Annotated in this window: 53 protein-coding genes and 1 riboswitch (1 of these 54 running past the window's edge); of the genes, 29 read left to right on the forward strand and 24 right to left on the reverse strand. The window is 71.5% G+C overall.

Features of this window, described 5'->3' with window-relative positions; translation table 11 throughout:
* Nucleotides 1–103: 103 nt before the first annotated feature.
* From STRIP9103_RS40010 to STRIP9103_RS40025, 4 genes are all read left to right on the forward strand, one after another.
* Nucleotides 104–1159, forward strand: coding sequence for a CopD family protein (locus tag STRIP9103_RS40010; RefSeq protein ID WP_009338055.1), 1056 nt, complete (start codon nt 104–106; stop codon nt 1157–1159).
* Nucleotides 1160–1392: 233 nt separating this feature from the next.
* Nucleotides 1393–2400, forward strand: a complete 1008-nt coding sequence (locus STRIP9103_RS40015) for a DEDDh family exonuclease (RefSeq protein ID WP_048821873.1) — start codon at nt 1393–1395, stop codon at nt 2398–2400.
* Between the two features lie 132 nt (nt 2401–2532).
* On the forward strand, nt 2533–2766 hold the full coding sequence (locus STRIP9103_RS40020) for a hypothetical protein (RefSeq protein WP_009337965.1): 234 nt from the start codon (nt 2533–2535) through the stop codon (nt 2764–2766).
* An 81-nt stretch (nt 2767–2847) separates the two neighbouring features.
* A complete protein-coding gene (locus tag STRIP9103_RS40025; RefSeq protein WP_009338015.1) occupies nt 2848–3642 on the forward strand; it encodes an SURF1 family cytochrome oxidase biogenesis protein in 795 nt (264 codons plus the stop codon).
* Nucleotides 3643–3774: 132 nt separating this feature from the next.
* Here the strand turns inward: STRIP9103_RS40025 and STRIP9103_RS40030 are convergent, their stop codons facing one another.
* Genes STRIP9103_RS40030 through STRIP9103_RS40040 form a run of 3 tightly spaced genes read right to left on the reverse strand, consistent with a single transcriptional unit; the run spans nt 3775 to nt 6428 of the window.
* A complete protein-coding gene (locus tag STRIP9103_RS40030; RefSeq protein WP_048821886.1) occupies nt 3775–3957 on the reverse strand; it encodes a YbdD/YjiX family protein in 183 nt (60 codons plus the stop codon).
* A 32-nt stretch (nt 3958–3989) separates the two neighbouring features.
* Nucleotides 3990–6155, reverse strand: coding sequence for a carbon starvation CstA family protein (locus tag STRIP9103_RS40035; RefSeq protein ID WP_009338030.1), 2166 nt, complete (start codon nt 6153–6155; stop codon nt 3990–3992).
* 60 nt (nt 6156–6215) lie between these two features.
* Nucleotides 6216–6428, reverse strand: coding sequence for a DUF3311 domain-containing protein (locus tag STRIP9103_RS40040; RefSeq protein ID WP_009337950.1), 213 nt, complete (start codon nt 6426–6428; stop codon nt 6216–6218).
* 213 nt (nt 6429–6641) lie between these two features.
* Here STRIP9103_RS40040 and STRIP9103_RS40045 point away from each other — a divergent pair, with 213 nt between their 5' ends.
* The 5 genes from STRIP9103_RS40045 (at nt 6642) to STRIP9103_RS40065 (ending at nt 11806) form a co-directional block, all read left to right on the forward strand.
* A complete protein-coding gene (locus STRIP9103_RS40045) occupies nt 6642–8198 on the forward strand; it encodes a sodium:solute symporter family protein (protein WP_009337976.1) in 1557 nt (518 codons plus the stop codon).
* Nucleotides 8195–8815 (forward strand): sigma-70 family RNA polymerase sigma factor, encoded by a 621-nt coding sequence (locus STRIP9103_RS40050; RefSeq protein WP_009337970.1) that lies wholly within the window; start codon nt 8195–8197, stop codon nt 8813–8815. The genes STRIP9103_RS40045 and STRIP9103_RS40050 overlap by 4 nt, the downstream gene beginning before the upstream one ends.
* A complete protein-coding gene (locus STRIP9103_RS40055; RefSeq protein ID WP_009337984.1) occupies nt 8812–9105 on the forward strand; it encodes a hypothetical protein in 294 nt (97 codons plus the stop codon). The genes STRIP9103_RS40050 and STRIP9103_RS40055 overlap by 4 nt, the downstream gene beginning before the upstream one ends.
* A gap of 107 nt (nt 9106–9212) precedes the next feature.
* Entirely contained in the window at nt 9213–11045 is a 1833-nt protein-coding gene (locus STRIP9103_RS40060; protein ID WP_009337995.1) for a glycoside hydrolase family 15 protein, read from the forward strand.
* A gap of 5 nt (nt 11046–11050) precedes the next feature.
* Nucleotides 11051–11806: an SDR family oxidoreductase gene (locus tag STRIP9103_RS40065; RefSeq protein WP_009338039.1), complete on the forward strand. Its 756-nt coding sequence runs from the start codon at nt 11051–11053 to the stop codon at nt 11804–11806.
* A gap of 38 nt (nt 11807–11844) precedes the next feature.
* On the opposite strand, the gene amaP is transcribed toward STRIP9103_RS40065, so the two are convergent.
* The 5 genes from amaP to STRIP9103_RS40090 all read right to left on the reverse strand — a co-directional run bounded on the left by amaP (nt 11845) and on the right by STRIP9103_RS40090 (nt 14374).
* Nucleotides 11845–12432: an alkaline shock response membrane anchor protein AmaP gene (gene amaP, locus STRIP9103_RS40070; RefSeq protein WP_048821879.1), complete on the reverse strand. Its 588-nt coding sequence runs from the start codon at nt 12430–12432 to the stop codon at nt 11845–11847.
* Nucleotides 12429–13187 (reverse strand): DUF6286 domain-containing protein, encoded by a 759-nt coding sequence (locus tag STRIP9103_RS40075; protein ID WP_009337978.1) that lies wholly within the window; start codon nt 13185–13187, stop codon nt 12429–12431. Before STRIP9103_RS40075 ends, amaP begins: the two co-directional genes overlap by 4 nt.
* On the reverse strand, nt 13184–13627 hold the full coding sequence (locus tag STRIP9103_RS40080) for an Asp23/Gls24 family envelope stress response protein (protein WP_009337986.1): 444 nt from the start codon (nt 13625–13627) through the stop codon (nt 13184–13186). The genes STRIP9103_RS40075 and STRIP9103_RS40080 overlap by 4 nt, the downstream gene beginning before the upstream one ends.
* Complete coding sequence (locus STRIP9103_RS40085) at nt 13624–13809, reverse strand: hypothetical protein (protein WP_009337935.1); 186 nt, start codon at nt 13807–13809, stop codon at nt 13624–13626. The genes STRIP9103_RS40080 and STRIP9103_RS40085 overlap by 4 nt, the downstream gene beginning before the upstream one ends.
* Nucleotides 13810–13879: 70 nt before the next feature.
* Nucleotides 13880–14374: an Asp23/Gls24 family envelope stress response protein gene (locus STRIP9103_RS40090; RefSeq protein WP_009338041.1), complete on the reverse strand. Its 495-nt coding sequence runs from the start codon at nt 14372–14374 to the stop codon at nt 13880–13882.
* 94 nt (nt 14375–14468) lie between these two features.
* On the opposite strand from STRIP9103_RS40090, the gene STRIP9103_RS40095 reads away from it, so the two are divergent.
* Nucleotides 14469–15233, forward strand: coding sequence for a hypothetical protein (locus tag STRIP9103_RS40095; protein WP_009337937.1), 765 nt, complete (start codon nt 14469–14471; stop codon nt 15231–15233).
* A gap of 88 nt (nt 15234–15321) precedes the next feature.
* On the opposite strand, the gene STRIP9103_RS40100 is transcribed toward STRIP9103_RS40095, so the two are convergent.
* The 3 genes from STRIP9103_RS40100 to STRIP9103_RS40110 all read right to left on the reverse strand — a co-directional run bounded on the left by STRIP9103_RS40100 (nt 15322) and on the right by STRIP9103_RS40110 (nt 18404).
* Nucleotides 15322–16113 carry an enoyl-CoA hydratase/isomerase family protein gene (locus STRIP9103_RS40100; protein WP_009338034.1) on the reverse strand — a complete coding sequence of 264 codons (792 nt, stop codon included), beginning with the start codon at nt 16111–16113 and terminating at the stop codon, nt 15322–15324.
* Between the two features lie 120 nt (nt 16114–16233).
* Nucleotides 16234–16455 (reverse strand): helix-turn-helix domain-containing protein, encoded by a 222-nt coding sequence (locus STRIP9103_RS40105; protein WP_009337982.1) that lies wholly within the window; start codon nt 16453–16455, stop codon nt 16234–16236.
* Nucleotides 16456–16805: 350 nt separating this feature from the next.
* A complete protein-coding gene (locus STRIP9103_RS40110; RefSeq protein WP_009338032.1) occupies nt 16806–18404 on the reverse strand; it encodes an ABC-F family ATP-binding cassette domain-containing protein in 1599 nt (532 codons plus the stop codon).
* 247 nt (nt 18405–18651) lie between these two features.
* Here STRIP9103_RS40110 and STRIP9103_RS40115 point away from each other — a divergent pair, with 247 nt between their 5' ends.
* The gene (locus tag STRIP9103_RS40115) at nt 18652–19074 is read left to right on the forward strand and encodes a VOC family protein (protein ID WP_009338061.1); all 423 of its coding nucleotides are present in this window, start codon (nt 18652–18654) and stop codon (nt 19072–19074) included.
* Nucleotides 19075–19318: 244 nt separating this feature from the next.
* Here STRIP9103_RS40115 and STRIP9103_RS40120 read toward each other — a convergent pair whose 3' ends face one another.
* The 3 genes from STRIP9103_RS40120 to STRIP9103_RS40130 form a co-directional block, all read right to left on the reverse strand.
* Nucleotides 19319–20764 (reverse strand): hypothetical protein, encoded by a 1446-nt coding sequence (locus STRIP9103_RS40120; RefSeq protein ID WP_181800585.1) that lies wholly within the window; start codon nt 20762–20764, stop codon nt 19319–19321.
* Between the two features lie 338 nt (nt 20765–21102).
* On the reverse strand, nt 21103–22227 hold the full coding sequence (locus STRIP9103_RS40125; RefSeq protein WP_009338002.1) for an alpha/beta hydrolase family protein: 1125 nt from the start codon (nt 22225–22227) through the stop codon (nt 21103–21105).
* A gap of 340 nt (nt 22228–22567) precedes the next feature.
* Entirely contained in the window at nt 22568–23299 is a 732-nt protein-coding gene (locus STRIP9103_RS40130; RefSeq protein ID WP_009338004.1) for a class II aldolase/adducin family protein, read from the reverse strand.
* 194 nt (nt 23300–23493) lie between these two features.
* On the opposite strand from STRIP9103_RS40130, the gene STRIP9103_RS40135 reads away from it, so the two are divergent.
* The 5 genes from STRIP9103_RS40135 (at nt 23494) to STRIP9103_RS40155 (ending at nt 27624) form a co-directional block, all read left to right on the forward strand.
* Complete coding sequence (locus STRIP9103_RS40135) at nt 23494–24243, forward strand: lysozyme (protein ID WP_009337989.1); 750 nt, start codon at nt 23494–23496, stop codon at nt 24241–24243.
* A gap of 195 nt (nt 24244–24438) precedes the next feature.
* Nucleotides 24439–25725, forward strand: coding sequence for an inorganic phosphate transporter (locus STRIP9103_RS40140; RefSeq protein WP_009337993.1), 1287 nt, complete (start codon nt 24439–24441; stop codon nt 25723–25725).
* Between the two features lie 33 nt (nt 25726–25758).
* Nucleotides 25759–25980 carry a hypothetical protein gene (locus tag STRIP9103_RS40145; RefSeq protein WP_009338018.1) on the forward strand — a complete coding sequence of 74 codons (222 nt, stop codon included), beginning with the start codon at nt 25759–25761 and terminating at the stop codon, nt 25978–25980.
* 226 nt (nt 25981–26206) lie between these two features.
* Nucleotides 26207–27064, forward strand: coding sequence for a helix-turn-helix domain-containing protein (locus STRIP9103_RS40150; RefSeq protein ID WP_009338027.1), 858 nt, complete (start codon nt 26207–26209; stop codon nt 27062–27064).
* A gap of 41 nt (nt 27065–27105) precedes the next feature.
* A complete protein-coding gene (locus STRIP9103_RS40155; RefSeq protein ID WP_009337961.1) occupies nt 27106–27624 on the forward strand; it encodes a hypothetical protein in 519 nt (172 codons plus the stop codon).
* Nucleotides 27625–27883: 259 nt separating this feature from the next.
* Here the strand turns inward: STRIP9103_RS40155 and STRIP9103_RS47815 are convergent, their stop codons facing one another.
* Entirely contained in the window at nt 27884–28093 is a 210-nt protein-coding gene (locus STRIP9103_RS47815; RefSeq protein ID WP_009338063.1) for a DUF397 domain-containing protein, read from the reverse strand.
* Nucleotides 28094–28397: 304 nt separating this feature from the next.
* Nucleotides 28398–28538, forward strand: a riboswitch (cobalamin riboswitch).
* A gap of 101 nt (nt 28539–28639) precedes the next feature.
* Here STRIP9103_RS47815 and STRIP9103_RS40160 point away from each other — a divergent pair.
* From STRIP9103_RS40160 to cobI, 7 genes are all read left to right on the forward strand, one after another.
* The gene (locus STRIP9103_RS40160; RefSeq protein ID WP_009337946.1) at nt 28640–29581 is read left to right on the forward strand and encodes a cobalamin biosynthesis protein; all 942 of its coding nucleotides are present in this window, start codon (nt 28640–28642) and stop codon (nt 29579–29581) included.
* Nucleotides 29578–31110, forward strand: coding sequence for a cobyric acid synthase (locus STRIP9103_RS40165; protein WP_009337941.1), 1533 nt, complete (start codon nt 29578–29580; stop codon nt 31108–31110). The genes STRIP9103_RS40160 and STRIP9103_RS40165 overlap by 4 nt, the downstream gene beginning before the upstream one ends.
* Entirely contained in the window at nt 31107–34760 is a 3654-nt protein-coding gene (gene cobN / locus STRIP9103_RS40170; RefSeq protein WP_048821880.1) for a cobaltochelatase subunit CobN, read from the forward strand. Before STRIP9103_RS40165 ends, cobN begins: the two co-directional genes overlap by 4 nt.
* A 58-nt stretch (nt 34761–34818) precedes the next feature.
* Nucleotides 34819–36813, forward strand: coding sequence for a putative cobaltochelatase (locus tag STRIP9103_RS40175; protein WP_009337959.1), 1995 nt, complete (start codon nt 34819–34821; stop codon nt 36811–36813).
* Nucleotides 36813–37421 (forward strand): cob(I)yrinic acid a,c-diamide adenosyltransferase, encoded by a 609-nt coding sequence (cobO, locus tag STRIP9103_RS40180; RefSeq protein ID WP_009338047.1) that lies wholly within the window; start codon nt 36813–36815, stop codon nt 37419–37421. The genes STRIP9103_RS40175 and cobO overlap by 1 nt, the downstream gene beginning before the upstream one ends.
* A 67-nt stretch (nt 37422–37488) precedes the next feature.
* Complete coding sequence (locus STRIP9103_RS40185; RefSeq protein WP_086019385.1) at nt 37489–38979, forward strand: cobyrinate a,c-diamide synthase; 1491 nt, start codon at nt 37489–37491, stop codon at nt 38977–38979.
* On the forward strand, nt 38976–39725 hold the full coding sequence (cobI, locus tag STRIP9103_RS40190) for a precorrin-2 C(20)-methyltransferase (RefSeq protein ID WP_009337974.1): 750 nt from the start codon (nt 38976–38978) through the stop codon (nt 39723–39725). Before STRIP9103_RS40185 ends, cobI begins: the two co-directional genes overlap by 4 nt.
* A 65-nt stretch (nt 39726–39790) precedes the next feature.
* Here cobI and STRIP9103_RS40195 read toward each other — a convergent pair whose 3' ends face one another.
* Nucleotides 39791–40519 carry a ZIP family metal transporter gene (locus tag STRIP9103_RS40195; RefSeq protein ID WP_009337957.1) on the reverse strand — a complete coding sequence of 243 codons (729 nt, stop codon included), beginning with the start codon at nt 40517–40519 and terminating at the stop codon, nt 39791–39793.
* A 179-nt stretch (nt 40520–40698) separates the two neighbouring features.
* On the opposite strand from STRIP9103_RS40195, the gene cobM reads away from it, so the two are divergent.
* Genes cobM through cobC form a run of 6 tightly spaced genes read left to right on the forward strand, consistent with a single transcriptional unit; the run spans nt 40699 to nt 47292 of the window.
* Nucleotides 40699–41583: a precorrin-4 C(11)-methyltransferase gene (gene cobM / locus STRIP9103_RS40200; RefSeq protein WP_048821881.1), complete on the forward strand. Its 885-nt coding sequence runs from the start codon at nt 40699–40701 to the stop codon at nt 41581–41583.
* Entirely contained in the window at nt 41580–42839 is a 1260-nt protein-coding gene (locus tag STRIP9103_RS40205) for a bifunctional cobalt-precorrin-7 (C(5))-methyltransferase/cobalt-precorrin-6B (C(15))-methyltransferase (protein ID WP_009338021.1), read from the forward strand. Before cobM ends, STRIP9103_RS40205 begins: the two co-directional genes overlap by 4 nt.
* The gene (gene cobJ / locus STRIP9103_RS40210; protein ID WP_009338045.1) at nt 42836–44608 is read left to right on the forward strand and encodes a precorrin-3B C(17)-methyltransferase; all 1773 of its coding nucleotides are present in this window, start codon (nt 42836–42838) and stop codon (nt 44606–44608) included. Before STRIP9103_RS40205 ends, cobJ begins: the two co-directional genes overlap by 4 nt.
* Nucleotides 44605–45207 carry a precorrin-8X methylmutase gene (locus STRIP9103_RS40215; protein ID WP_009338024.1) on the forward strand — a complete coding sequence of 201 codons (603 nt, stop codon included), beginning with the start codon at nt 44605–44607 and terminating at the stop codon, nt 45205–45207. Before cobJ ends, STRIP9103_RS40215 begins: the two co-directional genes overlap by 4 nt.
* A complete protein-coding gene (locus tag STRIP9103_RS40220) occupies nt 45204–46142 on the forward strand; it encodes a sirohydrochlorin chelatase (RefSeq protein WP_009338064.1) in 939 nt (312 codons plus the stop codon). Before STRIP9103_RS40215 ends, STRIP9103_RS40220 begins: the two co-directional genes overlap by 4 nt.
* Entirely contained in the window at nt 46132–47292 is a 1161-nt protein-coding gene (gene cobC, locus STRIP9103_RS40225) for an Rv2231c family pyridoxal phosphate-dependent protein CobC (RefSeq protein WP_009337955.1), read from the forward strand. Before STRIP9103_RS40220 ends, cobC begins: the two co-directional genes overlap by 11 nt.
* 52 nt (nt 47293–47344) lie before the next feature.
* On the opposite strand, the gene STRIP9103_RS40230 is transcribed toward cobC, so the two are convergent.
* The 8 genes from STRIP9103_RS40230 to STRIP9103_RS40265 all read right to left on the reverse strand — a co-directional run.
* On the reverse strand, nt 47345–47998 hold the full coding sequence (locus STRIP9103_RS40230) for a hypothetical protein (RefSeq protein WP_009337963.1): 654 nt from the start codon (nt 47996–47998) through the stop codon (nt 47345–47347).
* Nucleotides 47999–48121: 123 nt separating this feature from the next.
* Nucleotides 48122–50014 (reverse strand): DUF2264 domain-containing protein, encoded by a 1893-nt coding sequence (locus tag STRIP9103_RS40235; protein ID WP_009338060.1) that lies wholly within the window; start codon nt 50012–50014, stop codon nt 48122–48124.
* A gap of 92 nt (nt 50015–50106) precedes the next feature.
* Nucleotides 50107–51210 carry a LacI family DNA-binding transcriptional regulator gene (locus tag STRIP9103_RS40240; protein WP_009337980.1) on the reverse strand — a complete coding sequence of 368 codons (1104 nt, stop codon included), beginning with the start codon at nt 51208–51210 and terminating at the stop codon, nt 50107–50109.
* Between the two features lie 129 nt (nt 51211–51339).
* Nucleotides 51340–52989, reverse strand: a complete 1650-nt coding sequence (locus tag STRIP9103_RS40245) for an extracellular solute-binding protein (protein WP_009338053.1) — start codon at nt 52987–52989, stop codon at nt 51340–51342.
* A 55-nt stretch (nt 52990–53044) separates the two neighbouring features.
* Nucleotides 53045–53944 (reverse strand): carbohydrate ABC transporter permease, encoded by a 900-nt coding sequence (locus STRIP9103_RS40250; protein WP_009338043.1) that lies wholly within the window; start codon nt 53942–53944, stop codon nt 53045–53047.
* On the reverse strand, nt 53941–54795 hold the full coding sequence (locus STRIP9103_RS40255) for an ABC transporter permease (protein ID WP_048821884.1): 855 nt from the start codon (nt 54793–54795) through the stop codon (nt 53941–53943). Before STRIP9103_RS40255 ends, STRIP9103_RS40250 begins: the two co-directional genes overlap by 4 nt.
* 306 nt (nt 54796–55101) lie before the next feature.
* Entirely contained in the window at nt 55102–56193 is a 1092-nt protein-coding gene (locus tag STRIP9103_RS40260) for an amidohydrolase family protein (protein WP_048821890.1), read from the reverse strand.
* Nucleotides 56194–56203: 10 nt separating this feature from the next.
* Nucleotides 56204–56480, reverse strand: the end of a protein-coding gene (locus STRIP9103_RS40265) for an amino acid ABC transporter ATP-binding protein (protein ID WP_009337939.1). It continues 605 nt past the right edge of the window; only the last 277 of its 882 coding nucleotides appear in the window; the start codon falls outside the window, past its right edge — the gene reads right to left on this strand; its stop codon occupies nt 56204–56206.

Below are 56480 nucleotides of genomic sequence, written 5' to 3' on the forward strand. Positions count from 1 at the left end.
GCCCTTCCGTTACCTCAGCGAGTCGTACATATAATCGCAATACCGAACTGACGGTTGATTTCGGTTGCTTGCTCAGATCTGGTGCTACTGGTGAACTTTTCGGGTGAGCCTGACGAGACGGTCGGCGGAGGCACCGGGGGCGGGCGGGCCCGAGGAGCAGTTCCCGGAAAGGGACGACGGGGGAGTCCGCCGGGCCGTCGTGCTGCTCGTGCTGGTGGCCGTGAGCACGCTGATCCCGCTGTTCGGGCCCCGGGTCGCGCTGGAGGGAACAGGCGAGGCGGCGGCGCCCGGGGCGGGCGGGGTCGCGCTGCTGCGGGCGGTGCTGTTGGCCGCGCTGTGCGTTCCGGCGGGTGAGCTGTTCGTGGGGTGGCTGGCCCGCCGGGTGCCGGGCACGCCCCGGGAGATGCCGCGCGGTTGGGCGCCATGGGCGGCGGGGGCCGGTTTCGTGGCCGCGCTGGGGCTGGCCTCGGTCGTGGCCACCGGCAACCTGGTGCCGGACTCCCCCGCCGACATGGACGTCGGCGGCCTCTACGAGACCCGGGACGGCAGCCTGGCCCTCCTGGAGGTCAACGCGTTCGCCGCCGTCGGTCTGTGCGCCCTGTCCCGCCGTCCGGCCACCCAGGTGGTGCCGCTGGCCGCGATCGTCGTGGCGGAGGCGCTGCGCGCCCATCCCACGTCGGAGCACCACAGCCCGCTCGTGGGCAGCGGCCTGACCCTGGTGCATCTGACGTGTGCGGCGCTGTGGGCGGGCGGACTGCTGTACGTGCTGCGGACATTGCGCACGCGCGCGTGGCGTACGGCGACGAGAACCGGGACAGGGACAGGGGCGGGCGCCGCGCTGCTGGGGCTCTACGCGCGCGTGGCCGCCGTTCTGCTCGCCGTCATCACCGCCACCGGCGTGTGGAGCACACTGCGCCGCATGCCGCCGGGGACGGTCCTGGACCAGCTGACGGAGACGGCGTACGGGCGCGCCCTGCTCGCCAAGGTGCTCCTCGTGGCCGCCGTCGCCGCCCTCGCCCTGTGGGCCCGGCTGCGGCTGCGCCGCGCGGACGACCCGCTGAGCGCCTGTGCCCCCGCACGCGCGGAGGTGGCCGTCCTGGGCGTGGTCATGGCGGTCTCGGCGCTACTGACGGCACTGCCGGTGCCGATCCGCTGGTGACATCGGCCATCGGCCGTGACCATGCCGAGGCTCCTCCAGGTGAGCGTGATCCACAGGTCGGGGCGCAGGAGCTGTGGCCCTCGGCTTCGAACAGCGGTACGCGGCCCGCCGAACTCCTCACCATCGGGCGGCGTCGGTCCTCGGTGGATTTCGACCAAGGGCTGTCCGAGCTCCGCCTCGGCCATATCGACCGAGTAACGCGCTGTCAGTCCCGGCCCGTATCCTCATTGACCATGCTCGAAGACCGTGCGACCGCAACGTCCCCAGTTTCTTGGCCGGCCGCGTATCCGAAGGGGTACGCGGTTGTCGACGTGGAGACGACCGGGCTGGCCCGGGACGACCGGATAATTTCGGCGGCCGTGTACAGACTGGACGCGCGGGGCGAGGTCGAGGACCACTGGTACACGGTGGTGAATCCGGAGCGGGACCCGGGACCGGTGTGGATTCACGGGCTGACGAGTGACGTGCTCGAAGGGGCCCCGCTCTTCCGGGACATCGCCGAGGAGTTCGCGTCCCGGCTGGCGGACCGGGTGCTCGTGGCGCACAACGCGGTGTTCGACTGGTCGATGATCGCGCGGGAGTACGCGCGAGTGGAGATCGAGGCACCGGTACGGCAGCGGCTGTGCACGATCGCGCTGTCGAAGGAGCTGGGGCTGCCGCTGCCCAACCACAAGCTGGAGACGCTCGCCGCGCACTTCGGGGTCGTCCAGCAGCGGGCGCACCACGCGTTGGACGACGCGCGGGTGCTGGCGGAGGCGTTCCGGCCGAGTCTGCGGGCCGCGGCGGCCGGCGGCGTACGGCTGCCGTTGCACGAGTGCCGGCCGCTCACGGAGTGGACGGACCGGGCGAGCGGCGCCACACCGCGGAGCGGGCAGCAGGCGGGCGGCGGCTATCGCGGCTACAGCGGGTACCAGCCGACCAGTTGGCGGCCCTCACGGAAGAGGCCCGCGTGCCCCTACCCCAACCCAGGGCGCTACGAAGAGGGCAAACCGCTCAAACAGGGCATGCGTGTGGCGTTCTCCGGAGACACCTCGATCGAGCGCGATCTGCTGGAGGACCGGGCGATCGAGGCGGGGCTGCATGTCGCGACCAGCCTGTCGCGGCTGACCAGTCTGCTCGTCACCAACGACCCGGACTCGGGCACGTCGAAGGTGGTCAAGGCACGGCAGTACGGGACGCCGGTCGTGGACGAGGCGGCGTTCGGGCAGTTGCTCCGCGACGTCGAGCCCGCCGACGAATGACGTGAGCGGGGGCCCTTGGCGCCCCGCGGTGACCCGTGGCGCCCCGCGGTGACCCGTACGGACGGGTGATTGCCGTGCGACTCGCCCGCCGCCCACTCGCCCGCGCGGCTGTGACGGCTCACCCTGTGGCGCATGGCGAGATGTGAAGTTTGCGGAAATGACTACGGAATGACCTTCGAGGTGCACGCGCAGGGCGCGGTGCATGTATTCGACTGCTTCGCCTGTGCGATCCATCGCATGGCCCCCATCTGCGAGCACTGTCGCGTGCAGATCATCGGCCAGGGCGTCGAGGCGGACGGCCACTGGTACTGCGGCGCGCACTGCGCGCGGGCGGAAGGGAAGGCGGGGATCATCGACCGGGTTTGAGCACACGCTGCCGGAAGCACCCCACGGCCCTCTGCGGGACCCTCCCGCAGAGGGCCGATGGGCGCGAGGTACGGTCAATGGGTGTACCGCTTCCTGTTGTCCCGGCAGTGGGTGATCCTCACGCTGTTCGCCCTTCTCCTGATCCCGACGATGATCAGGCTGGGGATCTGGCAGATGCATCGCTATGAGGAGCGCAGCGCCCGGAACCAGCTCGTCGCCGACGCGCTGGCCGCGAAGCCGGTACCCGTGGAGCGGCTGACCTCCCCCGGACATACCGTCACCAGCGCCGAGCGCTACCGGACCGTGACCGCGAAGGGTCGCTTCGACACCGACGACGAGGTCGTCGTCCGCCGCCGTACGAACGCCGACGACGAGGTCGGCTTCCATGTCCTGACCCCGTTCGTGCTCGACGACGGCAAGGTCCTGCTCGTCAACCGCGGCTGGATCCCCTCGGGCGGCCTCGGCGAGACCGCGTTCCCCAAGGTTCCCGCGCCGCCCTCCGGCGAGGTCACCGTCACCGGGCGGCTGATGCCCGACGAGACGACCGAGGCGAGCGGCATCAAGGACCTCAAGGGGCTGCCCGACCGGCAGATCATGCTGATCAACAGCGAGCGGGAGGCCAAGCGCCTCAGCGCCCAGGTGCTTGGTGGCTACGTCGCCCAGACCGCCCCCGAGCCCAAGGGCGACACCCCGGAACAACTCAGCAGCCCCGGCGACGAGAACGCCGCCCTGAACTACGCCTACGCCCTCCAGTGGTGGCTCTTCGCCGCCGCGGTCCCCGTCGGCTGGGTCATCCTGGCCCGCCGCGAGGCCCGCGACTCCTCGGCGGCTGCCGCCGCCGAGGAGGAGAAGGAGACGGCACCGGCTCCGGCGTAGCCCGAACGGGAGGGGCCCCATGAGCGGAAGGGGCCCCATGAGCGGGAGGTACCCCCACCGTCCCAGCGGCACGACCGCCCGCAGCCAGGAACGGCTACGGGCAGCACGGCTGCCTGCGGCTGAGTGGGCAAGTCAGCAGCAGCGTCCCTCCGGATGCTTCTCTCGGTGCAGGCCGCGCAGCACGTCGTACTCCCGTCGGGTCGGTACCGCCGTCTCCGGGTGGCGGCGGCGCCGGCGCTCGCAGTAGCGGTCGTACTCCGTCTCCCCCATCAGCTCCCGCAGGTACCAGTGGACGGTACGGGCCGTCCGCGTCATGCGGGTCCACAGTCGGGTGGTCGACGCGGCGGTCACTGGCGCGCCCCCACCAGCTGCTCGTCGGACCGCTCCGGCATGTCGATGCGGGACTCGACGTACGGCGCCTCCGTCAGCGGCAGGGCGACCGGCGACCGTACGGCTCGGACGCAGACCACGGCGCAGTTGATCAGGACCGTGAGGACGAGAGCGAGGAAGATCGCCATGATCACGCCGTCGACCGTGTTGTTGAGGACGATGGTGTGCATGTCGTCCATGTTCGTGGCGCCCGGCAGGAGCCGGCCCTTGTCGATGGCCTCGGCGTACTTGTCCCGCAGGGCGAAGAAGCCGATCTTGGGGTCGGCGGAGAAGATCTTCTGCCAGCCGGCGGTGAAGGTGACGGCGACGTCCCAGGCGAGCGGGATGCCGGTGACCCAGGCCCAGCGCAGCTTGCCGGACTTGATGAGCACGGTGGTGGTGACGGCGAGGGCGACCGCGGCGAGCAGCTGGTTGGCGATGCCGAACAGGGGGAACAGCTGCTTGATGCCGCCCAGCGGGTCGGTGACACCGGCGTAGAGGAAGTAGCCCCAGGCGCCGACGACCAGGGCGCTGGTGATCCAGATGCCCGGCTTCCAGGTGACCCGGCCGATCGGCTTCCAGACGTTGCCGAGCATGTCCTGGAGCATGAAGCGGCCCACGCGGGTGCCGGCGTCGACCGTGGTGAGGATGAACAGGGCCTCGAACATGATGGCGAAGTGGTACCAGAAGGCCTTCATCCCGGCGCCGCCGAAGACTCCGGCGAAGATCTCCGACATGCCGACGGCCAGGGTGGGCGCGCCACCGGAGCGGCCGACCAGTGTCTCCTCCTCGACGGCCTTGGCCGCCGCGGTGAGCTGGTCCGGGGTGATGGTGAAGCCGAGGTTCTTCACGGCCTCGGAGGCGGTGTCCACGGTCGGGCCGAGCAGCGCGGCCGGGGAGTTCATGGCGTAGAACAGGCCCGGTTCGAGGACGCAGGCGGCGATCAGGGCCATGACGGCGACGAAGGACTCCGTGAGCATGGAGCCGTAGCCGATCAGGCGGACCTGGGACTCCTTCTGGATCAGCTTCGGGGTGGTGCCGGAGGAGACCAGCGCGTGGAAGCCGGACAGGGCGCCGCAGGCGATGGTGATGAAGAGGAAGGGGAAGAGGGAGCCGGCGAAGACCGGTCCGGCGCCGTTGGTGGCGAAGTCGGTCACCGACTCGGCCCTGAGCTTCGGGGCGGCGATCACGACGCCCACGGCCATGAGGGCGATGGTGCCGACCTTCATGAACGTCGACAGATAGTCACGCGGGGCCAGCAGCATCCACACGGGGAGCACGGAGGCGACGAAGCCGTAGCCGACCAGGCAGAAGACCAGGGTCTCGGGGCTCCAGACGAAGTACTCGGCGAGTGAGGAGTCCTGGATCCAGCCGCCGCCGAGGATGGCGAGCAACAGCAGCGCCACCCCGATGAAGCTCGTCTCGACGACCCGGCCCGGCCGCAGATAGCGCAGGTAGAAGCCCATGAAGAGGGCGATGGGGATGGTCATGGTGACCGAGAAGGTGCCCCACGCGGACTCGGCGAGGGCGTTGACGACGACCATCGCGAGGACCGCGAGCAGGATGATCATGATGGCGAAGACACCGATCAGAGCCGCCGCACCGCCCACCTTGCCGATCTCGTCGCGGGCCATCTGGCCGAGGCTCTTGCCGTCCCGGCGCATGGAGAGGAACAGGACGATCATGTCCTGCACCGCGCCGGCGAAGATCACGCCCGCGATGATCCAGACCGTACCCGGCAGATAGCCCATCTGGGCGGCGAGGACCGGGCCGACCAGCGGTCCGGCGCCGGCGATGGCCGCGAAGTGGTGGCCGAACAGCACCCGCTTGTCGGTGGGGTGGTAGTCGACGCCGTCCTCAAGGCGTTCGGCCGGGGTGGCCCGGGTGTCGTCGACCTGGAGGACCCGGCGGGCGATGAACCGGGAGTAGAAGCGGTAGGCGATCGCGTACGAGCCGAGGGCGGCCACGACCAGCCAGACGGCGGAGATCTCCTCGTCCCGGGACAGCGCGAGTACGGTCCAGCCGATCGCGCCGACGAGGGATACGGCGATCCAGATCGCGATCGATTTCGGCGACATCTTCTGGGATGTACGAAACTTTTCCGGCGCCTCACGGCCGGATTCGGGCATGGCTGATGTGGGCATGGCGGCTCCTGACCTCAACGGGTGGGCAATGCGGGTGTGAAGCGGAAAGGGAACTGCGGCTCAGCGATGTCGGTCCGTCAACGCGTACGCGGCGAGCAGACAGAGGCCGCACCCCGGCACCCAGGCGAGCTGGTACCAGTAGAAGAACGGCGTGCCCGCGAGCCGTGGCTCGGCACCGGCGTACCAGGGGACCCACAGCAGGCCCGCCGCGGGCGCGAGGAGCAGTACGGCGATCGCGACGCGCCGTAGCCGGTGATGACCGGACCGTGCCATGACCTGCGCTCCTCTCCCGCTCGCTGTCGGTCTGTGCAAGAGTTGCGCACTCGCCGGAATCGGTTGACACCGAATTTCCGGGAAATTTCCCGCCCGCCGTCGTCAACCGAAGGGGCGGTCAGCGCAACTGACGTGCGAGGGCCCCGGACGCGCCAAGGGCGGCGCGGCACCCGGGACGGTGCGGGGGGCCGGGCACACCAAGGACGGTGACGCATGGCGAACGCTGCCATGACAGCGACGTTCCTCGCCGTGATCGGCGGAGCGTCGCTGCTCGCCGTCACCGCGCGCCGGCTGCGCCCCAGCGACCGGCTGCCGTCCCTGGAGGGCTGGGCGCTGGCCGACCGCGGCCTCGGCCCGGTGTGGACCTGGCTGCTGCTGGGCGGCACGATCTTCACCGCGTACACCTTCACCGCCGTACCCGGACTGGCGTACGGCAACGGGGCGCCCGCCTTCTTCGCGGTGCCCTACACGGTGATCGTCTGCCCGCTCGCCTTCGTGCTGCTGACCCGGCTGTGGGAGGTGGCCCGGCGCCACGGGTATGTGACGGCCGGGGACTTCGTGCGGGGCCGGTACGGTTCGCCGCCGCTCGCGCTGGTGGTGGCGTTGACCGGGATCCTCGCGACGATGCCGTATCTGGCGCTGCAACTGCTCGGCATCCGGGCCGTGCTGACAGCCGGGGGCGTCTACCCCAAGGGCGCGGCCGGTGATCTGGTGATGGTGGCGCTGTTCGCGGGGCTCGCGGTGGCGACGTACCGGCACGGGCTGCGGGCGCCCGCCGTGATCTCGGTGCTGAAGGCGGTGGCCGTCTTCGTGTCGCTGACCGCCGTGTGCTGGCTGGTCCTCAGGCGGTTCGGCGGGCCGGGCCCGGTCTTCGACGGGGCCGCCGAACGGCTGAGCGGAACCGGCGTCGAGGGATCCGCCCTGCTCCTCTCCCCCGCGCAGCAGCCCGCGTACGCCACCCTCGCGCTCGGTTCGGCACTCGCGCTGCTGATGTATCCGCATGTCCTGACCGCCGGGTTCGCCGCCGACGGTCCGCGTACGGTCCGCAAGGTCGCGGTGGCGCTGCCCGCCTGGACGGGGCTGCTGGCCCTGTTCGGCTTCCTCGGTGTCGTGGCGCTCGCGACCGGGGTGCGGGCGCCGGAAGGCGGTGCCGAGGCGGCCGTCCCGATGCTGGTGGACCGGTTGATGCCGGGGCCGCTGGCCGGGCTGGTGTTCGGGGCGATCACCGTCGGCGCGCTGGTCCCTGCGGCGGTGATGTCGATCGCGGCGGCCACCGGCTTCGTACGCAATGTGTACGTCGAGTACGTCCAGCCCACGGCCACGCCCAAGCGGCAGGTGCGGATCGCCAAGGCGGTGTCGCTGACCGCGAAGGTGGGGGCGGTGGCGTTCGTGTTCGGGCTGCGCGACCAGGACGCCATCAACCTCCAGCTCCTCGGCGGTGTGTGGATACTGCAGATCTTCCCGGCCGTCGCCGTCGGCCTGTTCACCGGACGGCTGCATCCGCGGGCGCTGATCGCCGGATGGGGCGTGGGCATGGTGGTCGGCACGTTCCTGGTGGTGCGCGAGGGGTTCTCGTCCATCGTGCTGCTGGGCGGCGGGCGGCTGGAGGTCTACGCCGGGCTGGTCGCCCTGTTGATGAACCTGACCGTGGCCGTCGTCGGCACCACGGTCCTCGAACGGCTCGGCGTCCCGCGCGGCGTCGACGCGACCGACCTACCGTCCCGCCTGACCGTCAGGCGGCGCCCCGAGACGGGAGCGAGCAACCCGTGAGACGCAGACAGCACCTCCCCACGCGTGTGCCGGTACAAGAGGCTGCTCCGGCCGCCGCCGAGCCGCTGATACCGAGGCCGATGGCCGTGGGCGAGCCCCTGGCCCCGATGCCGAGCGATCCGGTCGATGTGGAGCGGGAGGCCGGGGTCGCCCGGCTGTTCGAGCTGCACTACTCCTCGATGCTGCGGCTCGCCGTGCTGCTGGGCGCCGACGACCCCGAGAACGTGGTGGCCGAGGCGTACTACCAGATCTACCGCAAGTGGCGGCGCCTGAGGGATTCCGAGGCGGCGGAGGCGTATCTGCGTTCGACGGTCTGCAATCTGACCCGGATGCGGATACGGCACCTCCAGGTCGCCCGGAAGCATGTGGAGACCCCGGCGGACGAGCCGGTCGCGTCCGCCGAGAGCACGGCCCTGCTCCACGACGACCAACGGGTGCTGATCGGCGCGCTCCAGCAGCTGCCCGCGCGGCAGCGGGAGGCGCTGGTGCTGCGCCACTGGCTCGGGCTGAAGGAGAGCGAGATCGCCGCCGCGATGGGCATCTCCTGTGGCTCCGTCAAGACCCACACGGCACGCGGCCTCGCCGCCCTGACCCAGGCGATGGAGGCCCGGCGATGAACGACACCACCGGCAACGACACCGGTCGGGACCGTACCGAGCGGGAGCTGCGCGAGGCGCTGGCCGCGCTGGCCGGCGGCGTGCACGCGGCCCCCGACGCCTATCGCACGGCCCGCGGCGACTGGCTGCGCCGCGAACGCCGCCGCCGTCTCGTCCTCGCCGTCCTGATCATGCTGGTCTTCGCCCTCGCCACCCTGATCGGCCTGTGGGTCCTCAACCAGGCCCCGTCCGACCCGGGCGTGATCTTCTCCGGGGTGGGCGGTACGACGGCGGGAACGGGACCGGGCTGAGGGAACGGAACCGGAATGCGGGGGCGGGACCGGACCGCGGAGGCGGGGCCGGGGGCCGACCGGAGGGTTCCCGGACTGATCAGCACGGCATCGGGCACCCGTCCCCCGTGCACCCCCGTATCGAGGATTACGCGCTGATCGGCGACCATCAGACGGCTGCCCTGGTGAGCGACAACGGGTCGATCGACTGGCTGTGTCTGCCCCGGTTCGACTCGGCCGCGTGCTTCGCCGCGCTGCTGGGTGACGAGGAGAACGGTCACTGGCGGATCGCGCCCAGAGGAGCGGGCACCTGCACGCGGCGGGCGTACCGGCGCGACTCGCTCGTCCTGGACACCGAGTGGGAGACGGACGAGGGCGCGGTACGCCTGACCGACCTGATGCCGCAACGCGACCGGGCCCCCGATGTCGTACGCGTCGTCGAGGGCCTGGCCGGCCGGGTGACCGTGCGCAGCACGCTCCGGCTCCGTTTCGACTACGGCTCGGTCGTGCCGTGGATGCGGAGGGTGGACGGGCATCGCGTGGCCGTCGCGGGCCCGGACTCGGTGTGGCTGCGCACCGAACCGCAGGCGCGCACCTGGGGCAAGGACCGTGCCACGCACACCGAGTTCACGGTGGAGCGGGGCGAGAAGGTCGCCTTCGTACTCACCTGGCATCCCTCGCACGAGCCCCGCCCCCGGCTGACCGACCCGTACGAGTCGCTGCGGTCGAGCCTCGCCGACTGGCGGGCCTGGGCGGGGCGTTGCCGGTACGACGGCCCGCACCGGGACGCCGTGGTCCGCTCACTGATCACCCTCAAGGCCCTCACCTACGCCCCGACCGGTGGCATCGTCGCGGCCCCCACCACCTCGCTCCCGGAGGACATCGGCGGCGTACGCAACTGGGACTACCGGCACTGCTGGCTGCGGGACTCCACCCTCACCCTCGGCGCCCTGCTGTCCTGCGGCTACCACGAGGAGGCCGAGGCCTGGCGCGACTGGCTGCTGCGCGCCGCCGCCGGCGACCCGGCGGACCTGCAGATCATGTACGGACTGGCAGGCGAGCGGCGCCTCCCGGAGTACGAGCTGCCGTGGCTGTCCGGCTACGAGGACTCGCGCCCGGTCCGGATCGGCAACGCCGCCGTACGACAGCTGCAACTGGACGTGTACGGCGAGGTCATCGACACCCTGTTCCTGTCCCGGCGTTCGGGCCTGCCCCCCAAGCCGCACATGTGGCGGATGCAGAGCGCCCTGATGGAGTATCTGCGGTCCACCTGGCGGAAGCCGGACGAGGGGCTGTGGGAGGTGCGCGGGCCGCGCCGCCACTTCACGCACTCCAAGGTGATGTCCTGGGTGGCCGCCGACCGTGCCGTCCGCACCCTGGAGCACGACCCGGAACTGAGCGGCGACCTCGACGGCTGGCGCGCGTTGCGCGACGAGATCCACCGCGAGGTGTGCGAACACGGCTACGACTCCGACCGGAACACCTTCACGCAGTCCTACGGCTCCCGCGAACTCGACGCCTCACTGCTGCTCATCCCCCGCGTGGGTTTCCTGCCGCCGGACGACCCACGGGTCGTCGGCACGGTCGACGCGATCCGCGAGGAGCTGAGCCACAAGGGGTTCGTACGGCGCTACAGCTCCGACCCGCTGGGGGCCACGGCGACGGGCGCCGCCGGTACGACCGCCCAGGGCGATATCGCCCTCGACGGGCTTCCGGGGAGTGAGGGGACGTTCCTCGTCTGCTCGTTCTGGCTCGCGAACGCCCTGCACATGACCGGTCGTACGGAGGAGGCGTGCGAGTTGTTCGAGCGGCTGGTGGGGCTGGCCAACGACGTGGGGCTGCTCGCCGAGGAGTACGACCCCGTCGCGGGGCGGCAGCTCGGGAACTTCCCGCAGGCGTTCAGCCACATCGGTCTGGTGGGCACCGCTCTCGCCCTGTTCGACGGGGACCGGGCAGGATAGGGACCATGGATCTTGGGCTGAAGGACCGTGTCTACATCGTCACCGGCGCGACGCGCGGGCTGGGCAACGCCGCCGCGCGAGAACTCGTCGCCGAGGGCGCGAAGGTGGTCATCACGGGCCGTGAGGAGAAGAGCGTCGGCGCGGCGGCGGACGCGCTCGGGCCGAACGCGATGGGTGTGGCCGCCGACAACTCCGATCCGGAGGCCGCGGGCCGGCTCATCGCCGCCGCCCGTGAGCGGTTCGGGCGTTTCGACGGCATCCTCGTCAGCGTGGGCGGGCCCGCGCCGGGGTTCGTCGCCGACAACACGGACGAGCAGTGGACCGCCGCGTTCGAATCGGTCTTCCTCGGGGCGGTGCGCTTGGCGCGGGCCTCCGCCGCGGAGTTGGGTGAGGGTGGCGTCATCGGGTTCGTGCTGTCCGGTTCCGTGCATGAGCCGATTCCCGGGCTGACCATCTCGAACGGGTTGCGGCCCGGGTTGGCGGGTTTCGCGAAATCCCTGTCCGACGAGTTGGGGCCGCGTGGGATTCGGGTCGTGGGATTGCTGCCGGCTCGGATCGACACGGACCGGGTGCGGGAGTTGGACGGGATGTCCGCCGATCCGGAGGCCACGCGGACCGAGCACGAGTCGCGGATTCCGCTGCGGCGGTACGGGAGGCCGGAGGAGTTCGGGCGTACGGCGGCGTTCTTGCTGTCTCCGGCCGCGAGTTATCTGACGGGGATCATGTTGCCGGTGGATGGTGGGATGCGGCACGGGTTCTGAGGGGCGGTCCCAAGGCGCCGTGTCCCCTTCAGGGGCGCTCAACTCACCCTTTCCGCACGGTGTTTGACGCCCGTCAGCCTTACCTCGGCCGGAAGGCTCGCCAGGCCCGCTGAATCCCTCGCATGGGTGATCGCCTCCGCCGTCAGCTGGTGGAGGGCCTCTCCGGGGGCCGCATGGGGCTGCAGTCGGAGCCGGACCCGGGCCTCGGGGGCGTTTCGGCGGCCGATCAAATGGGCCTGGGCCCGTTGGACGCCGTCCGCTTGGGACGCCTCCTCGGTCAGTACTCCCTCCAGGGCTCGGCCCCGGAGCAGCGCGCCCTCGCCGTCGCCGGTGTCGACCAGGACCTCGGCGAGGCGGTGACGGCGTAGGACCGCGGTCAGCCACCACAGGGCCAGCAGGACCAGGAGGGCGAGTACGGCGATGACGGTGGGCCACCACCAGTCGGCGTCGCGCCAGCGGGTGCGGGCGGTGTCGCTGAGCAGTACGTCGTGGCGGCCGTCGTGCGGCCACCACGAGGGAGGATTCACGCCCAGTCCGACGGCGAGCACGGCGGCTCCGGTCAGGAACAGCACCAGGCCGACGGTTCCGAGCAGCACCCTGTTGACGATCCTCAGCATCGCGCTCATCCCTTCCGGCCGGGGCGCCGTACATGCACCGACAGGGCGGGCGGCCGGGCGAGGCCCAGCCCCCGGATGCCGTCGGCGAGTGCGGCGTCCAGGTCGGCGCGTACGTCGTCCAGGTCGCGGAAGTGGGAGACCGCGCGGACGTCGACCTTGGTCCGTCCCACGCGGACCCGTACGGACTGGACGCCGGAGACCTCCATGGCCCGGTCGCGCAGGGCCAGCGCGGCGGCCACCCGGTGCAGACCGGCCCGTACGTCGGGGAGGACCCGGCGCATCGGCAGGACCTCGCGCAGCCCGGGGGTCGTGGCGAGCACGAGCAGCCAGAGGCCGAGGACGGCGGTGAGCCCGGCGCCGGCCAGCACCCAGGGGTCGTCCAGGGGGCGTTCGGCGAGTTCCCGGGCCAGCGAACGGCGCCATGCCATGCCGGGCCGGTCGGCGCGGACGGCGGCGACGTCGTACAGGAAGAGGCCCGCGCCCACGAGGAGCAGCAGGGCGAGGATGCCGGCGGGGATTCGACGCGCGGACCAGAAGCGCTTCTCCTCGCCGTTCTCGCCGTCGAGGACGGGCAGCGGGTCGTAGGCGGCGGCCGACGCGGACTGGTCGGGCTGGTCCGGTGCGGAATCGTTCGCCGTCTCTTCGGCCTTCTCGATGACGGGCAGTCGTTGAGTGGTGCCCTGACCGGGACCGTGAGCGGTGCCTTGTGTGGCGCCTTGAGAGGTGCCTCGCGTGGTCCCTTCGGAGCGCTGGGGTTCGCTCATCGCGTCCTCCCCTGTGCCGCGTCGTGTGCGTGCGCCAGGTGCAGCCGTTCCACTTGGACGGCCACCTCCGATACATGCATTCCCGCCAACGTGCCTACCCGCTCGATGACATGACGACGCACGGCAGCGCATTGGCCACCGATGTCGGAGGGGTAGGGGAGTTCGAGGCTGACGCGGACGCGCGCGGTCTCGACGGGGGTCTCCCCGCTCGAGCGAGGCCGAGAGTGGGGGTGGATGACGACGGTGGCGAAAGGGGGCGCGGAATCCGGGTGTGGCGCCCCCAGTGCCTCGCGCGCCGCCTCTGCGGCGATCTTCGCGACCACGCGGTCGGCCACCCGGACGGCCCCGCGCTCGCCCGGCGGAACGGCGGTGGGCGGTCGCCGTCCCCCGCCGAGCCGGCCGCCGGGGCTGCCGTTGTCGACGCTGTCCGTGCGGTTCATCGGCGTCTGTGGTCACGCGGGCGGAAGAAGTCGCCCAGATCCAGGTCGCCCTCCAGGAACCGGCCGACGACGAACCCGACGGCGCCCAGCGCCGCCACCAGCAGGAAGGCGCCGAATCCGCCGAAGTATCCGGCGAAGCCCAGCGCCATTCCGGCGATCATGCCGACCACGGCCAAGCTCATGCTGTGCTCCTCCTAGGGGCTCAGTGAGGCCAATCGGACTCGCGATGACGTCTCGCGATGCGGGCGGGGCTCATTGCACCCGAGTTTCCTGCTCTTCTTCCTCTTCCTCCGGCAGTTTCACATCGCTGACCGCGATGTTGACCTCGACGACCTCCAGGCCCGTCATCCGTTCGACGGCCGCGACGACGTTCTCCCGCACTGCCCGGGCGACGTCGGAGATGGACACGCCGTAGTCGACGACGATCTCCAGGTCGAGCGCGGTCTGCACCTCGCCGACCTCGGCCTTCACACCCCGGGTGACTGATTTGGTGGACCCGCCGGGCACCCGGTCGCGCACGGCCCCGAAGGTCCGGGACAGCCCACTGCCCATGGCGTGCACACCCAGCACGTCCCGGGCGGCGAGCCCGGCGATCTTCTCGACGACGCCGTCGGCGATGGTCGTATGCCCCCGGGTGGCCGGATCGCCACCACCGCGCCGGGTGGGCCTGCGACCGCCCTGCGCCGGTTCCTTCTCCTTCTCCGTCTCGACGTTCCCCGTCCGGTTCCGCTCCGTCATGTCGGTCATGCCGTACGTCCCTTCCGGTCGTCCCTTTCGTCGTCTTCAACCCACAGTAGGCGGGGTTGCGCCACCGTGCGCCGGGATACGGCAGGCTGGAGGAATGACGGCGGACGCATGGACGAAGGCAGTACGGCGACAGCTCGGCCTGGGCCGCGTTCTCGCCCTGGGTGGCCCGCGCGACGGCGCATGGATCACCGAGCGGGCGGCTGAAGCGGTACTGCGGCGCGCGGCTGCCGATGTGCGCGGGGCGCGGCTGGGCCCACTCCGCATCTCACTGGCCGCCCCGGAGCACGCCTACGACGCGTACGCCCCCGCCGTCCCACCCCCGCCGAGCGCCCTCCCACCCGGCCCTCTCCGCATCACCGCCGACTTCCTCGCCTCGGCACACTCGACCGCCGAGCCCTTCCCGACCACGGCGACCCACCTCCGCGCAGCCCTGGCCGGCGCCGCCACGCGACAGCTCGGCCTGACGGTGACAGAGGTGGACCTCCGGGTGAGCGGCTTGCTGGACACCGACGAGGACGTGGTTCAGCCACCCGAGGACCACGAGGACCATTCCCCCACCGAGCCGCCGTCCCCCGGCGACGACGAGGAGTCCCGCGTCGCCGCCGCAGCGCTGTCGGTCCCGGGAGTAACCCGCCTGACAGGAACTCTGGGCGGCCTGGGTCGGGCGGTCCTCATCGAGACGGGACCGGCACTGCCTCGCCGCCATGTCCGAGTCGAGGTGACGGTCGGGGGCGAGGAACGCGCCCTGGACGTGGCACGCGCCGTGCGCAGGAAGGTGGGCAAGGCACTGCCCGGCCATCCGACGGTGGCTGTCCTCGTCACCGCTGTCGAGGGTGCCGCCACCGAGGATGTGCCATGAGCGCTGTGGGCCATCGTTCCGCAGAGCGGAACAGTGGGTGCAGCCCAAAGCGCCGTGCGGCATATGGTCCAGGAGCAGCCGCGCCGCCCTACTCCGCCACCCCCGCCAAGTCCCGCAACCGCCGAGCCTGAGCCGCCCTCTCCGCCGCCCTCTGCTCCTCGTACGACCGCCCCTCGACCCCCCGCAACAAGCCCTTCGTCTCGATCACGGCATCCCGCGGCGCAGCCACCAGCGCGGCGGTGAGATCCCGTACCGCATCGTCGAGTTGATCGGCGGGCACGGCGAGGTTGGCGAGGCCGATGCGCTCCGCCTCCTCGGCCTGGACGAAGCGCCCGGTGAGACAGATCTCCAGTGCACGGCCGTAGCCGACAAGGCTGACCAGCGGATGCGTCCCCGTGAGGTCGGGCACGAGTCCGAGGCTGGTTTCGAGCATGGCGAACTGCACGTCGTCCGCGACGACGCGCAGGTCACAGGCGAGGGCGAGCTGGAAACCCGCGCCCACGGCGTGCCCCTGCACGGCGGCGACGGACACGATGTCGCTGCGCCGCCACCAGGTGAACGCCTCCTGGTACTCGGCGATGGTCGCGTCGAGCCCGGCGTCGTCACGGCGCGCGAGATCGATGAACGACGGCTCTCCCTCGATGCCTTCGGGCGTGAACATCTGCCGGTTGAGCCCGGCGGAGAACGACTTGCCCTCGGCCCGCAGCACGACCACGCGGACGGAGCCCGGCACCAATCGCCCGGCCTCGGTGAGCGCCCGCCACAGAGCGGGGCTCTGCGCGTTGCGCTTGGCCGGATTGGTCAGCGTCACCGTGGCGATCGCGTCGTCAACGGTGAGCCGTACACCATCCTGGTCGAGCAGCGGTTCGAGCGAAGCCATGGGACGCCTCCGATGGGTGCGGTCAGCAGAGCGAGCAAGCTAAGTGACTGCACAGTAACCACCCGGCCGGTCAGCCGACCGACCGGGTGGCCACAATCGAAGCCGATGGGCCGCCCGGCGTCAGGCCGACGTGGCCTTCTTGCCCCGCGTCGCCCCGCCACGCCCTCGAAGCGTGACGCCCGACTCGCTGAGCATCCGGTGCACGAAGCCATACGAGCGGCCGGTTTCCTCGGCCAGCGCCCGAATGCTCGCACCGGAGTCGTACTTCTTCTTCAGGTCTGCCGCGAGCTTGTCGCGCGCGGCGCCGGTAACCCGGCTGCCCTTCTTCAGAGTCTCGGCCACCCGGTCCTCCTCATGGGAAGTGCGCTCTGGTCTCCTCATGATCACCCCTCCGGGGCGTGATGGCCACCCATTCGGCAAGGTCCGTGAGACAAGGTTTTGACGACGGGAGTGCGTCCCCACGAATGGAATCTGTGATTCCGCACAGAGTCGTCCGCACGGCCGAACGGGTGGGTCCGAGAAGTACCAGGTCAGAGACGCCGAACGGCCGAGCCCCGCACACAGGAGGACTCGGCCGGGAAATCGGTGTAGGACACACCTCGGTACGAGGAGATCTCACACAGATGATGGATCACGGATGGGCCGAATGATCCATACGCAGTTGATCAACCATCTGCCGGGAGGGATCGGGGTCAGGCGAGGGCGACCAGGTCCGCGTAGTCCGCGCCCCACAGGTCCTCGACGCCGTCCGGGAGCAGGATGATCCGCTCGGGCTGGAGCGCCTCGACGGCGCCCTCGTCGTGGGTGACGAGGACGACCGCGCCCTTGTAGGTGCGCAGCGCGCCGAGGATCTCCTCGCGGCTCGCCGGGTCGAGGTTGTTGGTCGGTTCGTCGAGGAGCAGGACGTTCGCCGACGAGACCACCAGGGTCGCGAGCGCGAGACGGGTCTTCTCGCCGCCGGAGAGGACACCGGCCGGCTTGTCGACGTCGTCTCCGGAGAAGAGGAACGAGCCGAGCACCTTGCGGACCTCGACGAGGTCCATGTCGGGGGCGGCCGAGCGCATGTTCTCCAGGACCGTGCGGTCCGGGTCGAGGGTCTCGTGCTCCTGGGCGTAGTAGCCGAGCTTGAGTCCATGGCCCTCGATGACCTGGCCGGTGTCGGGCTTCTCCACGCCGCCGAGGAGACGGAGCAGGGTGGTCTTGCCGGCGCCGTTGAGGCCGAGGATGACGACCCTGGAGCCCTTGTCGATGGCCAGGTCGACGTCGGTGAAGATCTCCAGCGAGCCGTACGACTTCGACAGGCCCTCGGCGGTGAGCGGGGTCTTGCCGCAGGGCGCGGGCTCGGGGAAGCGCAGCTTGGCGACCTTGTCGCTCTGGCGGACGGCCTCCAGCCCGGCGAGCAGCTTGTCGGCGCGGCGGGCCATGTTCTGCGCGGCGACCGTCTTGGTGGCCTTGGCGCGCATCTTGTCGGCCTGCGCGTTGAGCGCGGCGGCCTTCTTCTCGGCGTTGGCACGCTCGCGCTTGCGGCGCTTCTCGTCGGCCTCGCGCTGCTGCTGGTAGAGCTTCCAGCCCATGTTGTAGACGTCGATCTGGGCGCGGTTGGCGTCCAGGTAGAACACCTTGTTGACGACCGTCTCGACCAGGTCGACGTCGTGGCTGATGACGATGAAGCCGCCGCGGTACGTCTTCAGGTAGTCGCGCAGCCACACGATCGAGTCGGCGTCGAGGTGGTTCGTCGGCTCGTCGAGGAGCAGGGTGTCCGCGTCGGAGAACAGGATGCGGGCCAGCTCGATACGGCGGCGCTGACCGCCGGAGAGGGTGTGCAGCGGCTGGCCGAGCACCCGGTCGGGCAGGTTGAGCGCGGCGGCGATGGTGGCGGCCTCGGCCTCGGCGGCGTACCCGCCCTTGGTGAGGAACTCCGTCTCCTGGCGCTCGTACTGCCTCAGCGCCTTCTCTCGGGTGGATCCCTTGCCGTTGGCGATGCGCTCCTCGTTCTCGCGCATCTTGCGGATCAGTACGTCGAGGCCGCGCGCGGAGAGGATGCGGTCGCGGGCGAGTATGTCGAGGTCGCCGGTGCGGGGGTCCTGCGGGAGGTAGCCGACCTCGCCGGAACGTGTGACGGTGCCGGCGGCGGGGATGCCGTCACCGGCGAGGACCTTGGTGAGGGTGGTCTTGCCGGCGCCGTTGCGGCCGACCAGGCCGATGCGGTCGCCCTTGGCGACACGGAAGGTGGCGGACTCGATGAGGACGCGGGCACCGGCGCGCAGCTCGATACCGGAGGCGGAGATCACGGACAGACTCCAGGGCGGATTCGGGGTGGCAGGTGGGCGGCTGAGGACGTTCCCGCCGTCTAATGCGCGAGGAGAATGGCCATGGGCCGATTCTAACTGGGCACAGCAAGCGGTTTTCCGCCCGCGCACCAAGGGATCGCGTGGTCTCGGTCACCGGCCCGTCCGGCCGTCGGCTCGCTCCGCGGGGCGTTGTCAGTGGTGGGTGCAAAACTGAGCAGGAGGTCGTGATCCGGGCGACGGAGAGGTCGTGATCGGCATGGCAGGCAAGGGCGGCGGACGTCCGAGCATCTATCCGACGCTGCTGTACGCGGACCCCAAGGCGGCCATCGAGCAGCTCACGCAGGCGCTGGGCTTCACCGAACTCGCGGTGTACGAGAGCGAGGACGGAGTGGTGCAGCACGCCGAACTGACGCAGGGCAACGGCGCGGTGATGGTGGGCTCCAAGGGCACCGGCAGTGTCTTCGCCGGCGCGATGAAGGGCGCGGGCACCACCGGGGTGTACGTGGTGGTGGACGACGTGGACGCCCACCACCGGCGGGCCGTCGAGCACGGCGTGGAGATCCTGATGCCCCCGACGGACCAGGACTACGGCTCGCGGGACTACATGGCCCGTGACACCGAGGGCAATGTGTGGAGCTTCGGCACGTACGCGCCCGCGATAGGCGCCTAGAAGGCGACTGCGCCTTCGAGCCGTGGACCTCGGCGGCCGTGGCGCCGAGCACTCCGCCGGGGCCGAGTTCGAGGGGCGGCCAGGCGGCTGACACCGGTCCGCCCGGCCCGTGGGCAGCGGTGGCCGGCCGCCCGTGCGATCCGTCGACGGGCTCGGCCCGTTGCCGTCCCGTCCTCCCGTCGGTTCGCCTCGGGACCTTGTCGCCCTTCCGTCGGCCGTCCCGGAGTCTCCCCCGGGCCCTCGGTCAACTGCCCCCGGTGTGCACCTGGAAGGCGGCGCGGCGGACGGCCTTGGCGAGTGCCGGGTCGGGGTGGGCCGCGGCGAGGGCGACCAGGACCTGGACGGTGCGGGGGTGTCCGACCGCGCGAACCTCGGCGAGCAGTGCGGGCACCGTGGGCTGCACCGCGGACTCCAGATGCCGTACGAGCAGCGGGGCCTCGCCGTGGTCGGCGACGGCGGCGGCGGTGTCCACCCAGAGCCAGGTGGCCTCCTCGCGGGTGAGCACCTCGTGGGCGTCCTCGGGGTCGGCGCCGTCGTGCTCGGCGAGCCACAGCAGGGCGTAGGGGCGCAGCGGGGTCTCGTCGACGACGGTGCGCACATCCGGCTCGGCGGGGGCGCCGACGACGCGCAGCGCCTCGAAGGCGAGGCCGCGGATGAGGGCGTCGTCGCCGCGGGCGGCGTCGATGAGTTCGGTGACGGCGGCGCCGACGGGGCGGGCGGCGAGCCAGGCGCGGTACTCGGCGCGGGCGGCGTTCGGGCGGAGTTGGGCGCAGCCGCGGAGCATGTCCTCGGCGGGGGCCTCGATGTTCCCGGCGGGGCTCTGCGCGGCGACGCAGATCTGCTCCAGCTTCACCCACACCGCCCAGCTGCCGAGCGGGGTGAGCGTGGCCTGACCCTCGCCGTAGGTGAGGGCGCCGACGGAGGCGAGGGCGCGCAGGGACCATTCGAGGAGGGGGGCGAGCGGGGTGTCCTCGGTGCCGGGGTCCGCGGCCGGCTCGGGAGCAGGAGGTGTGGCCCGAAGCGCCTCTTCGGCAGGATCGTGGTCGGCGGGTGGGACGTAGGAGACCTCGCAGCGTTCGGTGCGCAGTTCGGTGACGCGCTGTTCGAGGAGGTCGAGGAGCTGCTCCACGGGGACGGGGCCGGCGGAGAGCTGGAGGAAGGAGAGCACCTGCGGCATGGCCGAGACGACCTCGGCGACGGCGGCCGGCTCGTGGTCGGCGGGTTCGGGGTGGGCGATGGACCAGGCGTCGAAGAGCGCCACCCAGCCGCGCAGTACGGCACTGTCGTCACGGTGCCAGGCGCGCAGCCGCCAGCCGGGGCGGGCGCTGTCGCCGTGCACCTCGACGAGACCGGCCAGGCGTGCCGTGTCCCAGTCGTGGCGGACCTGATCCAGGGTCAGCCCGAGTTCGGCAGCGGCCCGTTCCGCGGTCGCGTCGGAGAGGGTGCCCTTGTCGTCGGGGCTCCCGTTCTCGCGGCCGGGCCGGAGGGCGGCGTCGGCCCAGCGGGCGACGCGGGCCGCGTCCGCCAGGACGGTGCGGGCCATGCGGGCGAGTTCCGCGGGCGGAGGGGTGCCCTCCGGGGGCCGGGGAGCCGGTCGGCGGCGCTGGGTCACTGCTGCTCGGGGAGCGGCGGCCAGGGTTCGCGGGCTGACGAGTCGGAGCCTGGAGTCGCGCGGGTTACGGGACGTCACGGGGGCAGTCTTCCGGTTGACGGTCCGAAAACCCAAACGGAATGTCACAGCGGGCGACAGGGGTGGCCAACGCACGGGGTTCAGGAGGGGCTGAGAACGGTGCGGAGCACCACGCTTCAGCACTAAACGGAATGAGCCGTACCTGTCTGCGGCGGCGTGGGCACTCCGGCCGCCGGGTCGGCGCTGCGGGCGGGGAGCGGCGGGCCGCCGGGACGGCGCTGCGGATCGGCGCTGCGGGCCGGGGGCGGTGGGCCGTCGGGGCGGCGCTGGGGGTCGGGGGCGGTGGGAGCGGTCGGTCGCGGCTTCGGGGGTGCCTTGGTCGGCACCGGCCCCGGTGGCTACATCAGGGGGGTCAGGAAGCGGCGGAGGGCCTCTTCGTAGGCGTTCGGGTCGGCGTTCCACATGGCGGCGTGGGGGGCCTGGCGGACGGTGTGGAGGACGACGCGGTCGGGGTGGTGGGCGGCGAGGGCGCGGGAGGGTGCCCAGGGGGCGACGGTGTCGTCGGGGCCGTGGAAGATCAGGACCGGGGTGGCGGGCGGCGGGGCGGTGGTCTCGCCGGCGTGGCCGCCGCGCAGTCCCGTGCGGCCCTGGGCGGCGCGGACCGCGAGGGGCAGCAGGGCGCCGGGGGTGTGACGGGCGGCGGCGAGGGCGCGCAGGGTGGCCGTCCAGTCGAGCACCGGGGAGTCCAGGACGAGCCCGGCGACACGGCTGCGCAGCGGGGAGTGCGTGGCGGCGCGCAGGGCCATGGTCGCGCCGGTGGACCAGCCGTACAGAACCACCTTCGTGGCCCCGTGGTCCACGGCGTGGCGGATGGCCGCGTCGACGTCGCGCCACTCGGTCTCGCCGAGGTGGTTCAGGCCGTCCGGGGAGCGGGGGGCGCCGGTGTCGCCGCGGTAGGCGAGGTCGAGCACCGGGACGCCATGGCGGTGCAGGAACTCCATGACGTTCATGGGGTGTTCGCGAGTGGCGCCCAGGCCGTGCACGGTGATCACCCAGGTGTCGCGTGCCCCGGGCACGAACCAGGCGGGCAGGGTGCCGAGTTCGCCGGGGATGTCGACGTCGCTGTGGTCGAGGCCGAGGGCGGTGCGGGGGTCGCCCGTGTGGGTGTTCGGGGTGAGCCACACCTTGTCGCCGGGCTCCAGGGTGCCGTGGGTGACGCGTTCCAGGCGGCGTACGACGGTGTCGGGGGCGTGTTCGGCGCCGTTCAGGACGCTGCCGACGACGGCGTGGGCGGCTTCGCCGGTGAGGCCGTAGATGCCGGGGCGCCGGGAGGCGATGGCGCGGGTCAGGGCGATCCGGCCCGCGGCGGTGGAGTGCACCGTCAGCCGGGGTTCCGTGGGCAACGGCCGTCCCGGCGGCGCCTTCAGCGCGACGTCACTGGCCAGCCGACCGGCGGCGACACTGGCCGCGCCCGCCACGAACGCGACCCCGACGGCCGCAGCAGCTGCTTTGACTGCACCCATCCGTCCAGTGTCCAGCCCACCCCTGCCTCCGGCCAGTGCGCAATCCCCCTGCGGTGCCCCTCTGTGCCCCATACCAACGAGCGGCACGCCCGGTCGGCCCATCGGCTGAGCGCCGTTGCGGCGGAGAAGAGATGACCGGCGGCATGAAGGGGACTCCGCCATTCACCGCAGCAGCGACCGACCGGCCGATCGAGAGGACCCGGCGTCCGCCGCGGCACTCCGTCTCCCCGCCGCAGCAGTCGGCTTCGCTCCCCCCTGCGGCTCTCCGCTTCCCGCCTCAACGGCGATCAGCCCAACGGATGTGTCCGGCGGTGCCGGTCGTCAGCCCCCGACGGCCTCCCTACCTCGGCTGGCCGTACCCCCGAAGTCGCTCCCCCGCCTCCGCCAGCTGTTCGGGGGTCAGCAGCGTTGGGGTGAGGCCCGGTACGGAGGAGGCGGTCAGCCAGACCCGGCACATCCATTCCAGCTGGGCGGTGTGGTCGAAGGCTTCGGAGAGGGTGTTTCCGTATGTGATCGTGCCGTGGTTCTGGAGGAGGCATGCTGTGCGGCCCGTCAAGGCGCGGAGCATGTTCTCGGCCAACTCCTGGGTGCCGTAGGTCGCGTAGGGGGCGACGCGGACGGGTCCGCCGAGGACGCCGGACATGTAGTGGATCAGCGGCAGCTCGCGGACGAGCGTGGAGACGGCCGTCGCGTGGACGGCGTGGGTGTGGACGACGGCGCGGGCGTCGGTGGTGTTGTGGATCGCCAGGTGCATGGGGAGTTCGCTCGTCGGGCGGAGCGTGCCGAGGACCTGTCGGCCGGAGAGGTCCACGCCCGTCACGTCGGCCGGCGTCAGACGGTCGTACGGGACTCCCGTCGGTGTGACCAGGACGGTGTCCCCGACGCGCACGGAGACATTGCCGGAGGTGCCGACGACCAGTCCGTCGGTCACCGTCCGGCGGGCCGTCGCGACGAGCTCGTCCCACGCCCGCGCGACCTCGTCCGGCGTTCCCCGGCCCGGTACACCTCGCGTTTCCTGTGCGTCCCCACCCGTGTCCCGCTCGTCCCGGGCATTGCGCCGCTGCTCAGCCATGCCGCGATCCTGCCAGGCGGACCGGAGGGGCGGGTCCGGGGCGGGGGCACTGTAGGGCGGAACATAAGCCTCCGGGAGGTCACATATCCGCACGTATCCCCCCTGATCGTGATTGGCCGGTGATCGATCGACATTCGGTGATCTTCCAGTAGCCTCCGGATGTTTGTCGCACATATCGCCATTCCGGGGGGAACATGGCTCGCGATCCCAAACCGTCCCGTCGTCACAACCGCGCGCTCGCCGCCTCGGTCGCCGCGCTCACCCTGGGGGGAACCGCGCTGGTCGAGATCCCCGCCTCGGCCGCCGCCAAGCCCAAGGGACACGATGTCTCCTCGCACCAGAAGAACGTCAACTGGTCCGGCGCCAAGTCGAAGGGCGCCAGGTTCGTCTACGTGAAGGCGACCGAGTCCACCACCTACCGCAACCCGTACTTCGGGCAGCAGTACAACGGCGCCCGGAACGCGGGCCTGATCCGGGGCGCGTACCACTTCGCGCTGCCGCACAAGTCGCCCGGCGAGGCACAGGCCGCGCACTTCGTGCGCAACGGCGGCGACTGGCGCGCGGACGGCTGGACGCTGCCGCCGGCGCTCGACATCGAATACAACCCGTACGACAGGAAGAAGAAGTGCTACGGGCTGAGCGACAGCAAGATGGTCGGCTGGATCAAGTCCTTCAGCGACGAGATCAAGCGCCTCACCGGCCGCCGCCCGGTGATCTACACCACCACCCACTGGTGGAAGACCTGCACCGGCAACAGCAAGGCCTTCGCCGGCGACCACGCGCTGTGGCTGGCCCGGTACAACTCCGCGGGGGCGGGTGAACTGCCGGCCGGGTGGACGTTCTGGACGATCTGGCAGTACGACAACGGCAGCGGGAAGCTGCCGGGTGACCAGAACCTCTTCAACGGGTCGACGTCCCGGCTGAAGGAGTTCGCCAGGGGCTAGGCCCTACGGAACCCGACATTCCGCCTCAGTTCGAGAGGGGGCCACAGTTCCGCCGGGGTTCGACGCACCCGTCGGCGGCAAGCGGAACGGTGGCACCCCTATCACTACACCCGTGCGCCCGCTTCAGTTCATCTTCCGTTCACCCAGGTTACTTAATGTCTAAGAGCCACTGACGTCCGAAAGAAGCCCGGGTAAATGGAAAACTTCTCGCTGATCCTCGCGATCGTGGTGATCACCGCGCTCGCGTTCGATTTTACGAACGGTTTCCACGACACCGCCAACGCGATGGCCACCACCATCTCGACCGGCGCGATGAAGCCCAAGGTCGCGGTGGCCATGTCCGCCGTGCTCAACCTTGTCGGCGCGTTCCTGTCCATAGAGGTCGCCAACACGATCTCCAAAGGCCTTGTCGACGAGTCCGGGATACAGCCGGAAGTGATCTTCGCCGCGCTCGTCGGCGCCATCCTCTGGAACCTCCTGACCTGGCTCGTGGGGCTCCCCTCCAGTTCCTCGCACGCCCTGATGGGCGGCCTGATCGGCGCGACCATCGCCTCGGTCGGCGTCGGCGCGGTGCACGGCGACGTGCTCGTCACCAAGGTGCTGATCCCGGCCGTCGCGGCCCCGCTGGTCGCCGGCATCGCGGCGATGTTCGCCACCCGACTGACGTACAAGCTGGGGAAGCACACGAACGAGAAGGCCTCCGGCAAGGGCTACCGCGCCGGGCAGATCGCCTCCGCGGGCCTGGTCTCGCTGGCCCACGGCACGAACGACGCCCAGAAGACGATGGGCATCATCACCCTGGCCCTGGTCGCCGGTGGCGCCCTCGCCCCCGACTCCGACCCGCCGGTGTGGGTCATCCTCTCCGCGGGCCTCGCCATCGCGCTCGGCACCTACCTGGGCGGCTGGCGCATCATCCGCACCATGGGCAAGGGCCTGACCGACCTCCAGCCGCAGCAGGGCTTCGCCGCCCAGACCAGTGCCGCCACGGTCATCCTGGCCTCCTCGCACCTCGGCTTCTCGCTCTCCACCACGCACTCGGTCTCCGGGTCCGTGATGGGCGCCGGACTCGGCCGCAAGGGCGGTGTGGTCCGCTGGTCCACCGCGACCCGGATGTTCGTCGCCTGGGGTCTGACCCTGCCTGCCGCCGCGCTGGTCGCCGCGCTCGCCGAGCGGGTGACGTCCTTCGGCACCTGGGGCACGACTCTGGTCGCGGTGTTCCTCGTCGCCTCCAGCGCCGCGATCTGGATGATCTCGCGCCGCGAGGTGGTCGATCACACGAACGTCAACGACGCCGGCTCCGACGAGCCCGCCGGTGTGGTGACCACGGCCATCGCCGCGGTGACCCCGCCGCCGGTCGGCACCGTCGCCGAGGACCTCACGACGACGATCCCGACGCCCGCGACCGTCACGCCCGCGACCGCGCCGGCCGCCGCCGAGGCCGCCGCCCCGGTGAACCCGTCCACGCCGACGCCCGCCGTCTGAGCCCCCACCACCCCCTGAGGAAGACTCACCACCATGCACATCGACTGGGCAGCCCTCGGCTCCGTGTTCGGCGTCAGCCTCGTGGTCACCGTGGCCCTCGTCGGCCTCTTCACCCTCGGCATCGTCGGCCTCTCCAAGCGCGAGACCGCGACCGCCGCCGGCGACTCGGCCGCGCTCGCCACCACAGCGGCGTACACCTGCTTCGCCGCTTGTGCGGCGGCGGTGGCGTACGGGATCTACTTGATCATGGCCTGACGTCACTCCGCCCTCTGCGGCACCTGGCCTAAAGCCCCCTCCGTGAATTTGATCACGGAGGGGGCTTTTCTTTAGGTTCTACTTCGCAGAGCGACCGCGTCGAAAAGACACCTGTCGTCCGGACGTCGGCTAGCCGCCGACACCCAACTCACCTACTCTGATAGAGGAGTTGTCATTCGACGTCGGCCGCGCGACCAGTCACGAGCGACACGTACCAGGGAGCGCCATGTCCAGGGACACAGATCCGAGTCTGAACCGCCGCAGACTCCGCATCGAGCTGCGGAAGGCGCGCGAGGACGCCGGCCTCACCCAGCGGGAGGCCGCAGATGCCCTTGAATGGTCCCTGTCAAAGGTGATCCGTCTGGAAGCGGCCACGGTGAGCTTGAGCGTCACCGACCTGCGGGCCCTGCTCCAGCTCTACAACGTGACAGAGCCCGGTCTGGTGGCCGAACTGGAGGACGCCGCCCGCGGCTCCAAGGGGCTGTCCTGGTGGGCGCCGTACAGCGACATGGTGCATCCGCAGTTCGCTCAGTACCTGGGCTATGAGAGCGCCACGACCTCCCTCCGCACCTACCACCCGACGCTGATCCCCGCGCTGTTCCAGACGGAGGACTACGCGATGGCCCAGCTGGCACCGCGATCGGCTCCCGAGGTGGCCCGGCGGTCGGCCGAGCTGCGCACCACGCGCCAGGAGCGGATCTTCGACGGCGAGAAGGGGACGGAGGTGCACATCGTGCTGGACGAGGCGGCGGTCCGGCGGGTCATCGGCGGACCGGGCGTGATGCGCCATCAGCTGGAACACCTCAAAAACATGTCCGAGCACTCCCGAGTCACCATGCGCCTGTTCCCGTTCGCCGCGGGGGCGCACTACAGCGTGGCCGGCTCGTTCACCCTGCTCGGCTTCAAGGACGACGACGACCTGCTCTTCCTCGAAGGCCCGACAGGCATTTCGTCCAGCCGGGACGAACTCGAGCTGACGGCCCGCTACCAGGAGTGCTTCGAGGACATCAGCAGCAAGGCGTACGAAGGCGACCGGATGATCGAGCTGATCGACACGGTCAAGGAAAGTCTCGACAACAGCTGAATCCCGGGAGGGGACTACCCGGGCGACAACGGGGAGGGCCCATGGTGGTCTTCGGGTTCCTTGAGTGGTGCAGGCGGCTGCGCGCGGCCCACTTCGTCACGGCGGGTGACCCTCCCGGGTGCCCTCCCGACTCCGCCGCCGACGAGGACGCGCCGGCCGCACTGGACGACGCCACACTGAAGGCCTACGCCATGCAGCGGCCCGAGTGGGCCGACGCCCTGATCCAGGTGGAGAACGCCCGGGTGGACGGCGAGATAAGGCTGCTGTCGGTCCGGCTGCTGCTGGGCACGGCATGCGGAAGCGTGCTGCTGTTCAGCATCGCCGTGGCCGCCCGGGTGACCCCCGGCATCCGTCTGGGAGTGCTCACCCCGCTGTCCACAGCCGCGTTGGGTGCTCTCGCCGCGGCGATCGTCACGGCGCTCGCCGCCGGGATCGGCAAGGCGCTGCGCAGCCGCTCGGGGGCCGCGCAGTCACCTGTCGTCAACGATCCCGCGCGTCCTTCGGGCGAGCCGCCGTCAGAGCCCGGTCCAGAACGCGGAGGCGCTCCGCGCCAGGAGTGAGCCCCCACCACAGCCCGGCACTCGCGGCCGCGAGAACGGTCACCACCAGCCACACGAGGAGCTTGGCCTCGGAACCCGGTACCAGCAGTGCGGCGACCGCGCCGAGACCGACTGCCAGCACTCCCGTCACCAGGGAGAAGAGCGCGAGTGGGGCTGCTGTGGACAAGGACAGGCGCGAGGTACGGGATCCTCCCGCGCGCGTCGGGACTTGCTTGGCCCTGTCTCCCATATGGGTCCCTCCCGTCCCGCCGGACGGCCCTCAGAAACCGTCCGCTGCCGGGTTCTCAAGTTCAGCCAGCAAACCACACCAAGCAGCGGCCGGAAAGACGAGCACCGGCCCTTCACGCCGTTTCGAGTCACGCACCAGGACGCGCGCCCCCTCGACGGCGACTTCGACACAGGTGTTGGTGTCCCCGCCCGAATAGCTGCTCTTCCACCACACCCGCGCCGACGAATCCCTGCCGACCACACCGACCTCCTCCAAGCCCCACGAGTCAGCGCACCGACACGGCGTCCATCGCAACGACCCGAGCGCCGTGTCCGACCGCCGCCCCGAGGCGGCGGCAGCCCCGGCCACACCAGGTTCGTCTCCCCGCAACGAATCACCCAATGCCGCTCGTCGGCGCTCAGCTTTCGTACTGCCGTTCCCTCAAGTGTTCCCACCCAGGGCGTCGGGAAAGAGTGCGGAAACCGCCGATTCGGGCGTCTGACGATATTTCAGCGGTGTGGGCCTCAGCACACCGCTGCGCCGCAGGTCAAGAGCAAGTTGACGGGTCTTCCAGGGCCGTGGTGGACTGCCGGGGCCATGTACGACGGCAGGAGAGGAAGCCGGTGCGAGTCCGGCGCGGTCCCGCCACTGTCACCGGGGAGGAACCTTCCCGGGAGCCAGGAACTCTCGCCGTCGGTCTCGTCGAACCAGGGCGTGGACACCCTGAGTGAGGACATATCGCCATGCGCGGCTGCCGATCTAGCGTCACCACCTGGTCCCTGACCGATCTCGCGACCGGCTGACCGCATGCGTGCCGATCGCGTCTTCGCGTACGGCGCCGCCGCCGGACTCCTCGGTGACCTGCTGCTCGGCGATCCGCGCCGGGGGCATCCGGTCGCCGCGTTCGGGCGGGCCGCCGCCGCCGTGGAGCGGGTGCTGTGGCGGGACCACCGTGGGTGGGGGGCGCTGCACACCGCCGTGTGCGCCGGTGGCGCCGTCACGCTCGGTGCCGTCGCCGCCCGGGCCGTACGTACCTCTCCCGCCGCCTCCGTCGCGCTGACCGGCGTCGCCACCTGGGCCGTCGTCGGGGGGACTTCGCTCGCCCGTGAGGCCAGGACCATCGGGCGGGCGCTGGAGGCAGGGGACGTCGAGGCCGCCCGGATTCGGCTGCCGCATCTGTGTGGGCGGGATCCTCAGGCCCTCGACGCGGACGGTATCGCCCGGGCCGTCGTGGAGTCCGTAGCCGAGAACACCTCCGACGCCGTCGTGGGGGCGCTCGTGTGGGGGGCCGTCGGCGGGGTGCCGGGGCTTCTGGGGTTCCGGGCCGTCAACACGCTCGACGCCATGGTCGGGCACAAGTCGCCACGCTACCGGCGGTACGGGTGGGCCTCCGCCCGGCTCGACGACCTCGCCGGCTGGCCGGGGGCCCGGCTGACCGCCGCGCTCGCCGCCGTCGCCGGGGACGAGCCCCGAGGGGCCGTACGGGCCTGGCGGGCCGACGCCCACGCGCACCCGAGCCCCAACGCCGGGCCCGTGGAGGCGTCGTTCGCGGGGGCCCTCGGGGTGCGGCTGGGCGGGACGTTGTCGTACGGGGGGCGGGTCGAGCATCGGCCGGTGCTGAATGAGGAGGGGCGTTCCGTGGAGGTTCACGACATCGAGCGGGCCGTACGGCTGTCCCGCCGGGTCGGTCTGCTCGCGCTCGGCGTCGGGATCGCCGCGCGCTTCGTGGTGAGGAGGCGCGCCTCGTGAAGGGCGGGTTGCTCGTCGCCGGTACCACCTCCGACGCCGGGAAGAGTGTCGTCACCGCCGGGATCTGCCGGTGGTTGGCGCGGCAGGGGGTCGAGGTCGCGCCGTTCAAGGCGCAGAACATGTCCCTCAATTCGTTCGTGACGAGGGAGGGCGCCGAGATCGGGCGGGCGCAGGCCATGCAGGCGCAGGCCTGTCGCGTCGAGCCGACGGCGCTGATGAATCCCGTGCTGCTCAAGCCCGGTGGCGAGCAGAGCAGTCAGGTCGTGCTGCTCGGGAAGCCGGTGGGCGAGCTCAGTGCGCGCGGGTACCACGGCGGGCGGCAGCAGAAGTTGCTGGGGACCGTGTTGGACTGTCTCGCCGAGTTGCGGGGCACGTATGACGCGGTGATCTGTGAGGGGGCCGGTTCGCCCGCCGAGATCAATCTCCGGCGGACCGACATCGTGAACATGGGGATCGCCCGGAACGCCGGGCTCCCCGTGCTCGTGGTCGGCGACATCGACCGCGGGGGCGTCTTCGCCTCCTTCTTCGGCACCGTGGCCCTGCTCTCGCCCGAGGACCAGGCGCTCGTCGCCGGGTTCCTCGTCAACAAGTTCCGCGGTGACGTCTCCCTGCTGGAGCCGGGCCTCGACATGCTGCACGGGCTCACCGGGCGGCGTACGTACGGGGTGCTGCCCTTCCGGCACGGGCTCGGCATCGACGAGGAGGACGGGCTGCGAGTCTCCCTGCGGGGGACCGTGCGGGAGTCGAACGTGGCTCCCCCGGTGGGTGAGGACGTGCTGCGGGTCGCCGTCTGTGCCATCCCGCTCATGTCCAACTTCACGGACGTCGACGCGCTGGCCGCCGAACCGGGCGTCGTCGTGCGGTTCGTGGACCGGCCGGAGGAGCTGGCCGACGCCGACCTCGTCGTCATACCGGGGACCCGGGGGACCGTACGGGCGCTGGAGTGGCTGCGGGAACGCGGGCTGGCCGACGCCCTGAAGCACAGGGCCGCCGAGCAGCGGCCCGTCCTCGGGATCTGCGGTGGCTTCCAGATCCTCGGTGAGCGCATCGAGGACGAGGTCGAGAGCCGGCGGGGACGCGTCGAGGGGCTCGGGGTGCTTCCCGTCCGTGTGCGGTTCGCCCGCGAGAAGACCCTCACCCGGCCTGTCGGCGAAGCCCTCGGAGAGCGCGTCGAGGGGTACGAGATCCACCACGGGATCGCCGACGTCAGCGGCGGCGACACGTTCATCTCCGATGACGAAGGACACAGCTTGGACGGCTGCCGGGTCGGGCAGACCTGGGGCACGCACTGGCACGGGTCGCTGGAGTCGGACGGGTTCCGGCGGGCCTTCCTGCGCGAGGTGGCCGCCGCCGCGGGACGCCGCTTCGTCCCGGCCGCCGACACGTCGTTCGCCACGCTGCGCGAGGAACAGCTCGACCGGCTCGGCGATCTGATCGAGGAACACGCGGACACGGACGCGCTCTGGCGGCTCATCGAGTCGGGCGCGCCGCAAGGACTGCCTTTCATTCCACCGGGAGCGCCCGCATGAGCACAGTGTTGTTGTTGTCCACCGCCGACACGGATCTGCTGGCGGCCCGGGCCGCTTCCGGCGTCTCGTACCGGATCGGCAATCCGACCCGGGTGGACGTGACGGAGGAGCTGCCCGGTCTGCTCGACGGCGCGGACATCGCCGTCGTACGGCTGCTGGGCGGCAAGCGGGCCTGGGAGGAGGGGCTGGCCAAGCTGAAGGCGTCGGGCATTCCGACCGTGCTGCTGGGTGGCGAGGCCGTGCCGGACGCGGAGTTGATGGCCGAGTCGTCCGTCCCGGCCGGGGTGGTGGCGGAGGCGCTGAAGTACCTCGTCGAGGGCGGGCCCGCCAACCTCACCGAACTCGCCCGCTTCCTGTCCGACACCGTGCTCCTGACGGGCGAGGGCTTCGTCGAACCGCAGAAGATGCCGGAGTACGGCGTCCATGGCTCCCGTGCGCAGGAGAGCGGCCGGCCGACCGTCGGTGTGCTCTTCTACCGGGCCCATGAGCTGAGCGGCAACACCGCGTTCGTGGACACGCTGTGCGACGCGATCGAGGCGCGGGGCGCCAACGCTCTTCCCGTCTACTGCGGTTCGCTGCGCGGCGCCGACGCCGGACTGTACGAGCTGCTGGCGAAGGCGGACGCGTTGGTCGCCACCGTCCTCGCCGCCGGTGGCACACACGCCTCGCAGGCCTCGGCCGGTGGTGACGAGGAGGCCTGGGACATCGGGGCGCTGGCCGACCTCGACATCCCGGTTCTGCAAGGGCTCTGCCTCACCTCGTCGCACGCCACCTGGGACGAGTCGGACGCCGCCCTCTCCCCCATGGACGCGGCGATGCAGGTCGCGATCCCGGAGTTCGACGGGCGGCTCATCACCGTGCCGTTCTCGTTCAAGGAGCAGGGTCCGGACGACGTTCCGGTGTACGTCGCCGACCCGGAGCGGGCCGGGCGGGTCGCCGGGATCGCCGTACGGCACGCCCGGTTGAAGCACAAGCCGAACGCGGAGAAGCGGCTGGCCCTGGTCTTCACCGCCTACCCGACCAAGCACTCGCGGGTCGGCAACGCGGTCGGCCTCGACACGCCCGCCTCGGCGGTACGAGTGCTGGACGCACTGCGGGACGCGGGGTACTCGCTCACCGAATACCCCTCCGGCGGCGACGAGTTGATCCACCGGCTGATCGAGGCCGGCGGGCACGACGTCGAGTGGCTGACGGAGGAGCAGCTGGCCTCCGCGCCCGCGCGGGTGCCGCTCGCCGACTACCGGGCGTGGTTCGACAAGCTCGACCCGGAACTCAAGGGTGCGATGACCGAGGCGTGGGGCGAGCCGCCGGGCTCGCTGTACGTGGACGGGGACGACATCGTGCTCGCGTCCCTCCAGTTCGGGAACGTCGTCGTGATGATCCAGCCGCCGCGCGGCTTCGGCGAGAACCCGATCGCGATCTACCACGACCCCGACATGCCGCCGTCGCACCACTACATGGCGGCGTACCGGTGGCTGGAGAACAGTTTCGGCGCCGACGCGATCGTGCACATGGGCAAGCACGGCACGATGGAGTGGCTGCCGGGCAAGGGGCTGGGGCTGAGCGGGGGTTGCGCGCCGGACGCCGTCCTCGGGGATCTGCCTCTCATCTACCCCTTCATCGTCAACGACCCCGGTGAGGGCACCCAGGCCAAGCGGCGCGGGCACGCCACGGTGGTCGACCACCTGGTGCCGCCGATGGCGCGGGCCGACACGTACGGCGATCTGGCGAAGCTGGAGCAGCTGCTCGACGAGTACGCGCTGGTGTCCGACCTGGACCCGACGAAGGCGCCGGCCGTACGCGCCCAGATCTGGACCCTCGTCAAGGCCGCCGAGCTGCACCACGACCTGCATGTGGCGGAGCAGCCGGAGGACGACGAGTTCGACGAGTTCGTCATGCACATCGACGGCTATCTGTGCGAGATCAAGGACGTGCAGATCAGGGACGGTCTGCACATTCTGGGCGGCGGGCCGGTCGGTGAGCCGCGCGTGAACCTGGTGCTGGCCGTACTGCGGGCCTCGCAGGTGTGGGGCGGGCAGGCCAACGCCCTGCCGGGGCTGCGGGCTTCGCTGGCCGCCCACTTCGGCCTCAGCGAGAAGGAGTTGCTGGCCGAGCCGGGGGCTCCGGTGAAGATGCCGGTGGAGCTGACCGAACTGGTCGAGGGTCCGTCGCGTACGGCGGCCGACGCGATCGACCTGCTGGAGCGGCTGTGCCGGCGGATCGCGGAGGGCATGGAGGCGCGGGACTGGGACGTCACGGTCGTCCCGGCGCTGGTGCGCGGGGTGCTCGGCGTCGAACTCCAGGACGCCGTCGCGGTGTTGGAGTTCGCGTGCAACGAGGTCGTGCCTCGGCTGGCGAAGACCACGGACGAGATCGGGCACATCCTGCGGGCGCTGGACGGCGGTTACGTCCCGGCGGGCCCGTCCGGCTCGCCCACGCGCGGTCTGGTGAACGTGCTGCCGACCGGCCGGAACTTCTACTCCGTCGACCCCAAGGCCATTCCGTCCCGGCTGAGCTGGGAGGTCGGGCAGTCGCTCGCCGACTCGCTCGTGCAGCGGTATCTGGCCGACACCGGTGAGTACCCGAAGTCCGTCGGGCTCACGGTGTGGGGGACGTCCGCGATGCGTACGCAGGGCGACGACATCGCGGAGATCCTGGCGCTGCTGGGCTGCCGTCCGGTGTGGGACGACGCGTCGCGCCGGGTGACCGGGTTCGAGGTCGTGCCGCTGGAGGAGCTGGGCCGGCCGCGTGTCGACGTCACGGTGCGTATCTCCGGGTTCTTCCGGGACGCGTTCCCGCATGTGGTGGGGCTGATCGACGACGCGGTTCGGGCGGTGGCCGAGCTGGACGAGCCGGCCTCGCAGAACTTCGTCAAGGCGCACGCCGACGAGGACGCCGCCGAGCACGGTGACCGGAGGCGGGCCACGGCTCGGATCTTCGGGTCGAAGCCGGGGGCTTATGGGGCCGGGTTGCTGCCGTTGATCGACGCGCGGAACTGGCGGTCGGACGCCGACCTCGCCGAGGTGTACGCCGTCTGGGGTGGTTACGCGTACGGGCGCGGGCTGGACGGGCGGGCGGCTCGGGGCGACATGGAGACGGCGTTCCGGCGGATCGCGGTGGCGGCGAAGAACGTGGACACCCGCGAGCACGACCTCGTCGACGCCGACGACTACTTCCAGTACCACGGTGGCATGGTCGCCATGGTGCGGCATCTGACGGGGGCCTCCCCGGAGGCGTACGTCGGTGACAGTGCCGTACCGGACCAGGTGAAGACACGGACACTGGGCGAGGAGACGCACAGGGTTTTCCGGGCGCGTGTCGTCAACCCGCGCTGGATGGCGGCCATGAGGCGCCACGGCTACAAGGGCGCCTTCGAGATGGCGGCGACCGTGGACTACCTGTTCGGGTACGACGCCACGGCGGGCGTCGTGGACGACTGGATGTACGAGAAATTGGCATCCGAGTACGTGTTCTCGCCGGAGAACCAGGAGTTCATGCGCAAGTCCAACCCATGGGCTCTGAGGGGCATCACGGAGCGCCTGCTGGAGGCCGCTGACCGCGGGCTCTGGGCGGAGCCGGACCAGGAGACCCTGGACCGGCTCCGGGCGACGTACCTCGAACTCGAGGGAGATCTGGAGGGGGACGAGTGACGTCTCCTGGAACCCCCGCAGCAGCGGGGAGCAAGTCAGTCAAAGGAGTGATCGCAGCGTGAGCACCCCCTTCCCTTTCACAGCCGTCGTCGGCCAGGACGACTTGCGGCTCGCGCTGCTGCTGAACGCCGTGTCTCCGGCGGTCGGCGGTGTGCTGGTGCGCGGTGAGAAGGGCACTGCCAAGTCGACGGCGGTACGGGCGCTCTCGGCGCTCATGCCCACGCTGGACGTCGTCTCCGAATGCCGTTTCTCGTGTGACCCCGCTTCCCCCGACCCGGCGTGTCCGGACGGTCCGCATGAGGCGGGTGCCTTCGAGACGCGCCCGGCGCGGATGGTCGAGTTGCCCGTCGGCGCCTCCGAGGACCGGCTCGTCGGGGCGCTCGACATCGAGCGGGCGCTGGCGGAGGGCGTGAAGGCCTTCGAGCCGGGGCTCCTCGCGGACGCGCACCGGGGAATCCTCTACGTCGACGAAGTCAACCTCCTCCACGACCATCTGGTCGACCTGCTGCTGGACGCCGCCGCCATGGGCGCCTCGTACGTCGAACGTGAGGGCGTCTCCGTACGACACCAGGCTCGTTTCCTGCTGGTCGGGACCATGAATCCCGAGGAAGGGGAGCTCAGGCCCCAACTCCTCGACCGGTTCGGGTTGACCGTCGAGGTCGCCGCCTCGCGGGAGCCCGAGCAGCGGGTGGAGGTCGTACGGCGGCGGCTCGCGTACGACGACGATCCGGTCGGGTTCGCCGCGCGGTGGGCGGACGAGGAGGCCGCCGTACGGCAGCGGATCGTGGCGGCGCGGGAGTTGTTGCCGCGGGTGCGGCTGAGTGACGGGGCGTTGCGGCAGATCGCGGCCACCTGCGCGGCCTTCGAGGTGGACGGTATGCGCGCCGACATCGTGATGGCGCGGACGGCCACCGCGCTGGCCGCGTGGGCCGGGCGGACCGAGGTGCTCGCCGAGGACGTGCGGCAGGCGGCGCTGCTGGCGCTGCCGCACCGGCGGCGCAGGAATCCTTTCGATGCGCCCGGTCTCGACGAGGACAAGCTCGACGAGACGTTGGAGCAGTTCTCGGGGGAAGGTGACGACGACCCCGATCCCGAGGGTCCCGGGGGCGGTGGGCAGCCGTCGCCGGACGCCGGGCCGCAGGACGGGGACACCGCCGCGCAGCCCGAGGCCGGGGAGGGCGGTGAGCCGCAGGCCTCCGGTGCCGGTTCGGGTGAGCAGTCCGCCGTGCGGGCCGCCGAGCCGTTCCGTACGAAGGTGCTGAGTGTGCCGGGAGTCGGCGAGGGTGCCGCCGGGCGGCGGTCGCGGGCGCGGAACGAGTACGGGCGGACCACGGGGGCCCGGCGGCCCCAGGGTGCCCTCACCAAGCTGCACTTGGCCGCCACCGTGCAGGCTGCCGCGCCGCATCAGCGGGCGCGGGGGCGGTCCGGGCCGGGGCTCATCGTGCAGCGGGACGATCTGCGGCAGGTCACGCGCGAGGGGCGTGAGGGGAATCTCGTGCTGTTCGTCGTCGACGCCTCCGGGTCGATGGCGGCTCGGCAGCGGATGAGTGCCGTGAAGGGCGCTGTGCTTTCGCTGTTGCTGGATGCGTATCAGCGGCGGGACAAGGTCGGGCTGGTGACGTTTCGGGGGTCGGCCGCGGATGTGGCTCTGCCGCCGACCTCGTCCGTCGACGCCGCTGCCGCCCGGCTGGAGTCGTTGCCGACCGGTGGGCGGACTCCGCTGGCCGCCGGACTGCTCAAGGCGCATGACGTGCTACGGGTCGAGCGGTTGCGGGATCCGGCGCGGCGGGCACTGGTTGTCGTGGTGACCGATGGGCGGGCCACCGGTGGGCCGGAGCCGGTGGCGCTCGCGGGACGGGCGGCCCGGCTGTTCGCCGCCGAGGGTGTCGCTTCCGTCGTCGTGGACTGTGAGTCGGGGCCCGTGCGGCTGGGGCTGGCCGGGCGGTTGGCCGGTGAGCTGGGCGGTACGGCGGTGACGCTGGACGAGCTTCGGGCGGACTCCATCGCCGGGCTCGTGCGGGACGTGCAGGGGACTTCGAGGAGGGTCGCGTAATGCCTCAGGGACAGCCGAGTGTGGTGCCGGACGACGGGCTGACGACTCGTCAGCGTCGTAATCGACCGCTCGTGGTCGTGCACACGGGCATCGGGAAGGGCAAGTCGACCGCCGCCTTCGGGCTGGCGTTGCGGGCCTGGAACCAGGGGTGGCCGATCGGGGTGTTCCAGTTCGTCAAGTCGGCGAAGTGGAAGGTCGGCGAGGAGCGGGCGCTGCGGGTGCTCGGGGACTCCGGGGAGGGCGGGTCCGTCGCCTGGCACAAGATGGGCGAGGGGTGGTCCTGGGTCCAGCGCGACCTTCAGGGGGACAACCTCAGCAACGAGGAGAAGGCCCGGGAGGGCTGGGAGCAGGTCAAGCGGGACCTCGCCGCCGAGACGTACCAGCTGTACGTGCTCGACGAGTTCGCGTACCCGATGCACTGGGGGTGGGTCGACACCGACGAGGTCATCGATGTGCTGCGTGATCGGCCCGGGACCCAGCATGTCGTCATCACCGGGCGGAACGCGCCCGAGAAGCTCGTCGACTTCGCGGATCTCGTGACCGACATGTCCAAGGTCAAGCACCCCATGGACGTCGGTCAGAAGGGTCAGAGGGGCATCGAGTGGTGACCCCGTGATGTCGTCCTCGTCCGTGCCCTTGTCCTCCTCGTCATTGTCCTCGTCATTGTCCTCGTCCATGTCCTCCTCGTCCTCCGTCCCCCGGCTGGTCATCGCCGCGCCCTCCTCGGGCAGCGGCAAGACCACCGTCGCCACGGGGTTGATGGCCGCGTTCGCCGCGCGGGGGCTTGCCGTGTCCCCGCACAAGGTGGGGCCGGACTACATCGATCCCGGGTATCACGCGCTCGCCTGCGGGCGGGTGGGGCGGAACCTCGACGCGTATCTGTGCGGGCCGGAGTTGGTCGCGCCCCTGTTCGCGCATGGCGCGCGCGGGTGCGACATCGCCGTCGTCGAGGGTGTGATGGGGATGTACGACGGGGCCGCCGGGGAGGGCGAGTTGGCGTCCACCGCGCAGGTGGCGAAGTTGTTGCGGGCGCCGGTGGTGTTGGTCGTGGACGCGTCGTCGCAGTCGCGGTCGGTGGGGGCGTTGGTGCACGGGTTCGTCTCGTGGGATCCGGAGGTGCGGGTCGGGGGCGTGATCCTCAACAAGGTCGCCTCGGATCGGCATGAGGAGTTGTTGCGGGAGGCGTTGGAGTCGGTCGGGGTGCCCGTGTTGGGTGTGCTGCGGAGGGCTCCGCAGGTGGATACGCCGTCCAGGCATTTGGGGTTGGTGCCGGTTGCCGAGCGGCGGGCTCGTGCCGTGGAGGCGGTCGCGGCGATGGGTGCGCAGGTGGCGGGCGGGTGCGATCTGGAGGCGTTGGTCGCGCTGGCACGCGGTGCGGGGGCGTTGTCGGGTGCGGCTTGGGATGCGGGTGCGGCTTTGGTTTCTTCGGCCCCGTCTCTGGGGGCTGCCGCGCCCAGAGCCCCGCTTCGGTCTGAACGGCCTCGTCCTCAAACGCCGGACAGGCTGATTCTGCCGGGGCCGGCCAAGAAGGTGCCCGGAGTCGGAGCACCAATCGTCGCCGCGGCGCCGGTCGTCGCCGTCGCCGGTGGTCCCGCGTTCACCTTCTCCTATGCCGAGCATGCCGAGTTGCTTGTCGCCGCCGGGGCCGAAGTCGTTGTCTTCGATCCGCTCAAGGATGAGCAGTTGCCCGACGGGACTCGCGGGTTGGTCATCGGGGGTGGGTTTCCGGAGGTGTACGCCGCCGAGTTGTCCGCCAATGAGGCGTTGCGGAAGGCCGTGGGTGAGCTGGCGTCGGGTGGGGCGCCCGTTGCCGCCGAGTGTGCGGGGCTGCTTTACCTCTGCCGGGAGTTGGACGGGCAGCCCATGTGCGGGGTGCTCGACGCGACCGCTCGGATGGACTCGCGGCTCACCCTCGGGTATCGGGACGCCGTGGCCGTCAGTGACAGTGTGCTCGCGGCGGCCGGGACCCGGATGCGGGGGCACGAGTTTCATCGGACGGTCGTCGAGCCGGGAGCCGGGGCGGCTCCCGCCTGGGGCGTACGGGCGCCCGCGCGGCGGGTCGAAGGTTTTGTACAGCGGGGTGCGCACGCGAGTTATCTGCACACGCACTGGGCGTCGGAGCCCGGTGTCGCCCGTCGGTTCGTGGAGAGGTGCCGGACGTCATGAGCAGCAGGTTGATCGGAGTGGGCGTCGGGCCGGGTGACCCGGAGCTGGTGACCGTCAAGGGTGTCAACGCTTTGCGGGACGCCGATGTCGTCGTCGTGCCCGTCATGGGCTCACTTGATGGAAAGGACGGCGGGGAGCCGGGGCGTGCCGAGGCGACCGTGCTGCACTATGTGGCGGCGGACAAGGTCGTACGCGTGGTGTTCGCGCTGAACGAGCGGACCGACCGGGCGCGGCGGGAGGCCGCCTGGGACGCTGCCGGGGAACGGGTCGCCGAGCTGCTGCGCACGCGTTCCAGCGTCGCCTTCGCCACCATCGGTGACCCGAACGTGTACTCCACGTTCACGTATCTCGCGCAGACGATCGCAGAGGTCGTACCGGGGACCGTCGTCGAGACCGTGCCCGGCATCACCGCCATGCAGGATCTCGCGGCGCGCTCGGGTGCCGTGCTGACGGAAGGGACCGAGCCGCTGACGCTCGTGCCCGTGACGGCGGGGGCGGCCGTGCTGAAGGACGCCCTCAACGGGCCGGGGACCGTCGTCGCGTACAAGTTCGGGCGGCAGGCGGCGGAGGTCGCCGAGGCGTTGCGCGAGACCGGGCGGATCGACGACGCGGTGTGGGGGTCCGCGCTGGGGCTGGCGGAGGAGTCCATCCAGGCCGCCGGGGAGCTGGACGGTCGTCCGCTGCCCTATCTCTCCACCCTCATCGCCCCCGCCCCGCGCGGCGGTGGACGCGGCGGCAAGCTGTGAGCGTTCCCGGTGCGCCGGTGTGGGGCGAGCCCGGCTGCGGTGCGCGGCGCCCGGCAGCCTCGCGTTCACTCCGTCACTCCCACCACCACCCAGATGAACACCGCCCCGGCGATCGTGCACAGCAGCGTGGAGCGGGCCGGGTGTTCATGGTGGGCCTCGGGGAGGATCTCGGCGGCGGCCAGGTACAGCAGTCCGCCGCCGAAGAAGCCGAGATAGCAGCCGAGGGGTTGTTCCGGGATCGTGAAGAAGAGCGTGGAGGCGGCGCCCAGTACCGGGGCCGCCGCGTCCGCCACCAGCATCGCGATCGCTCGGCGGCGGGCGTTGCCGTACACGCTCGTCAGTGTGTACGTGTTGAAGCCGTCCGCGAAGTCGTGAGCGATCACCGCCAGCGCGACCGCCACGCCCATGCCCCCGCCGACCTGGAAGGCCGCGCCGATCGCCACGCCGTCCATGGCGCTGTGGCCGACCATCGCGGCGGCGGCCGTCAGACCCACCTGCGGGGCACGGCCATTGTGCTCCTCCGCACCGTGCGCGGCCTGCCGGGCCGCCAGCAGGCGTTCCACCAGGTGGGCCAGGAGGAAGCCGGCGACGAACAGCAGCAGGGCGGCCGGTACGCCGAAGACCGCGTCGCCGGCCGCCTCCAGGGCCTCCGGCAGCAGATCCAGGCCGACCACGCCCAGCATCAGGCCGCCGGCCAGGCCCAGCACCAGATGGCGGCGGTCCGTCACGCGTTGTGCCGTCCAGCCGCCGAGCAACGTCATGAGGAAGGCGCCGAGCGCTACGAAGACCGCCATGTTCCTTTGCTACCGGATGAGCCGGGCCCCGCGTTCGCGGCGCCCCGAGCTGGAGTGCCCTTGAGGGGGCCGTTTTCGGCTGCAGGTTCGTTGTGGCTGGTCGCGCCCACGCGGCGGAGCCGCGAATGTCCCAGCCCCGCGCCCCTTGAGGGGCGCGCCACATCACCGGAAGAGGCACGATGACCCCCGCTACCGATACCCCCTCCGCCAAAGTGACCTTCGTCGGGGCCGGGCCCGGGGCTGCTGATCTGCTCACGTTTCGGGGCGCGCGAGCCATCGCCGAGGCCGATGTCGTGATCTGGGCGGCCAGCCTGGTCCAGGCGGAGGTCCTCGACCACGCGCGCGAGGGCGCGGAAATACTCGACTCGGCGGCCATGTCGTTGGAGGACGTCGTCGCCGTGTACGAGCGGGCCCTCGCCGAGGGGCTGAAGGTGGCGCGGATTCACTCCGGGGACCCGGCGCTGTGGGGTGGTACGCAGGAGCAGCTGGACCGGTGCCGGGAGATCGGGATCGCCGCCGAGGTCGTTCCCGGGGTGTCCTCCTTCTCCGCCGTCGCGGCGCTCGCGCAGCGGGAGTTGACGATTCCGGAGGTCGCGCAGTCCGTGATCCTGACCCGGCTCGGCGGGGGCAAGACGCCCATGCCGCCCGGCGAGGACGTACGGGAGTTCGCGCGGCACGGTACGACGATGGCGGTGTTCCTGTCCGCCGCGCGCAGTGGGCAGTTGGTGCGGGAGCTGCTGGAGGGCGGTTACCCGACGACGACGCCCGTCGTGGTGGCGTACCAGGCGACCTGGCCCGAGGAACTGGTCGTGAAGTGCACGATCGGCACGTTGGAGGAGACCGTCAAGGAGCACAAGCTGTGGAAGCACACGCTGTTCCTGGTCGGCCCGGCCCTCGACGCCCACGGCACGCGCTCGCACCTCTACCACCCGGGTCACTTCCACGGGTACCGGAAGGCGGACCCGGCGGCGCGCAAGGCCCTGCGTGAGGCAAACCGGGAAGCGGCTCGTGAGACACGTCGTGAGTCGGGTCGTGAGTCGCGGGAACAGGGTGCCACGCCGTGATCAGCGTCATCGGTACGGGCACGGGGGCGCCCCTTCCCCCGGACGCCGAGGCGGTGTTGGCCGAGGCGGCGCTCGTCGTGGGCGGGCGGCGGCATCTGGAGGCGGCGCGGCTGCCGGAGGCCGCTGAGCGGGTGGTGCTGGGGCCGTTGGCGCCCGCGCTCGATGTGATCGAGAAGTACATGGGCGAGCGGGTCGTCGTGCTCGCCTCCGGTGACCCGGGGTTCTTCGGGATCGTGCGGGCGCTGGCCGAGCGGTTCGGGGCCGACGCGCTGGACGTACGGCCGGGGGTGTCGTCCGTGGCCACCGCGTTCGCGCGGCTGGGGCTGACCTGGGACGACGCGGTCGTGGTGAGCGCCCATGGACGTGAGCTGCGGACCGCGCTGAACGTGTGCCGGGCGCGACCCAAGGTGGCGGTGCTGACCGGGCCGGGCGCGGGTCCCGCCGAACTGGGCGCGGGGCTCCACGCGGTGGGCGCTCGGCGGGTGCTCGTCGTCGCGTCCGCGCTGGGCGACCCGGAGCACGAGCGGGTCGAGCGGGTGACTCCGGCCGAGGCCGCCGGACGCGACTGGGGCGGGGCGGTGAGCGTCGTACTGTGCCTCGGTGTCGAGGAGGAGGGCCGTACGGTCGCTCCGATGCGTACCGTCGCCGGGGGCGGGCGTCTAGCTCCCTCCCGATGGGCCCTCGACGAGGGCGAGTTCGCGCACCGCGACTCGATGATCACCAAGTCGGAGGTACGGGCCCTCGCGCTCGCCCGGCTCGGGCCGCGGCTCGGGGATCTGGTGTGGGACGTCGGCGCGGGCTCCGGTTCGGTGGCCGTGGAGTGCGCGCGGCTCGGCGCGGCCGTCACCGCCGTCGAGAAGGCGGCGGACGACGTGGCGCGCGTCCACGCCAACGCCGCCGCGCACGGCGTCGACGTCCATGTGGTGCACGGTACGGCGCCGGACGCGCTGGACGGCCTGCACGGGGACCCCGACGCCGTGTTCATCGGCGGCGGGGGCCGCGAACTGTCCGCCGTCGTCACCGCGTGCGCGCGGCGCGCCCGGCGGACCGTGGTGGTCGCCATGGCCGCGCTCGACCGGGTGCCCGCGGCCCGGGAGGCGCTGCTCTCCGCCGGGTTCACCTGTGACGGTGTACTGCTGCAGTCGTCCCGGCTGGCGCCGCTGCCGGGGAACGTGACCCGGCTGGCCGCCACCAATCCCGTATTTCTGCTGTGGGGCGTTCGGCCTCCGGCGCACAACGAAGGAGTTGACCGGTGATCGGCCTGATCTCCGCGACCGCCGCGGGGGCCGTTGCCGCCCAGCGGCTCGCCTCGGCGTGGCCCGAGCGGACGCGTGTCTACGAGGGGCCCGTACGGGATGCCGTGCGGCGCGCGTTCGGGGAGTGCGAGCAGTTGGTGTGCTTCCTCGCGACGGGGGCGACGGTACGGGTGCTCGCGCCGCTGTTGGCCGACAAGGCGACCGACCCCGGTGTGGTGTGCGTCGACGAGGGCGGGCGGTTCGCCGTCTCGCTGATCGGCGGGCATGGTGGGGGTGCCAATGAACTCGCCCGTGAGGTGGGTGAGTTGCTGGGCGCGGAGCCGGTGATCACTACGGCCACGGATGCGGTGGGGGTGCCGGGGCTGGACACGCTGGGGCTGCCGGTCGAGGGCGATGTGGCCGGGGTGTCTCGGGCCGTGCTCGACGGGGAGGCTGTGGAGCTGGACCTGGAGATCGGCTGGCCTCTGCCCGCGTTGCCGTCGAACGTCGGGCACTCGGCGTCACAGCGAAGCCGGGCACCACGGCAAGCCCCCGTGATACGCGTGACCGACCGCGTGCTTGAGCCCGCCGAAGGCCAGGTCGTCCTCCGTCCTCCCTCCCTCGTCGTCGGCGTGGGTGCCTCCAAGGGCGCCCCCGTCGACGAAGTACTCGCTCTCGTCGAGAAAGCCCTCCACGACGCCGGCCTCTCCCCCAAGTCCCTCGCCGAGATCGCCACCGTCGACGCCAAGGCCGACGAACCCGGCATCGTCGAGGCCGCCGAACGCCTGGGCGTGCCCCTGGTCACCCACTCCGCCGAGGAGTTGGCGGCGGTCGAGGTGCCGAACCCCTCCGACGCGCCGCTCGCTGCCGTGGGCACCCCTTCCGTCGCGGAGGCCGCCGCGCTCGTACGCGGGGGTGAACTCCTCGTCGCCAAGCGGAAGTCGGAGCGGGCTGACGGGCGGCCGGCGATGGCGACCTGTGCGGTCGTGCGGCGGCCGGCGCGTGGGCGGCTCGCGGTGGTGGGGCTCGGACCCGGTGCGCGGGATCTGCTGACGCCCCGCGCCAAGGCCGAGCTCCAAGGCGCCTCCGTGCTCGTCGGGCTGGATCAGTACGTCGACCAGATCCGGGATCTGCTGCGACCCGGCACCCGCGTTCTGGAGTCCGGGCTCGGCGCGGAGGAGGAGCGGGCGCGGACTGCCGTGGCTCAGGCGCGTAAGGGGTATGCCGTCGCGCTGATCGGGAGCGGGGACGCGGGGGTGTACGCCATGGCGTCGCCGGCGCTCGCGGAGGCGTCCGACGACATCGACGTGATCGGGGTTCCGGGCGTGACGGCGGCGCTCGCCGCCGCCGCGATCCTCGGGGCTCCGCTCGGGCACGACCATGTGTCGATCAGCCTCTCCGATCTGCATACGCCGTGGGAGGTCATCGAGCGGCGGGTGCGTGCGGCGGCCGAGGCGGACATCGTGGTGACGTTCTACAACCCGCGCAGCCGGGGCCGGGACTGGCAGTTGCCGAAGGCGCTCGCGATCCTCGCCGAGCACCGGGAGCCGACGACGCCGGTCGGTGTCGTACGGCAGGCCTCGCGGCCGGACGAATCCGCCCGGGTGACGACCCTGGCCGCACTCGACCCGGCGACGGTCGACATGATGACCGTGGTGACCGTGGGCAACACGGCGTCCCGGACCATCGCGGGGCGCATGGTGACGCCGCGCGGCTACCGCTGGCAGACGGACACACAGACGGAGCCCCGGACGAAGACCCGGACAAAGACCCAGGAGGCGGCGGGATGAACCGGGTGGTCCACCCCATCGAGCAGGAGTCCTTCCGGCGGCTGCGCGCCCGCCTGGACACCTCGCACTTCCCGCCGCTGACCAGGGCGGTCGTGGAGCGGGTCATCCACTCCGCGGCCGATCTGGAGTACGCGGACGACCTCGTCATGGACGAGGGCGCGCTGCGGAAGGCGCATGCCGCGCTGCACGCCGGAGCGCCCGTCGTCGTGGACGTGGAGATGGTCGCGGCGGGCATCACGCGCCGCGAGACCGTCTGCCGGCTCAAGGACGCGACGGCCGGGCCGGGGCTGACGCGCTCCGCGCACGCGGTCCGGCTGGCGTACGAGCAGGTCGGGCCGGGGGCGTTGTGGGTGATCGGCTGCGCGCCGACCGCGCTCGAGGAGCTGCTCACCCTGGACGCCTCCCCCGCGCTCGTCATCGGGCTGCCCGTAGGGTTCGTCGGGGCGGCCGAGTCCAAGGCCGCGCTGCGGGAGAGCGGGCTGCCCGCCGTCAGCAATGTGTCCGAGAAGGGCGGGTCGGCGGTGGCCGCCGCCGCGCTCAACGCCCTGCTGTACCACCCTTTTTCCCATACCGATCCCGATCCTGAGGAGAAATCGTGACCACCCCGCCGCCCGCCCTGCTCATCGCCGGTCATGGCACCCGGGACGATGCGGGAGCCGAGGCGTTCCGCGAGTTCGTCGGGGAGCTGGGACGCCGCCACCCCGAACTGCCCGTCGCGGGCGGCTTCATCGAGCTGTCCCCGCCGCCGCTGGGCGACGCGGTCACCGAGTTGGTGGAGCGGGGGGTGCGGCGGTTCGCCGCCGTACCGCTGATGCTGGTGTCCGCCGGGCACGCCAAGGGCGACATCCCGGCGGCGCTGGCCCGCGAGAAGGAACGGCACCCGGGGATCTCGTACACCTACGGCCGTCCGCTGGGCCCGCACCCGGCGCTGCTGAGCGTCCTCGAGCGGCGGCTGGACGAGACGCTGGGCTCCGCCGGGCGCACACCGGGCGACCGGGCGGATGTGACCGTGCTCCTGGTCGGGCGGGGGTCGACGGACCCCGACGCCAACGCCGAGGTGTACAAGGCGGCCCGGCTGCTGTGGGAGGGGCGCGGATTCGCGGGCGTGGAGACGGCGTTCGTGTCGCTGGCGGCGCCGGATGTGCCGAGCGGCCTCGACCGGTGTGTGCGGCTGGGCGCGAAGCGGATCGTGGTGCTGCCGTACTTCCTGTTCACCGGCATCCTGCCGGACCGGGTGCGGCAGCAGACCGAGGGCTGGGCCGCCGCGCATCCGGAGATCGAGGTACGGTCGGCCGATGTCATCGGGCCGGAGCCGGAGTTGCTGGATCTGGTCATGGAGCGGTACCGGGAGGCGTTGGAGGGCGATCTGCGCATGAACTGCGACTCCTGCGTCTACCGCGTCGCGCTGCCCGGCTTCGAGGACAAGGTGGGGATGCCGCAGCAGCCGCACTTCCACCCGGACGACGACGGCCACCACCACGGCAACGGGCATCACCATCACCACGGGGGACACTCGCACTCACATGCACACTGAACGGGACACGGCCGGCGGGCACAGCCTGCGCCACGGGGACCGAGGCCGCGAAGAGCCCGGTCACGACTCGCACCGGCACGGCCACGATCCGCGGCATCAAGGTCACGACCTGCGGCATCACGGTGACGCCGAGGTCCGGGACGGCGGGGCCGCGCTCATCGACCTGGCCGTGAACGTCCGTGCCGACACACCGCCGGGCTGGCTGCGGGAGCGGATCGCCGCGTCGCTGACCGGGCTGGCCGCCTACCCCGACGGGCGGGCGGCCCGGGCGGCGGTGGCGGCCCGGCACGGGCTGCCGGTGGACCGGGTGCTGCTGACGGCGGGCGCCGCCGAGGCGTTCGTGCTGCTGGCGCGTGCCCTGAAGGTCCGTCACCCGGTGGTGGTGCACCCTCAGTTCACGGAACCGGAGGCCGCGCTGCGGGACGCCGGGCACACCGTGGACCGGGTGCTGCTGCGGGCGGCGGACGGCTTCCGCCTCGACCCGGCGGCCGTGCCGAAGGGCGCGGACCTGGTCGTCGTCGGCAACCCGACCAACCCGACGTCGGTGCTGCACCCGGCCGGGGTGATCGCCCGACTGGCGCGCCCCGGGCGGACGTTGGTGGTCGACGAGGCGTTCATGGACGCTGTGCCCGGTGAGCGCGAGGCGCTGGCCGGGCGGACGGACATACCCGGTCTCGTCGTGCTGCGCAGCCTCACCAAGACCTGGGGGCTCGCGGGGCTGCGGATCGGCTATGTCCTCGCCGCGCCCGAGACGATCGCGGAGCTGGAGCGGGCCCAGCCGCTGTGGCCGGTGTCCACGCCCGCCCTCGCGGCGGCCGAGGCGTGTGTGTCGGACCGGGCCCTGGCGGAGGCGGCCGAGGCGGCCGGCCGCACAGCCGCCGCTCGCGCCCATCTGGTCGCCGGGCTCAAGGAGTTCGGCCCCGACGGTCTGGTCGTCGCCGAGCCCGCCGAGGGCCCGTTCGTCCTGGTCCGGCTCCCCCGCGCGGCAGCCGTACGACGCCATCTGCGCACCCTCGGCTTCGCCGTGCGCCGCGGTGACACCTTCCCGGGGCTGGACGAGGAGTGGCTGCGCCTGGCGGTCCGGGACCGCACGACGATCAACGGCTTCCTCCAGGCGCTGGACCAGGCCATGACACTGGCGGACCGCTGAGCGGAGGGGGCTCAACGGTCCGCCGGGACCAGGTCGGTCAGATGTCAGGGCGTCAGCACAGCGAGCTGTGCTTGCAGTGCATCTTCACGCCCATCTTGTGGTTGAAGTCCTGCCACTTGCCGCGCGCGAACGACTTGTTGACGCTGTCCGGAACGGTCGGCTTCGCGACGTAGGCCCAGACGTGGAGCATCAGGTAGCCGGTCTTCTTCTCGTTGTAGAACTGGAAGTAGACCTTGGAGCCCGCGCCGTCGAAGTGGCCCTTCTGCGCGACGAAGTACCAGCCGTTCTTCACACCCTTCGAATAGAACTTGACCGGTGCGTTCTTGCAGCCGAAGGGGCCGGCCGCGCAGGCCTTCAGCTTGATCAGCTGGCCCTCCTTGGGGTACTTCTTCGGCGCGTTCTTCACGGGGAACGTGCAGTTGAAGCACTTCTTCAGTTCCTGCATCGGCTCGCTGGCCTTCCAGGGCCGGCCGATGTACTTGGCGTTGTTGGGCTTCACGTGGAAGCGCCAGTCGTAGAACTTGCGGAGCTTCACGGCAGCCGCGGCCTGGGACTCCTGCTTCGCGACCGTGGTCTCGGTCTTCTTGGCGACAGCCGAAGCGCTGCTGGCGGAGGCGGCGCCGGCCGGGGCGAGGACCGCGAGCATGGCGGCCCCCGCGACCGCCAAGGACGACAGTCTGCGGAAGAGGGGTGAGCGGTTGAGCACGGATGTCTCCCTGTGATGGGGCTGGACGACTGAGACGGACGTGCGGTGCGCAACCAAGCTAGGGATCTCACAGGTTCCCCAAAATTGTCCCTTCGGCCACTGCCCCTTGGGGAGCGTCAACACTCAGGACACATACGGCGTTTCATCACCGAGCACCCGCTCCCTGGTGCCGTCCGGGAAGCGGATCTCCACGCTCCCGTCGACGCCGACGGCCGCGCTCGCCCCCGAGTGCGACACCCGCGAATCGCCGCTGAGCACGACGAGTGTGACCAGGAGCGGGGCGGCGTCTCCTTCGAGCACGGGCGTCGCCGAGTGGTGCCCGTACGCGTTGGCGTCGAGGGCGTGTACGACGGCACCGGCCCCGTTCCAGCCGTGCAGGCCCACGATGGCGCTGGTCAGCCCGTCCGCACGGCGGGCCAGCGCCCGGGGCCCCGGCCCGGACTCCCCCACGGGCGGCGCCGTGTCGTCGGCCACCGCCCACCCCCCTTCCCGCACCCGTGTACCCGGCGGTACGTCGAGGCGGTGCACCCGTGCCTCCCACGGACCGTGCACCACGCTCACCGTCTCGATCCGGTGGCCCAGGGCCTCGTGCCAGGAGGCGGCGCGACGGCCCTCGACGCCGAGCGGGTGGATACGACCGCGCGGGGACGGGGTGCCGTCGGGGCCGAGGAGGGCGAGGTGGTTGTCGGGGCCGGTCGGGGTCTCGGGCGCGGTGCCGCTGGAGTAGGCGAACTTCGCGTAGTGCGGGCTGTCCTCGGCCGAGGCGGGCGTCGGTGGCAACCGGTCACTGCCGTGGTTGACCAGCCGTACGAGCCCGTCGGCGGCGGTGGAGTGCAACAGCCAGCCGGGGGCGGGCAGCGCCAGGGTCACGTCGGCCGTGTCGATGGGGGCGGCCTCTTCCGGTGCCGTCCACACCGGGTGGTCCTCGGGGAGCAGCAGCCCCAGGAAGGCCTTGCTCGCCCAGTACGGGGAGGCGGGACCCGAGTAGCGCTGGGTGACGGGGAGGTAGGGCCGGTACCAGCCGAGGGTGAGCAGCCCCCGCTCGTCGGGCACACCGCGCTCGGCGAAGTGCTTCAGCGCACCCGAGGCGAGGCGACGGGTCAGGCCCGGCGGGAGCGGGGTGGCGTCGGCGAGGGCGCCCGCCCAGAGCGGGGCGGTGGTGGCGAAACGATAGGTGAGTGAGCGCCCCTGGTGGACGGGCGCGCCGTCGGCGCCGAAGAAGTGCTGATGAACGGCGAGGAATTCCCGCAGCCGGGCTCGGTGCCGGGTCACGGTGGCCGCGTCCGCCCGCGAACCGGCGATCCGCTCCCACAGCACCGGGTAGAGGTGCAGCGCCCATCCGTTGTAGTAGTCGAACTTCCGCCCGTCCCCGTCGGTGTACCACCCCCCGCCCCGATACCAGTCCTCCAGCCGCGCGAGCCCGGCGTCGATCTCGGCCCGGCTGTGCGGGGCGCCGACGGAGGCCAGGAACTCCTCCGTGATCACCTGGAAGAGCCGCCAGTTGGAGTCGTTGACATGGGCGCCGACGAACCCACCGAGCCACTCGACGACCCGTTGCCGTACGGCGTCGTCGAGCCGGTCCCACAGCCACGGCCGGGACTCGTGCAGGCCGATGGCGATGGAGGCCGCCTCGACCATGGGCTGGGCCCGGTCGGTGATGGGCGGCCAGTGCTCGGGATGGGACGGATCGGTACCGGCACCGAGCCCGGCGACGTACCGCTCGACGAGGGTCGGGTTCACGCGTCCTTGTGATCCCGCGATCCGGAAGGCGGCGAGAAGAAAGGAGCGGGCATAGCCTTCGAGCCCGTCGGACCAGGGCCCGGAGTGGCTGGGCGGCCCGGGGAGCCGGTACTGGGCGAACGTGGGTGAGGCGTAAGGAAGCAGACCGTCCAGAAGACGGTCGGCCATGGCCTCCCAGTGGGCACGGGTCCAGCCGGTGAGGGGGGAGAGGGTGTGGTCGGTGGGTGGGAACAAGCGCGTCGAGTCGTCTGGAAGGGACACATGCGGCGCGGTCATAGGGGGTTGGCTCCTCCATCTGTCAGGTCAAGTGCAGCGCGCCCCAAAGGGGCGCGGGGAACCGCGCGACCAGCCACAAACGACCCGCACCCTCACGACGGCCTTCGAGCGGAGCGTGAGGGTGCCGCAACACTCCGCCGCACAACAATGTGCGTACCCAGCAAGTGATGCGAACCGGCCGCATGCTCAGGGTCACGCAAAGCGATCCGCACAGCAGCCCGCCCCAGCTCCTCCGCGGGAGTACGCACCGTGGTGAGCGGCGGATTGAAGTCCTCCGCCAGCGGAATGTCGTTGTACCCGACCACAGAGATGTCCTCGGGAACGCGCAACCCCACCTCGGCGATCGCGCGGAGCGCCCCGGCCGCGACCATGTCGTCCCCGGCCACCACAGCCGTGAACTCCCGTGGCCCCTTGAGGAGTTCACCCATCGCGCGGAGCCCGTTCGCCCGTCCGAGCCCGCAGTCGACGACATGCGCGGCCTCCGGCGGCAGCCCGTGCTCGGCCAGAGCCGCCCGGTACCCGGCGACCCGGGCGTCGAGCGCGGTGTTCCCGGGCAGCCCGCCGAGGAAGACGACGCGGCGGTGACCGGCGGAGAGAAGATGCCCGGTGATGGCACGGGCCCCGGCCTCGTTGTCGAACTCGACGACCAGGGCCGGGATGTCGGGGTCGGGGGCGGGCCGCCCGCAGAGCACGAGCCGCGCCCCGGACGCGTCGAGGGCCTGCGCGTAGTGGGCGACGCGCGAGCGGTACGCGTCGTCCTCGACGACGCCACCGACCAGGATGACGAGCCGCGCCCCTTCCTCTCGCATGAGCCGTACGAAGTCCATCTCGCGCTGCGGGTCCCCGCCGGTCGCACCGACGACGCAGAGCCAGCCACGGTCGGCGGCCTCCGCCTCCACTCCCTCCGCGACCTGGGCGTAGAAGGGACTGGTGACCTGTCGTACGACGACGGCGGCCATCTTCCGGCCGCCGCCGACGAGCGCGCGGGCGTGGGCGTTGGCGACGTAGTCGAGGTCGCGGGCGGCGCGCAGGACGCGGGCCCGGGTGGCGGCGGGCACCGGGTGGTTCCCGCTGAGCGCGCGGGAGGCGGTGGCCACGGACACCCCGGCCCGCTCGGCGACCTCCCGGATCGTGACCCGCCCCTTGGCCGCCGGTCCTTTGGCCCCCGGTCCCTTGGACACCATGTCGTTCTCCATCCCCCACGTCTCCCTTTCCACCGGCGGCTGTCGCGGTACCGGCCGCGACCTGCTCCGCCCGGCCCGCCGCTGCCCCGGCTGTCGTACGGCCCGCCGCTGCCTGGTTGATGCGGCTCGCCCCTGCGGGGCTCAGGTGTTGGCCGCGTGGTCCAGCGCGAATTCCTCGGCCATTCTGTCGCCGCCGCGCCGGCGCCACTTCTTCACCGTCGCGTCCCACTCGGACAGCGGGAGCCGGCCGGCGACGATGCCGGTGACGGTGTCGTCGATGAGGGCCTTGAGGGTGGCACCCTGCGCGTTCTTGGTCGCGGACTGCAGTCCGAAGGAGGCGTCGCGGATGGCGTGCGGGACGACCTTCCGCTGCCAGGTGTGCAGGGCCCGTACGGCGTCCGGCATGCCCGGCACGAACAGCACCTGCGGCCCTTCGGCGAGGTACTTCAGCGGCAGGTTGGTGTTGTTCTCGACCTCGCCGAGCTTGGTGGCCTGCGGGGAGCCGTCCTCGGCGCGGGTGAAGTGGGTGCCCTCGACGCCGTAGTGGACGAGTTCCCACTCCTGGCTGCCGAAGGGGGCGGCGAGGTAGTCGAGGATGCGGAGCAGCAGTTCGACGCGTTCCTTCTTGGCCTTCTTCAGCACGGTGTAGCCGAAGGAGCGGCGGGCGGCGACGATGCCGCCGGGTTCGCCGCCGACGCTGTACGGGAGGGCCGCCGCCGGGGTCAGCTTGCCTCTGCTCTCGCGGTACTTGGGCAGATAGGCGCCGAAGCCGTCCTGCATGGAGCCGACCGTGCCGTTGTAGTAGAGGGTGGTCAGGTCGATCTGGGAGACCGAGGTGGCGTCGGGGTGGTAGGAGCCGTCCTTGCGCAGCCGGGCCTGGAAGGCGATCGCCGCCTTGTAGCGTTCGTCGGTCCACGCGGGCTCGAAGGTGCCGTCCGCCGTGACGGCCCATGCCATGGGCGCGTTGTGGGCGGCGGCGTGCACGGCGTTGCCGAAGAGGGAGCCGGCGGCGGCGCCGAGGGCGTAGGTACGGCCGCCGGTCGCCTTCTTGGCGACGGCGGCGAAGTCGTCGGCGGTCCAGCCCTCCCGCATGCCGGCGTCGGTGAACATGTCCTGGTTGAGCCAGAGCGTGGAGCCGGGCAGGGGGCGTTCCAGGGGGATGCCGTGGATCCGGCCGCCGATGCGGCCCATGTCGCGCCAGGCGTGGGTGGGGATGTTCGCGAGGTTGGGGTAGTCGGCGATGGCGTCGCCGGAGAGGAACGGGGTGAGGTCCTCGGCCCGGCGCCGCACGAACTCGGGTTCGCGGGGCAGGACGAAGCCGGAGAAGAGGTTGATGATGTCGGGCAGGGCGTCGGCGTCGCCCGCCATGACGGTCGCCATCTTCTTCTGGTAGTCCGCCTGGGAGATGATCATGTACTCGATCTTCACGCCGAGGGCCTTCTCCACGGCCGCCCAGAACCGGTTCGCCGAGGCCGGCTTGGGCGGGGTGCCGAACGACACCGACATGACCTTGACCGTCGAGCCGTCGCCCGGTGTACGGGAGACGGACTTCACCAGGTCGGACGGGTAGGCGGTGTAGCCCGCCTGGACGCCGGCCCCGGTGGGCGCGAGGTCCGGCTTCGGACCGCCCGCCGGGGTGTACGTCGGCCAGGGCGCGAGTTTCTTGCCCACGTTGGAGACGTCGCTGTCGCCGGAGCCGGTGGAGCAGGCGGTCAGCAGGGAGGGGGCGGCGGCTGCGGCGCCACCGACGGCCATGGAGCGGAGCAACGTGCGGCGGGACATGCGGGGCATGGGTGAACCACCTCGTGTCGGCTGGGTCGGCTTGTGTCAGCCGTGTCGGCTTGTGTCAGCTCTTGATGGCGCCGGTGAGCACGCCCTTCGTGAAGTACTTCTGCAGGAACGGGTAGACGAGCAGGATCGGTACGGTGGCGAGCACGAGCACCGCCATCTGCACGGTCTGCGGTGCGGTGACGGTGGCCTCGCCGGTCGTCGCGTCGGTGAGCCCGGACCCGGCGACCACGTAGGTCCGCAGTACCTGCTGGAGGGGCCAGTGGTCGCTCTCCAGGTACAGCGAGGCGTAGAACCAGGAGTTCCAGTACGCCACCGCGTAGAACAGTCCGACGACGGCGAGCGCGGCCTTCGACAGCGGCAGGACGATCGAGACGAGCACCCGCCAGTCCCCCGCCCCGTCCAGCCGGGCCGCCTCGTACAGCTCCTCGGGGATGCCCTGGAAGAAGCCGCGCAGAACGACCAGGTTGAAGACGTTCACGAGGACGGGCAGGACCAGCGAGGCGTAGCTGTCCAGCAGGCCCAGCTCCTTGACCAGCAGGAAACTCGGGATCATGCCGGGCGGGAAGAGGAACGTGAACAGGATCAGCAGCAGTACCGGCCTGCCGCCGAGGACGCCGGGGCGGGAGAGCGCGTAGGCGAGGGTGACGGTGCAGGCGAGGCTGAGCAGGGTGCCGACGACCGTGACGCCGGCGCTGACGCCGAGCGCGTGGGTGACGATGCCGCCGTCGAGGATGTCGCGGTAGGCGTCCAGCGAGGGCTCGGTCGGCCAGAGCACCCAGCCGCCGTTGGCGACGACCTCGTCCGTGGAGGCCAGGGACGTGGACACGATCACCAGGAACGGTACGCAGACCAGCAGTACGACGGCGGCGAGGGCGACGGCTTTCGCCGCCTGGGTGAGCGGCTTCGGCTTCTCCAGCCAGCCGGGGCGGGCGGAGTTTCGGGCGTGGGCGCTCACTTGTAGACCCCCTGTTCGCCGAGCCGGTGGGCGACCTTGTTGGCGGCGTAGACGAGGAGGGCGCCGATGACGCCCTTGAACAGGCCCGCGGCGGCGGCGAATCCGTAGTCGCCGCCGACGATGCCCTGGTAGTAGACGAAGGTGTCGATGATCTCGGCGGTCTCCGGGCCGACCGCGTCGCGCTGGAGGAGCATCTGCTCGAAGCCGACGGAGAGGATGTCGCCGAGCCGCATGATCAGCAGCAGCACGATCACCGGGCGGATGGCGGGCAGCGTGACGTGCCAGAAGCGCCGCCAGGGGCCCGCGCCGTCGATCGCGGCGGCCTCGTACTGCTGCTCGTCGACCTGGGAGAGCGCGGCGAGGAAGATGATCGTGCCCCAGCCGGCGTCCTTCCAGATGACCTGGGCGACGGTGAGCGGCCGGAAGGCGTCCGGGTCGCCGATGATGTCGACGGTGCTCAACGCCATGGTGTCCAGCGAGGAGTTGAGCAGTCCGGTGTCGCCGAGCACCTGCTGGAAGAGGGCGACGACGATCACCCATGAGATGAAGTGCGGCAGATACGCCACCGACTGCACGAAGCGGCGGACCGTGCTCCAGGTGAGGCTGTGCAGCAGCAGGGCGAGGGCGAGCGGCACCGGGAAGTAGAAGACGAGCTGGAGGACGGCGATCCAGAGCGTGTTGAGAACGGCCGCCCAGAACGCCCCGTCCTCGAACATCCGCCGGAAATTGCCCGCGCCGACCCAGGGGCTGCCCCAGATGCCGTCGAACGGCACGTACTCCTTGAAGGCGATGAGGTTGCCGGCCAGTGCGCCGTAGTGGAAGAGCAGGAAGTAGGCGAGGCCGGGGAGCATCAGTAACAGCAGCGACCGTGATTGGAAACGCTTTCGCCGCTGTTGCGCATCACCCGCCGGGCGTCGATCCTCGCTGACTTCCTCTGTACCTGTGTGTTCCCGTAGTACGGCCGCCACGGGTCCCCCTCATGCCTCGAAGTCGAGTCCAGGGGAAGTTAAAACGGTTTCATTCGGCAGTCAACGGCCCTGACAGAGAAAGCCGTTGACTGCCGAGACTGCCGGAGTTCCCTCGCCGCCGGCGGCCGTCCGGCCTCGTGCGGTGAGTCGGGCCCGGTCGACGGGGCCGGCGGCGAGGTCGCGGGGCCGTCAGCTCATGACGCGGCCGTTCAGGACCACTCGGCGTGGGGCCGCGAGGACCCGGACGTCCGCGCGTGGGTCGGTCTCGTAGACCACCAGGTCCGCGGGGGCGCCCTCGTCGAGGACGGGGCGGCCGAGCCACTGGCGGGCCGCCCAGGTGGTCGCCGCGAGGGCGTCCACGGGTGGGATTCCGGCGGTGACCAGTTCCGCGACCTCGGCGGCGACCAGGCCGTGGGCGAGGGAGCCGCCGGCGTCGGTGCCGACGTAGACGGGGATTCCGGCGTCGTAGGCGGAGCGGACGGTGTCGTAGCGGCGCTCATGCAGCCGGCGCATGTGCGCGGACCAGCGCGGGAACTTGGCCTCGCCGCCGGCCGCCATGGACGGGAAGGTGGCGATGTTGACCAGCGTGGGGACGATGGCCACGCCGCGCGCGGCGAAGAGCGGGATCAGTTCCTCGGTCAGCCCGGTCGCGTGCTCGATGCAGTCGATGCCGGCCTCGACGAGGTCCCGCAGCGAGTCCTCGGCGAAGCAGTGCGCGGTCACCCGGGCGCCCAGCAGATGCGCCTCCGCGATCGCCGCCTCCACGGCCTCCCGGGGCCAGCACGCGGTCAGGTCACCGACGCCGCGATCGATCCAGTCCCCCACCAGCTTGACCCAGCCGTCACCGCGCCGGGCCTCCTGCGCGACGTACGCGACCAGTTCCTCCGGCTCGATCTCGTGGGCGAAGTTCCGGATGTAGCGGCGGGTGCGGGCGATGTGCCGGCCGGCCCGGATGATCTCGGGGAGGTCGTCCCGGTCGTCGATCCAGCGTGTGTCGGAAGGCGACCCCGCGTCCCGGATCAGCAGCGTGCCCGCGTCCCGGTCGGTCAGCGCCTGCTTCTCCGCCTCGTCCTTGTCGACCGGGCCGTGCGCCCCGAGCCCGACATGACAGTGCGCGTCGACGAGCCCGGGCAGGGCCCAGCCCTCGACGGTACGGACGTCCCGGGCACCGACGGGACGCTCGTACGACACCCGCCCGCCGACCACCCACAGCTCGTCACGGACCTCGTCCGGACCGACGAGTACCCGGCCCTTCACATGCAGCACCGCGTGATCGCTCATGTACGGCACTCTAGTGACCGGCGGCCGATCGGTCGGGGCCGGATCGGTCTGGATCCGGTCGTGTGCGGGTGCGTGTACGGGGGAGGCCGGACTGGTCCTGGTCGCTCTTGCCGATCCGGTCCGACGTCTCCTCCTCCACCTGCGCCATCGCCGGGTCGAGGAGGCGGGACAGGAAGTGGCGGGTCCGCTCGTGGGCCGGGTCGCCGATGACCTGGGCGGGGGTGCCGTCCTCGACGATCACTCCGCCGTCCATGAAGACCACGCGGTCGGCGACCTCGCGGGCGAAG

Source organism: Streptomyces ipomoeae 91-03 (genome assembly GCF_000317595.1).
GTDB classification, from domain to species: domain Bacteria; phylum Actinomycetota; class Actinomycetes; order Streptomycetales; family Streptomycetaceae; genus Streptomyces; species Streptomyces ipomoeae.

Coding starts and splice junctions, on each gene's coding strand:
- STRIP9103_RS40065 (WP_009338039.1), top strand. CDS start 11,051: ATGGATCTTGGGCTGAAGGACCGTGTCTACATCGTCACCGGCGCGACG.
- STRIP9103_RS40260 (WP_048821890.1), bottom strand. CDS start 56,193: ATGAGCGATCACGCGGTGCTGCATGTGAAGGGCCGGGTACTCGTCGGT.
- cobN (WP_048821880.1), top strand. CDS start 31,107: ATGAGCACAGTGTTGTTGTTGTCCACCGCCGACACGGATCTGCTGGCG.
- STRIP9103_RS40130 (WP_009338004.1), bottom strand. CDS start 23,299: ATGGCTGAGCAGCGGCGCAATGCCCGGGACGAGCGGGACACGGGTGGG.
- STRIP9103_RS40155 (WP_009337961.1), top strand. CDS start 27,106: ATGGTGGTCTTCGGGTTCCTTGAGTGGTGCAGGCGGCTGCGCGCGGCC.
- STRIP9103_RS40245 (WP_009338053.1), bottom strand. CDS start 52,989: ATGCCCCGCATGTCCCGCCGCACGTTGCTCCGCTCCATGGCCGTCGGT.
- STRIP9103_RS40015 (WP_048821873.1), top strand. CDS start 1,393: ATGCTCGAAGACCGTGCGACCGCAACGTCCCCAGTTTCTTGGCCGGCC.
- STRIP9103_RS40075 (WP_009337978.1), bottom strand. CDS start 13,187: ATGAGCGAACCCCAGCGCTCCGAAGGGACCACGCGAGGCACCTCTCAA.
- cobC (WP_009337955.1), top strand. CDS start 46,132: ATGCACACTGAACGGGACACGGCCGGCGGGCACAGCCTGCGCCACGGG.
- STRIP9103_RS40085 (WP_009337935.1), bottom strand. CDS start 13,809: ATGAGCTTGGCCGTGGTCGGCATGATCGCCGGAATGGCGCTGGGCTTC.
- STRIP9103_RS40185 (WP_086019385.1), top strand. CDS start 37,489: ATGTCCTCCTCGTCCTCCGTCCCCCGGCTGGTCATCGCCGCGCCCTCC.
- STRIP9103_RS40135 (WP_009337989.1), top strand. CDS start 23,494: ATGGCTCGCGATCCCAAACCGTCCCGTCGTCACAACCGCGCGCTCGCC.
- STRIP9103_RS40125 (WP_009338002.1), bottom strand. CDS start 22,227: ATGGGTGCAGTCAAAGCAGCTGCTGCGGCCGTCGGGGTCGCGTTCGTG.
- STRIP9103_RS40145 (WP_009338018.1), top strand. CDS start 25,759: ATGCACATCGACTGGGCAGCCCTCGGCTCCGTGTTCGGCGTCAGCCTC.
- STRIP9103_RS40030 (WP_048821886.1), bottom strand. CDS start 3,957: ATGACGCGGACGGCCCGTACCGTCCACTGGTACCTGCGGGAGCTGATG.
- STRIP9103_RS40095 (WP_009337937.1), top strand. CDS start 14,469: ATGACGGCGGACGCATGGACGAAGGCAGTACGGCGACAGCTCGGCCTG.
- STRIP9103_RS40040 (WP_009337950.1), bottom strand. CDS start 6,428: ATGGCACGGTCCGGTCATCACCGGCTACGGCGCGTCGCGATCGCCGTA.
- STRIP9103_RS40035 (WP_009338030.1), bottom strand. CDS start 6,155: ATGCCCACATCAGCCATGCCCGAATCCGGCCGTGAGGCGCCGGAAAAG.
- cobM (WP_048821881.1), top strand. CDS start 40,699: ATGACCCCCGCTACCGATACCCCCTCCGCCAAAGTGACCTTCGTCGGG.
- cobI (WP_009337974.1), top strand. CDS start 38,976: ATGAGCAGCAGGTTGATCGGAGTGGGCGTCGGGCCGGGTGACCCGGAG.
- STRIP9103_RS40235 (WP_009338060.1), bottom strand. CDS start 50,014: ATGACCGCGCCGCATGTGTCCCTTCCAGACGACTCGACGCGCTTGTTC.
- amaP (WP_048821879.1), bottom strand. CDS start 12,432: ATGAGCGCGATGCTGAGGATCGTCAACAGGGTGCTGCTCGGAACCGTC.
- cobO (WP_009338047.1), top strand. CDS start 36,813: ATGCCTCAGGGACAGCCGAGTGTGGTGCCGGACGACGGGCTGACGACT.
- STRIP9103_RS40215 (WP_009338024.1), top strand. CDS start 44,605: ATGAACCGGGTGGTCCACCCCATCGAGCAGGAGTCCTTCCGGCGGCTG.
- STRIP9103_RS40080 (WP_009337986.1), bottom strand. CDS start 13,627: ATGAACCGCACGGACAGCGTCGACAACGGCAGCCCCGGCGGCCGGCTC.
- STRIP9103_RS40240 (WP_009337980.1), bottom strand. CDS start 51,210: ATGGAGAACGACATGGTGTCCAAGGGACCGGGGGCCAAAGGACCGGCG.
- STRIP9103_RS40045 (WP_009337976.1), top strand. CDS start 6,642: ATGGCGAACGCTGCCATGACAGCGACGTTCCTCGCCGTGATCGGCGGA.
- STRIP9103_RS40055 (WP_009337984.1), top strand. CDS start 8,812: ATGAACGACACCACCGGCAACGACACCGGTCGGGACCGTACCGAGCGG.
- STRIP9103_RS40020 (WP_009337965.1), top strand. CDS start 2,533: ATGGCGAGATGTGAAGTTTGCGGAAATGACTACGGAATGACCTTCGAG.
- STRIP9103_RS40150 (WP_009338027.1), top strand. CDS start 26,207: ATGTCCAGGGACACAGATCCGAGTCTGAACCGCCGCAGACTCCGCATC.
- STRIP9103_RS40195 (WP_009337957.1), bottom strand. CDS start 40,519: ATGGCGGTCTTCGTAGCGCTCGGCGCCTTCCTCATGACGTTGCTCGGC.
- STRIP9103_RS40140 (WP_009337993.1), top strand. CDS start 24,439: ATGGAAAACTTCTCGCTGATCCTCGCGATCGTGGTGATCACCGCGCTC.
- STRIP9103_RS40100 (WP_009338034.1), bottom strand. CDS start 16,113: ATGGCTTCGCTCGAACCGCTGCTCGACCAGGATGGTGTACGGCTCACC.
- STRIP9103_RS40255 (WP_048821884.1), bottom strand. CDS start 54,795: ATGCTCCCCGGCCTCGCCTACTTCCTGCTCTTCCACTACGGCGCACTG.
- STRIP9103_RS40160 (WP_009337946.1), top strand. CDS start 28,640: ATGCGTGCCGATCGCGTCTTCGCGTACGGCGCCGCCGCCGGACTCCTC.
- STRIP9103_RS40090 (WP_009338041.1), bottom strand. CDS start 14,374: ATGACCGACATGACGGAGCGGAACCGGACGGGGAACGTCGAGACGGAG.